This is a genomic window from Zooshikella ganghwensis, assembly GCF_018263875.1.
GTDB lineage: Bacteria > Pseudomonadota > Gammaproteobacteria > Pseudomonadales > Zooshikellaceae > Zooshikella > Zooshikella ganghwensis.
In genome coordinates this window covers 57,672-115,342 of sequence record NZ_JAEVHG010000011.1, presented here as the reverse complement: position 1 = coordinate 115,342, position 57,671 = coordinate 57,672, and the positions used below count along the sequence as shown (strand labels likewise).

The window sequence follows — 57,671 nt, the reverse complement described above, 5'->3', positions numbered from 1 at the left end:
TGGTAACACGCTCAATACCTTCTGGTGCTGCCACTAAAACAAGCACTCGTATTTCTTGACAACCTTTTTGCTTCAACATTTCAATAGTGGCAATCATTGAACCACCAGTTGCTAACATAGGGTCAATCACCAGCGCCATACGCTCATCAAGGTCACTCACCAGTTTTTCAAAATAAGGTACTGGCTCAAGGGTTTCTTCGTTGCGATACAGACCCACAACACTAACCCGAGCACTTGGGATCAACTCCATAACCCCATCAAGCATGCCCAGACCTGCTCTTAAAATGGGTACAACGGTTATCTTTTTCCCTTTGATTTGTTTTACATTAACAGGACCAGCCCAGCCTTCTGTTTCGTAATCTTCTAAAGGAAGGTCTTTCGTCGCTTCATACGTTAATAGACACCCTACTTCACTTGCCAGCGTACGAAAACCTTTAGTACTAATGTTCTTGTTACGCATAATACCCAGCTTGTGCTGCACAAGAGGATGTTTTATTTCAAAGACGCTCATAGATAACCTCAAATCAACATCAACGAAACAGCATCGTCAGATAATACGGCACATACAGCAAACACAACACCAAGTTGCCTATTGCTATAAACACCACTAATCGACGGGTTGTAGCCATATATTGATGATACCCTTCGTTCCAGGTAAATCTTACATATGGGCACCTCTAAAAATGCACTTTTTCGAAATAGCTGTGTCAGCGCTGTACTCGGATCCTCATGTACTCCTTATACACTGTGGTCCTCCGTGCAGTGCTTCCTTGCTCTTACATAAAAATCACTATTTTTAGAGGCGTCCATATGACAAAATTATTTCATTTGCTCCAGGCAAATTGGCCGTATTCTACCCTGTAACGAAACATCTGCCTAATGCTTTACAACACCTATGGTTTTTTATTTTCGTTCATATTGTAAGCAAGCGCTTGTTAGCTATTGTTTAACCAAAAAAGATAAGGCTGATGACACCTACTTAAGGTACTGTTATCACTCTATATGCGGACTAGACAAAAGCCTGTAGCCTTCGTTATACAGGGCACTCTTGCCAAAAGTAGTCTGGATTTTTGGTGCCTCGATAGGCATTTGGGGCTTGCTCTCAAGCGAGAGTCACTGTATCGTTCCCGCCCTTATTGGTAGCAAAATTGATGGCCACCTGAAATGCGGTAAACAAATAGCCCAACATCAGCCATTTGCTTACTTGTATGAAGTAATCATGCAAACAGCTTCATATACACTCTACATCACCAGGTGCTAAACCAAAGCGAATCACCTTAGGTTTCATCAAACATAGATACGAGGTTCCCAATTCATGTCTGCAGATCTTGAGCATATTAAACAGGTTTATGCCGAAGCCGACTGTTTATACACTGAAGCTGAAGTGGAAGCAGCGATTGAGCGAATGGGACAAGCCATTACCGCTGAACTCGCTAACAGTAACCCATTAGTTTATTGCATCATGAATGGTGGCCTGGTTGTCAGTGGCAAACTGCTCACTAAACTGAACTTTCCATTGGAAGTTGACTATATTCATGCTACTCGTTACCGCAATGAAACTACAGGTGGTGAGCTGGACTGGAAGGTGCACCCAAGCACGTCAATGCAAGATCGGACTGTGCTTATTCTGGACGATATTCTCGATGAAGGCCATACGCTGGCAGCCATTGTAGAGTTCTGCAAAGCGCAGGGTGCAAAAGCCGTACAAACAGCCGTACTGGTCGAGAAAAAACATGACCGCAAAGCTGTTGAGTTAGAAAGTGACTTCATTGGTCTTCAAATTGAAGATCGTTACATCTTTGGCTATGGAATGGATTACAAGAGCTACTGGCGTAACGCACCCGGCATTTTTGCCCTGAAAGGCCACTAGTTTATCTCCTCCCTGGCTCTGAACAGCCCTACACTAAGATGCAATGTCTGCTAATGTTTCTCCATTGTCGACATTGCATACTCCTAATGTACCATCGCATTGGATGGCTATACCCTCCGTATACTACAAATACTTAACAGTACAAAAACTTAAAATGGCACAACTCTACTTTTACTACTCGGCAATGAACGCAGGCAAGTCAACTGCTCTGCTCCAATCTGCGCACAATTATAAAGAAAGAGGCATGGAACCTCTTCTATTTACTGCAGCCATTGATGATCGATTCGGCAAGGGAAAAATCAGCTCCCGAATTGGTCTTTCAGCAAATGCTCACTTATTTCAAACTCAAGATAACTTTTTTGCGACTATCCAGCAGACCAGTGAAAAACAACCCATTCACTGCGTGCTGATAGATGAAGCCCAATTCCTCACTAAACTTCATGTTGCAGAACTGTCTGAAGTGGTTGACCAGCTCAATATTCCAGTGCTCTGCTATGGACTTCGTACTGACTTTAAAGGCGAGTTATTCGAAGGTAGCCATTACTTGCTCGCCTGGGCAGATAAAATCAGTGAATTAAAAACGGTCTGTCACTGCGGCCGAAAGGCAACAATGGTCGCACGACTTGATGAGTACGGCAAAGCCATCAAAGAAGGCTCACAAATTGAAATTGGTGGTGAAGAGCGCTACGTATCGTTGTGCCGTAAACATTTTAAAGCAGTGCTCATCAGTTAACTTCTGCCCTTTACCTTTAAATGGGCTAATTGGTCCAACAAGCAATGCCCCAGAGCTTACCTTAATAAGTGGCTGGGGCGACAAACTAATCTAACGATAATCGGTAAGGTAACTGTCTACGCCAGGCGGGTGTTTGCGTCAAATCTGGGCCCGTTATTAACTGCTTAGGCCAATTAAAAAAAGCATAAGTCAGTACATTTCGATGTTCTCCAGCACTTAAAGAGACATTCCCATCCACTCCAGGAATAATATGATGCGTCTTATCAATTTTAGCCAACAACCGTCGTTTTAATCGGTGTATTACCACTTGGTCAGAATAATCAACCAACTTTAAACACACCCCAATCTCCGCCAATACATCTGCTTTTGCTCGCTTTTCAATGGTATCTAATGTACTCACAAAGTACGCTGTTACCCACTGAAATCGCTCAGCATCAACAGACTTCTGATAATATCGACTTGCCGCAAGAACGATATGTGTTAAACCATAAAGCTTATTCTGATACTCCAACTGTGACAGCTCAGAATCCTTTGTTTTAGGATAAATTTCCTTAAACTTACGAATAAACTTTTCAGATAACGAAGCAATGCCTAACTCTTCTAACCAAAATACATAATTAGCTGCTTGTGCTGCATAAACACGAATAAAGGACTCATCCAAAAGAATTTTTGCTAATGGCTGTTTTTGCAAATGATGCAGTAAATTAGAAAAGTGTGTTGGCTTAATACCCAGCTGATTCAATTGGGCTAATAAATAAACACTGTGTAACTCAAAGCGTAGTGCTTTGAATTCTGTTTGTTGCCAAAAGCGGCTCCGGAGTTGATCACGACTTTTTTGTCCAAAGCGGGAGGTTAAATCATCGGTTATTTGTAACCTAAACTTTTCATCTTTTACATGCTCATCATACCAACTGACACGTGCGACTAGTCGATATACATGATTAATAATTTCACTAACATACTTCTCCTGCCCTGTTAGCCGATACATGCGTAAAGCATAGTGCGCTTTTCTTTTAGGCGTTAGCTGCAATTGATGACGATCATAAATTTCTTGAATTTTTAATGCAGCCTTTTGCGCCGCTTGCTGTTCAGCATTCGACGCAAAGACTGTTTGCACACCATGACTAAACATCCATAAAAGAATTAATAAACCCGCTTTATACCTATTAAATAGCTTCATACACTCATCGCTGTACAGATTTAACAACTGCGCTTTTGGGTAAATATGAACGAAATCTATCATCTTTAGCCAGATATGGGCCTGGATGTAATGGCTGCGGTAAATAGAACAACATAAATGCAAGCACATTACGATGTTCCCCTTTGGCCAAATCCCACTCTCCATCTACCGAAGGAATCATTTTATGCTCAGTATCTATTGCCTGCATGATGTATTCCCGACACTGTTTAACCACGGGGTGATACGCTTCTCCTGCCAGCAGAAAGCTTACACCTACCTCCGCAATTACATCAGGTTTTGTTTCTTTTAATATTCGCGTTATATTTTTTTCAAAATAATCATAAATCCAAGCAAACTGTTTTTTATCCACTGGTTGCTGATAATAACGACTTGCCGCAAAAATAAAGTGGGTTAACCCATAAATTTTATTGCTATAAGCATCGCCTTTTAAGTTTTTGTCATTCTCAAATGTTTTTACAAATGCATCTTTATAAGGTTTTCTTAAATCAACAATATCTAACTGATATAACCAATAAACCCAGTTTGCAGACTGTGCAGCCCATGCTCGTATGACTTCAGGTTTTAAAAGCACAGACTTAAAGTCAAACTTTTTAAGCGCTGCACGTAGCTTTGTATTATGTATTGACTGTAAACCTAATTCATCCATTCGGTTCATAAAAGGTAAAATAGCTGAACTATAAAATATAAATTCACCGTTACTCGCTAGCACTTCACGCCTTAGTTTTCCTTTATAATTATTGTGCTGTTTCCTGCGTACTCGTTTAACGTATTTTTCTATATAGTTTTTATCATCCAAACGACTGGCAATAAAATCCAAACGATCAGCGACGACATAAGCATCATACAAACTCGTCGCTAAATATTTTTTATCTCCCGTTAACCGAAATAAGCGAATTCCATAGTGGCCTTGCTTTCGAGGTGGCAATGTAAAAAGCGATGTTTCCAACGTTTGACGGAGTATATTTGAGGCTTGCTGATACCGCACAAGTGATTCATGAGTATTAGTGCTTGACGCCCACGACTGCGCTCCCCAAAACACAACTTGGGAGATAGAAATGATGAAAAAAAGCCTAAAGTAACGTGAAAAATTCTTATTATTTTTATGCGTATATAACGATTTATATTTGACCAACTTCATAATTAACTTCCTGCTTACTGTTTTTTAGTCTAATTAGCTAATCTTTCTTGCTTCTCCTTCTGTTTTGTTAAAAGTGATTCATTAAGGGTATATTTCACGCTATGTAGAATGCCCTGTACGCAACCCTTTAGTAAATGACTACAGCAGCTTGACTTGATACACAGCGACACACACCTTTATTTTAATGTGAACTACATCTACAAAAGACTAAAATCGTAGTGTATCTTCATTGTACGGGTACAACCCCAAAACGAAGAGTAAATCTGTTGAATAGCCTTACACATCATGAACAATTCTGTCCCCTTACTGCAGGTCAAACACTTATCAGTACATTCTTTACAACACATTAACTTCAGCCTTTTTGCCCAAGAGTGTATGTGTATTCAAGGGGCTTCAGGCAGTGGCAAAAGCCTGCTGCTAAAAGCACTGGCTGACTTGATTCCCGCCCAAGGAGAAGTCTTATTGCACAGCCAAAAACAATCTGACACTGAACCATCACAGTGGCGACGGAATGTGACTTTAGTTCCTGCAATGCCCAGCTGGTGGTACCCTACCGCAAAAGAACACTTTTCCTGCAATATTGATCACTGGCTTACTCAGCTAGCTTTATCACCTTCAATCACCCAGCAACCGATACATACTCTTTCAACCGGTGAAAAACAGCGACTCGCCCTTTGCAGAGCACTACAACATAACCCTTACGTCTTATTACTTGATGAGCCTACAGCAAATCTTGATCCCACTAGTCAGTCCTTCTTAGAACAGTTCCTGTTTAATTACTTTTTGGCACAACCCGATCGCAGTATTATCTGGGTTGCTCATCACCCATCGCCTTGGCTGATCAGACGCGCAAAACGCTTCACTTTACATGGAGGTTACTTAAGTGAAGATGATTGAACTCAGCAACATTGACTTAACTCTCTGTATCCTATTACTGAGTGCACTCGCCTTGTTACAGCGAAATCTTGCACCGGGAATCTCACGACAGCTGCTTATCAGCATGCTGCGAATGTTATTTCAGCTCAGCATTATTGGCCTCATTTTAACGTGGTTATTTAGCCATATTCAGCTTTCTTTGGTGTTAGGCGTTGCGTTACTGATGATCCTCGCTGCAGGGCGCGAGGCTAATGCACGACAAACCTATTCTTGGGTAACACGTTGGAATATTTGGATTAGTACCCTTGCACTATTTATTGCAACCACGAGTATGCTATTCCTAATGCTTTTAGCCTTTATTCAAGCAACACCTTGGTACCATCCGCAGTATTTTATTCCATTACTGGGTATGCTGCTTGGTAATAGCCTAAATGGAGTGTCATTAGCAAGGGAGTATATAACGATTACAGCACATGAGGCTCAAGACCGTATTGAAGGGCAATTGATGCAAGGCTCAACTTGGTTACAAGCAACCGCTTTTCTTCGCCGCCAAGCTCAGCATCATGCCATGATCCCCGCGATTAATGGGATGGCTGCAGCCGGTATCGTTAGCTTACCTGGAATGATGACAGGACAAATCCTTGCAGGCACCGACCCATCACAGGCAATACGTTATCAAATTGCTATTTTAATCTTAATTACAGTTGCTACTGGCTTGGGAAGCTTTATTACCACTTACTTCACAACACGGCAACTGTTTGATAAACGACAACGATTGCGTCTTGATAGGTTAAAGACATCACATTAACAATTTCAAATGCTTTAAACGGTTTGCAAAACAGGTGCTAGTAGCACCGTAAGCAACAAAGGCCAAGAATGGTCTTCTCTAGTTCACGCTTGTTATACTGAGCGACAAAGGCATAAATCGCCGTACATATACAGGAAGTAATAATCTATGCAACAGCCACTAAACTCTACGCAACATACTCTTCACTGGTGGTCAATCAATCCCCAACAACACAAACACTCAATTCTATTTGTGCATGGCGGACCAGGAAGTCACTCTCATTATTTTAAAAACTGGGTAAACCAGTGCCAGTATTTTACGCAACATTTTGGCTGGATATCTTATGATCAAAGGGGATGTGGACTGTCAAAGCCCCATGATCAGTACTGTCATGCGTCAAATATTGATGACTTTTTATTAATGCTGGAAACATTTGCCCGAAATGATGTTTCTATTTCTGCCATTGCTGCTCATAGTTACGGTGCCAAACTGGTATATGATGCTTTATTAAAAAAGCCTGATATTAATAAAAAAATAATTTTTTTAGGGCGCTCATTAAGAGCAGATATGCCTGCTAAAAGAAATTTTATGATGGATATGATTCTCATGAAACTTTTTCAAAAAGAGGATTATAAAAGCATCATGGCATCAACTGAGTTTGATGTTAATGACCCTGCCAGTTTATGGGATATCAAACAAAAATTTAGAGCAACACTCAAAAACAGAGACATTCGCAGCTTGTTTTACTGGTCAAATTTTGAAGCCATGGAAAAATTTGAAACACTAAAAGCTCAGTGCACTTTATCAGATAACGATGATATTTTTAAAGCTGTTGTCAATAGTATTCACAAGGACAGTTCAACCACTCCATACTATGATGTTTCAAAACTTAAACAACAAGTTCTGCATATTATGGGCAGCCATGACTTTTTGATGGCAGGCGATGTCTTCCAGCCTACACACCGTGATAATTACACCGCATGTGTTTTTTCTAAATCGGGTCACTATCCTCATTTTGAAGAACCAACTAAATTTATTGAAACAGTGCACGACTTTATAAAATCCTAATATCCATAAAATACTCTCAGCCGCCATGCTGGCTGCCAAATAGCTTGGCAGCCAAACGTTGTTATTTATAACTTAGGGCCTGTTAACAGGCCCTAGATAATCTGACACGCTGCCAAGGCAGCCTTTAATTGATTCCAGCGTTGCGCTAAGCTGCCCGTATACCCAACAGAAAAGCGCACCAAACCGGGTGAAATATTCGCAAGCTGCTTATCTTCTTCGGTCATTTCACTGGAGGTTGAACTACCAGAGCACGACATTAACGTATCACTAAAACCCAGGCTCACCGCCATAAAGCCAAAATGCTGTTCGTTTTGCAAAATATTCATTAGAGTATTTGCCTTTTTTTCTGAACCAAGGTCTAGTGTTAATAGCCCCCCAAAACCATACTCATCAACATTACCAATAGCTTTTAGTCGACGATGATCTGGGTGATCCGGCAACCCAGGATAGGTCACGGGTAGCTGCAATGCCTGCAGCTGTTGTGCAATATACAGCGCGCGTTGGCTATGTGCTTGAATGCGTAATGGTAAATGAGACAAACGCGCACTTATGCGAAAAGCGACTTCTGGGTCCATGGTCGGACCAAGCAACATCAATGATCCTGTATGTAAATCCATAAGTTGACTTACAAAGTCAGTTGATGCACACACAACCCCAGCTACGGTATCTGATGCTCCATTAATAAACTTTGTTAAACTATGAATAACAATATCAGCACCTAAAGCAATTGGCTCAATAATTAAAGGAGCAAATGTATTATCAACCACTAACGTAAGCTGATGCTTTTTAGCAATACTGGCTAATGATTTAATATCAGCCACACGTAACGTAGGGTTTGATATAGACTCAACATAAATAACCTTAGTTTTTTCAGTGATTTTTTGCTCAATTAACGCAGGCTGGTGTATATCGATAAAATGCGTATTTATATTGTTTTTTAAAGGGAAGTAATCATGTAAAAGTGCATATGTACCACCATAAATAGTATGCGAAGCAATTACTTCATCTCCCGGATTAAGTAACTGCAACAAAGTACTGGAAATAGCTGCCATTCCACTGGCGGTACAATAAGCGGACTCACTACCCTCGATACACGCTAACTGCTGTGCTAAATTATAGACTGTAGGGTTAAAATGACGTCCATATAAATAACACCCCCCTTGCTGAGGTCCTTTTTGACCCTGGAATATTTCAGGGAGTGTATTAGCTTCCATTACGGTAAACGTTGAGCTGGCCTCAATTGACATATTAACACCACCATGCTCGCCAAACTCATGCTTTGCATCAGCCAGCCGTTCTATCGCATTTTTATTATTATCCACTTTATATCCTTTTTTGTTTGCTGATTATGCAATAAAAACTCATTCAACCACTGCAAACCCACTTTTTGCAAGATCTCAATCATTTTTAAACAAGTAATGGTGATATTTCGATGTATATACCCACAGCGAAGGATTTTTAGGGGCTGGCTTACTACTGTGAAGCTAGCGATAGCAGCACTAATTGAAATAAAAAGTGCTAGCTGGGCCGTCAAGCGATGAAGCCCCTGGGCAAGTTTACTGCTGTGAAACTTGCGGTAGCCACTTTAATTGATATAACAGCGCTGCTGGGCGGTTATATCAATAAGAGACTGGGGTGGCCGTTAAATGCTCCTCGGCAATAGCGCCTGCATTGCTCTACTATATGACATCCATGTCATTATGCATAAACTGCATTCCCACCATCCTTGGAGCGAAGGCAACAAACCCTAAAATTGATTCGCGAAGGGTATAGCTTGGTAAAACAAAGACTATGGTCTGTAAAGGCTAGCGATAACCACAGCTGTTTTAAAAGAGCTTGAGAGAATGTCTTTTGTAACGGTAAGTTTTATGCAATTGCCTTGGGGTGAAAAACACTAATAGTACTGTCTAAAACTCACTCACTACGAGTATGCCAGTGAAAAACCAAATAGTTAGACCGAGCTTCACTGGACTCAGTTGTTAAGCAAATATGCTTGTGGTGTTTTAACCTCATAATAGTCTGCTTAATTGACTGCTCATTTACCTTTAGACCTGAGAGAAAGTTTACTAACTGATAGTTCGTAACCTGGTTTTCCGTTTCTATATATTTAAGTGCACGCTGTAAAAGCAGTGTATCGTTATCAGAACTTGCAGTACTTGAGGCCTTAGCAATTGTAACTTCATTATTCGCAAGTGTAGATTCCGTCTCTACAGTGTCGCTTTCAGCCGTAGCCGTGTTTTTATTTTGCTTAGCACATAAGTCCAAAATGGCAGAGACAATACTCTGGAAGTCTTCATCACAGGTTACTGTTAAGTCTATTGGGATATTACCAACTGTACCCTTGATCTGCATAGCCATTAGCAAATACCTAGTTATTCTGAATCATTATACCCTTCGCAAATCAATTTTAGGGTTTGTTGCCTTCGCTCTTGACCACCAAGAATAGTGTGCAAGCAGTTTACGCATAGTGACGTGGATGTCACATAGTAGGGCACCATATAGTAGAGCAATGCAGGAGCCACTGTCGAGGAGCATTTAACTGCCACCCCGGTCACTAAAAAATAAATGACAGGGGTGAAATTAAAGCGGTTTTGAGCCGATTTAAAGCATATTTGTTACAATATCGCCTGGCTCAAACCATAATGCTCGATTTGAGAGTGGGGTTTTCGCGGGTAGCTCAGGGTTATCCAATCTAATCAAGCGTCGGTTATTGAGGTCTGCACGTAAAATTTTATCCCGATGATACTTATAAAATATTTTATTAAATGTTCCGTTCGCGATTAATTTATTAAGTCCGACTTCAACTCGGTTAGCTAATTTGGCATTGCTCTTGGACATAAAAAAGTAGTAAGGCCATGGATAATACAGCACTAACTCGTTTTCAACAGACAAATTAGGATGCTTATCTTTTCTACGCTCGAGAATACCATGAACTTCATTGACTCCCAAAGGGAGCAAATCAAACCTTTTTTTGGCAAGCTGAGTAAAAAGCAACTCAAACTTAAAAACTTTATATGGATCTATGCCATTAGCCTGATAAACTTTTACATCACCCCAGTCCTGACCTTGTCCAATTCTTAACTGCTGCAAATCAGCTAAGGTTTGTACCTGATGTGCTTTTAATTGCCCTTCTGGGTTTGCCAGGCTCAATCGATAACCCAATAACCCCTTGCGAAGAGGTATACGAATAGGATAAAACTTTTCTTCTCGCTCTTGACTGGTTGAGCTCCAGGCGATGTTAATCAGACGATCCTTCTCAATCTCAACGAGCATTCTATCTTCTGTTAACCTTGCTCGTGTACTACGAAGCTCATAATCGCCATGACTTTCTTTTGTTATCTCCAGCGCTTGCGTCAACAACTCTTTAACGTCTTCCAGACGGGCAGGTACAATCGGCAGTACATAAGAGTCAACCGCATTAGAAGAAAAGGAGGTACCCAGTAATGTCAGCGCACTTAATGTACAACTTAACCAGCGTTTTACTACGTGCATAGCATCAGTCTCTTTATTATTTGGAATGTATGACTACTCACAGCATCTGTATTCCATCTCCAGCAAAATATCCATGATGCCAAAGGCTGACTACTGGCCAGACACTGTTTACATTCAGCCCTGGTGACTCATATTACCCTGAATTGTTGGCAAATTGTAACCATTGCACTTTTGTTAAGCAATTGCTAATGCGCTGAAATTTATGTGAAAAGAAAATGCGCTTGATTCTTATTTAATATTCCAAACCAACAAGGTCTGAAAAGAAGTGCCTCGTTATCAAAAAAGGCTCTTCTAGTCTTTAATTCAACTATCACATTAAAATCTATTAACAATGTTAATAGTATGCGTATAGTTTCGCCTGAATTAACTCATTTTCTAAACCACTTTTTATATACCCACAGTGAAGGATTTTTAGGGGGCTGGCTTACTACTGTGAAGCTAGCGATAGCAGCACTAATTGAAATAAAAAGTGCTAGCTGGGCCGTCAAGTGATGAAGCCCCATGAGCCTATATTAATAGGTGATTGGGTGGCAGTTAAATGCTCCTGCATAAACTGCATTTCCTCCATCCTTGGTAGTCAAGAGTGAAGATAACAAGACCCAGAAATCATTCGTGAAGGGTATAGTTTAAATTTAAGTACTATTGTGCAGAATCTGCATAACGATCATTAAACACAGCGTAAATCTTTATCATAGGGTATGCTTGTCGCATTCTTGCGACAAACAGTTTAGACCTTTTGCCCCCTCTTCGTCTTACAAAGTATATACAATGGCTAATTTAAACGTGAATTAGAAGTTCGCAATAATTAAGTTGGCAATGACAGATCTTCTACCCACCACAAACTATTTTTATATACTATTGCCCTTGTAAGATACCTCTATTCCAAAAAAGCATAATAAAAAAATAGCGAGTCAGCTCATTCACATTTAGATTTATAATTTGTGAGTGTACCTATTAATTTCGCCTCAAAAATAAAGTATTCACCCAAGTGTCATCAAACTGAATGGAGTCGGTCATGACGTCATTAATAAGCACTTTTTTATCTGGTAAACATTTAACACCTGCCAGTACGTTATTGATAGGCTTATGTCTATTACCTACCAGCAAAAACTATGCAGTAGAAATATCACAACAAATGTCAGGGAATATACCATCACAACAAATATCTGCTCCTTGGAATCTTATTTCCAGCAAATATACTGGCGAACGTGTTCACCTAAAATTATTTTATGACTGGGTATGGGATAATAATGATCCCGACCGTAATTTTGCAGGGTTTAGACCTGCTGATTACAATATCTACGTCGCTAAGCGAACTGGTGTTGACTGGAAAAATGAAATTCAATATCAAAAACAACGTAAAGCAACAGATAGTGATACTAATTGGGGAGCAAACAAAGAGCATCATCGTCCCTTTAATGTCACTTCCAGTGGTAAAATTGTTGGTTTATACATGGGAGAATGGGGTGTTTGGGAACGCGCCTTTCCTGCAGAACTCATAGCCGCCAATAATATAACCCATTTATTTTATTCATTTGCTGCAATTTGCGATTACGATCGGCCTGATGCGACAAAAAATGATGGATTAAATCGAGAATTTAGCCCTGATGGTGGCGTTAGTCGTAGTTGGAAAGTCATGCGAGCTAGCTGCGGTAAAGGACTCGCTCCTGATGTTAATAATAATGAACGTGGAGACTTAGTGAAACTGGGTGTTGTCGAACGCAACGGTGACTTTGAAGTTTCGGAATACGATTATATTGCCGTTCCTCACTCAGTAGCAGCCATCAAAAAGATAAAGCAACGTTTTCCCCATTTAAAAGCCATGTTATCCATTGGCGGCTGGACACTCAGTGACCCTTTCTACGATATGGTCACTAAGCCAGAATGGCGACAAACGTTTGTAGAATCAGTGATAGCGTTTATTGCACGCCATGATAATGTTTTTGATGGTGTAGACATTGACTGGGAATTCCCAGGAGGGAGTGGTCTCAGTCCAGACTTAACTAAAGGCTACGTTCAGGACCGAGAAAACTTTACAGCGTTAATCAAATTACTAAGAACACGATTAACTGCTGAATATGGTGCAGATTTTGAATTGTCAGCAGCACTATCAGCATCACCAGCCAAGCTTGCGGCAGTAGATTTAAATGCCTTACGTGATGAATTTACCTTTATCAACCTAATGACTTATGATTTATACGGTGCCTGGGCTAAAGACCCAAGTCATCATGCTGCGATAAATGCTAAACCCGTTATGGCTACTTACAACAGTTTATCGGGTCTAGCAACCGATGAATTAGGGAACCCAGTTCTATTTAATGGAAAAACCCGAACAAATAGCGAAGTTGCTCGTGGCTTTAGCACCCGAGGTGCGATTGAAACAGTACGCTCACTTTACCCAGACTTTCCTACCAACAAGTTAGTCATCGGTGTAGCCAGTTACAGTCGTGGCTGGGAATACCTAAAAAATAAAAAAGCTTATGGCAAATTTTTCTGGCATGGACAAGCACAGAATTGGCGTAATAGCCGTGGTTCTGGTTTAGGTGCGGCAGGTACTTTTCAATTTGGGGTAAGTGACTTTAGGGATATTTATGACCACTTTATGAAAGGTAACACCAGTTACTTATACTACGATACCCAAGCTGAATCTGCGTATATCTGGAAGCCACACACTATTAATGATGCAACTTATCAGTTTGCCAAGGTTGAAACCTTTGACTCTCCTCGAAGTGTCATAGCTAAAGGTGAACTTGTTAAAGAGTATAATCTGGCGGGTTTATTTATGTGGGAGGCTCAAACCGATAATGGTTTAATTTTGAATGCTATGAATGCCGCAGTTTGTAATCCTCTAAAATCCGGTGGTTTTTACCAGTTTTCTCAGCACTACGCAGGAGAAAGTAATACTGTTGTTACACAATGGGATAAAAATGGCACCCCTGCTGCTGTTGAAGAGTCTATGTCATCCCCTTCAACTTATTCATTTAACGGTGCTGAATTTTGTAAATAATTACAACTAGCCTAAAAGTGTGAAGGGAAAAACACCTTCACACTTTTATCTTCAAAAATCACTCAAATGAACCTCTTACAAGCGGATTTCCATCCTTAAAAACCAATTTCTAAGAACGTTAAGTCACTTTGTAAAAGAATTATTCGTCCCCCGACAATCCAAGTGATTATCTGAAATATTGTTTGACTGTCTTGCTAAAAAAGTTGTTAATATCACATTTTTTTTCTGATAACATTAATTTAAGGGAGTGATTTAAACAGACAATAGTGAACCTTATGGATAACTTGTTTACGCAGTTGACTGAAGAGATAGGCCCAATTGATAATTACCAGTCACTCAGTCATAAAGTTTCTTTAATTCGTGCTGGAAATCAGCAGTTTATCGTTAAGAAAACCTCTCAGGTTGAGCTTTATTGCTACATAAGCCTGCCTAATCAAATTCAGTCCTTTCAAATTAACTTTCCCCGCTTAGTACACAGTCTTAAATTAAATGCTAAAACCATCATTGTTTTAGAGTTTATCAAGCCTTCCAACCAGAATATTAATCAAAACGAACTTATTCAACGTTTATCTGAATTTCATCAAACAACGTTGTCTAACCTCAATATCAATTCATTGGCGACCCATTACTGGCAACCAGAGGATAATTACCTACTGTTACAACTTGCACCATTGTCTGAGCAACGCTGCTTGCGTAATGTTCTGGATAACTTTTACTATGAGTTTCAACACCTCTTTGCCCCTGGCTGGCTTATAACTGGTGATAACTGCCTTGATAACTGGTGTTGTAGTACTTCTGGTGACGTGTACCGAATGGACTTAGAACATGTCAGCCTGGGCAGTCCTGCTATTGATCTAGCTTGCTTACAGCCGAACTGGCCTTCATTTAGTGAGTGTCTGAAAACCGCAGACAACTACTTAAAGCACAACAAGCAGTTTAAAAGAAATCGCTTTCAGTTAGCCGCTGATATTGTCGCAGCAACGCTATGGCTCTTTGCTAAACGGTGTAACACGCTACTTAATCCTACCGATGATCAGCCTATCCATCCTATTATTTCAGAAGCCAGAGAACGCCTAACAACCTGGTTGAGGGGAATCTTCCAACAGGTATATCAACATCCTGACTTTTGTCAGTATTCATTATAGTCCGCCTCTAAAGTTTTTAACCTGTCTGCAATTCCCTTAGCCAATACAAACATCACTTTTGAGGTAAGTACAACGCTTTAAGTGTTGATCACTGCCTCAAAAGAATAAAATCAAGGTTACCTTTTTATTCTTTATTAGCTATTGTTTAAGTATACCCAGACCAAGGGTAAAACCATAAATCACCATGAAATAAGCAAAACTATTATGCCCTTAAAGCAATACACCAATACATACCTATCTGTAACGCGCTCTCTAAAAAAATATTTAGCCTCATTCACCATTGGCGTTACCGTATTTCTTAGCGGTTGTTCAGGCTCTATTCCTTACTTACAACCCGAAATATCAGAGCAGGATTTACTCGCTGCCGACTCAACAATTAACCAGTGTTTTATTAGCAGTGGCATTGCCTATGAACTCATTAATAAGATCAATCAATATCAATTAGCAAAGGTTGATGCAGAAGATGAATTAATTGCCAGTCAGGGTAATAATCTATCTGACTACTACCTAATGAAGGAAATGCTTGACGAGTACTACAATGTTAGCCCTGAAAAAGATGAACACCCACGTTTTATTGCATCTTACTACTCCCGTTGCCTTAAAAAAGCACAAGTAAACCCTGAGATAATACCACAAAGTACTCTAGCCCAATGTTTGAGGCGTAATAATCTACTTCATATGCTTTACCAACAAAGCAAGCTTAAACAGTGGAATGAAATAGCAGCCCTTGCTCAACAACACAATATAGAAACTGATGATGCCAAACAGGCTTTTCAATTTGGCACCGAATACAACCAGCGTTATATTGCCTTGCTGATGAATAAATTTCGCCAATGTACGGATACTGAGATAGCATCAGATACAACTAATTAAGATAAGCATTCTTTGAAAAACATCAATCAGAAATACCTAATACAATGATGCCTTATAGTATCCTTGCCCTGGCATAAGGCATCATTTTCACACTTTTTAACACATCATTCATTTTTGCTTATCTTTCCTCCATATATGTACTAATACGTAAAAACAGATTGACAAAGATCTCTTTTTATTAGAAGTTATATTTTGCTCTCACATAGCGGGCAGATCCCCCTGTGTGTATAAAAATAAATACCTGTACTTAAAATAAGTAATAGTACAAATGATGTTTACAATAAAACATCATTAAGCGCATTACCCTTTGCGTAAAAATTAAAATAACTTTTAAAGATGATACCTATCAGCAGGTTTTTCAAGCGTAAGCTATTGTCAAAATTTATGTCTTAAGGCTTTTCCTTAAAAATATTACTGTAGGTATCCTTAACAATAATTAAAACATCGTACTTTATACAGACCACACAAAGTGTGCTATTTCGACTAAATTAAAGCTGTACGATGATATTAAAATCTATTATTTAAATAGTCCATCTTTTATAATTTTTGTGGTGTATTTTATGGAGCCGTCAGCAGTAAATCTTCGCTCGCCCTCAAACTCACGTTCTGTTTTATCATTAAGCACCACCGAAGGCAAACCAATTACTGGCGAAACATTAACAGTTATTGACAAGTTAGCTAACCAACTCATTTCGCTTCGGGAAACTGCACTCAGGCAAGATAATAAAAAAAGTGCCAAGAAAATAGCGCAAGGTATATCACTGTTAGAATCTGTAAAAGTAAAACTAAATACACTCATTACCACAGAAGGTGAGCAGAGTACGCTTTCCACAAAAGATACCGCTTTTCTCTCCTCCCAGCTGGAAAAAACCAGCCATTTACTCAATAATTCAGATACCAAAACACTGGCCACATTACTCGGTCAATACTTTTTTGCCAGCTGGCTAAACCAAGCCCGTAACGATATAAAATCAGATATTTTTAACCAGCTTAAAGGCATCGGTGACCCTGGTGCAGCTAATTCCACAACCCTAAAGATTGAAGTGAAAGGTGGTGGAAATATTGTTGCTTCCAATCTTTATGGAAGTATCGGTTACAGTCATACGGATACGCTAGATGCTGACGATGAGGGTTTATTTTTCCGCTCTAAGACTCGTACCGGCAGTCTGGGATTAAAAGCTGGTATTAAAGTCGTCGCTGCCAAACTTGGCGCTAATTTAACTGGTAGCCATGCCTATACTACATTTAAAGAATACAATAATGTTAAAACTTATGTGGATATGGAGGTGAGTCATCTAGCTTCATTAAACCGAGATGATACTGCGCTTACCAAAACGGCTAAACAGCTAGCCTGGCAAGTCATCAGTAAAGTTTTTGCTGGCCCTCAACACAGTGCAACAGGCTCTGAGTTAAAACAGTACCATAAGCAATTGCAAGCGGCTGTTAATAATCAGCATAAGCTGAATACCTTATTAACAGAACAACTTGGCATTAACAGCAAAGTCAATGTCACCTCCCCTGTCATTCCTGAAACACTGAGCGGGTATGTCAACAGTACCTCTGCTAATGCAGCTGGCTCGGCGTCTATTGGTATTTCAGGTACTGAACTCCCCCTATCTGCTTCAGCAGGCATCAGCGCTACTTTCCGTAAAACTGAAATTTATGAGTTTGTACCCGCTTATTTTTGGACAGTGATTGCCGAAAATGCGCAACGCTTAAAAGAGTTACCCTCAGCGTTAACAGCTTATGCAAAAACACTGTTAAATCAAGACAGCGTGAATAAGCCTATTGTTGAACGGTCTATCCAGGCACTAGATACACTGAATAATGACTTTAATCGTTATATGACCGTTGTCCAAAAATATGATGCAGGCGAACAATCATCACGTGTAGAAAAACATGCCATTGAATCTCGTTGGGGCGTTCAAGGTCGTCATGAGTTTCTGCAAGCAGTTTATGCTTCTTACACATTATTTGCTGACCGTATTTGGAATACGAATTCAACACCAGAACAATTTCAACAGGCAACAGTATTACTCGATAAAATAAGTCAAAATATCACTCAACCTACTATCACCTATTCAAAAAGTAAACTTGAAAATATTGCTTCTTTTAAGCAGCTGGTTAGGCTCAGTATCACCGATAAAAGCTTCAGTTTAAATGGTTCGATTGGTAATTTTGGGCTTGAAGCAACCGTTTTGCATAGAAACCGAGTACATCCAAGTCGTTTGCGTCATGGTGACTATATTGATATTTATCTTAGCTTTAAGGCAGGTATTACCAGTGGTGATGTTACTGGCTTTATTGATAACATGGTATCAAAAGTTAAGGGTCAATATGGTGCCACTGTTGACTCTGAACAAATCAAAAATACATTATCTGACTTCATCAATAATCATGTTGATGCTTCTGCATCGGGTAAATTTACCCTACAGTTGCGCTACTTTAAAGCGGGCTATCAACATGAGTATGGTGATAACCACTATCACAAACAGTTTTCGCGCTTTTTATTTACTCACTCAGTTAACTTAGGTGTCAATGGTGAAGTACCCATTGCAAGTGGGGCCAGTCTTGGTGGAAAAGTGGGTATCGCTCATAGTAATACCGAAGTCCTGAAAGAGTCACCCACGGCAGATACGCTTAGCTATATTCTTACCCGGTACAACCGCTGGTTCCGTAATAAAGAAATTGAAGGCGAATGGCAAGATTATTTTAATAGTCATGAGGCAGAGTTTAGCCAACTTTTTAAGCAATTAGGCGACACTGAGTCTACAGCTTATCAAGAAGCCCAACACTGGCTACAAGAACTCATAATAACTGCAGATACAAATAAAAAAGCACATTATCAGACATTGCTTGATGAGTTCAATACGGCTATGAATGCCTATCGACAAGATAGCTCAGAGCAGGCATTTACTAAAGCAAAAAGCGTTTTTAATAACTTTATGAGTGAGCAGGTAACGCCTTGGTGGAATGCTCACCGTAGTCACTGGCAAGATCTTCCTTTTCAACCCAAACATAACTTTTTAGAAAAGCTGACAAAACGTTTAGCGCATTTCCCCGACCAAATAAATGATGCCTTCAATCAGCTGTTAAAGAATAACTCCGTATTACCACAGCAAAATTTAACTGATACAAGAGCCTTAACCAAAGCATTAACCCTTGATGATCAGTATTTATTAGATAGCTTTCTATTAGTTTATAAGCAGAAAGGTCTCAGTGCTGCAACCAGTTATACCCGCAATATTTTAGCCCTGGGATATCAGCAATGGCTGCAACCTGATCAAGAAAACCCTCAAGGAAAAGGATTAACTGAACGTATTAAACAGCTCCCTTCTCTCTATTTTGAAGCTGTAAATAGTGGCCAAGGCGCTAAGCGTTTACGAAAAGCACTTCAGTCATTCGCTGAATCTGGCGTATTAAAGCTGCGTGTTGATGGCAATGATTTAGCGTTATTAATTAATAATAAAGCGGTCACCCTATTTAATTCCACCACCAGCGAAATCATAACTACAAATACGATTCGCAAAGCGGTAGATTATATTTCTTCACAGTATGACTTAAAACAACAAGCCTGGTCACTTTCTCACACGACTTTAGACCAAACCTTAAGTGATGATCTTATCACCCAAATGAGTCGCCCTTATGTCACTGATCTGGACTTATTGGCACAAGCCGATAAGAACCTTGGATTACTTTCAATGGGTGAACAACGTATCAGTCGGATAGAGCTTTGGTTAGCAGGTGCCAAACTTAATAATACCGCTTTAACCACTGAGGATTTAATTACACTTACCACACTAGAAGGCTCACTCTCACTTAATCCAGAACAAACCCAACGCTGGATGAAACAATTAGATGGTAACCAACGTTATACTGCTTTAGCACGGCTGAATCAGTGGCTCACAGCTTCACCTAATTTATTGCCTGAAAATTCAAACTCAGTAGAAGTCATTAAATTACGTAAACAGGCAGAAGCTATTAATTGGTTAGATCATCAACTGCCTCTGCTATCGTCATTGGATGAAAAATTAAATCGTTCTTTGGCCAGCGTCTCTGAGTTATATGATCGCCAGCATCGTTTATTTGGCTCAACACCTGTCCCTAACCAAAAACTCAATAGGTTAGCCAGTAAAATTAATGGCGTAAATACAGCTATGAGCGTCATACGCTTACCTGGTAATGTTTACCAAGCCGTTGATGCTTTTGCTAAAGGTGACACCTACCATGCCGTACAATCATTAGCAGACACGCTTACTGATAATCTTGACATTACACTGGATGTGTTGGCTAACAGCACCAAAGTGCAGGCAGTATCAACTCGTCTTGCCAGTGTGGCAACCAAGCTAGGCGCTATCACTAACTTCGCTGGTGCAGGTTTAGGTATTTGGTCAGCTGTTGATAATTTTAGTGCGGCGGCAAATACGACAAATACTGACGAACGTATTGATTATATCGTTAATGGCTCACTGGCTGTGGCAGGTGTTGTGGTCTCAATTGCCACAGGTATTGCTTCGTTAATTACCGCCGCTGCTGGTCCTATTGGGGCAGCTATTGGCTTAGCGATTGGTATAGCCGCCAGTATCTATAACACCGTGCGAGTCAGACAACAACTTGCTGATGCAGGCATTACAGGTTCTGACCTTGACCTAGCGGGGGCTGCTGTGTTTTTTGGTTTTCCTGTTCCTGAGCATATAGCCAATAAAGCCGCAACAAATATTGGTGAACGTCAATGGAATGAAATGCAACAAAAACGCTTGGAAATGTATGCTCAACTAGGCGTCGATAAGCTAGTTTATAGCACACCAAAAGTGTTTACCGCCTACGGTAAGTTAACCAATATTAGTGAAGGTTATGACTACTATAACTTATCCCCAACTGAACTAAGAGAATATCACCGAAATAATCCTGGTGAAGTCGATTCCGGCTGGGTATTTCGACAAGAAGCGAAAGCTGCTCAAGTTAAGAAACTAGATGCTTATGATGAGGAAAACGGTGTCACGCTTATTCAGTTAGGCAAAGGATTTGACTGGGCAAATGGTGACTTAAATCGTCGAAACATTTTCCTGATTGATCACAATCGAAGTGCATTTCAACGGCGGTATAAAGGGGGTAATAAAGCAGATACATTTGAAATTCGTTCGCCGAATGCTCTACAGCGTTTTACCAGTACTGACTATGCCATTGTGGATGGTGGAGCAGGTATTGATACTATTTCTTTCCGCTCAATGTATGCGTTTACAGGTAAGAAAAAAGGCGTAGAAATCAGTCTTGAGCCTCACAGTCACTTTGGCAATAAATCAACCGTGCAAATTCGTGATGGCCGAGAAGATTTTTTTCTTGTTGAAAACATTGAAAACGTCATTGGTTCAGAAGGTAATGACAAAATCAGTGGCGATCGCTTCAGTAATTTTTTACAAGGTTCAGAAGGTGACGACATCATAAGCGGCTTATATGGTGATGATCACTTAGTGGGAGGTCAAGGCAGCGACTATTTAAGTGGTGGTGAAGGTACTGACACTTATACGATTACAGCTGATGACTGGGCAACAGACACAGACCATGACACGATTGACAATAAAGTAGAAGCAGGAGAACGTTTTTATCGGGTAAAACTTGAGTATCTTGCAGAAAACCCTGACGCTTCTGATGAAGAAGCAAAGTTATATGCTTATCAACATATGCCAAAAGCAACGGCTACGGATCAATTAATTACGAACTTTGGAGACTTAAGCGGCTATAAAGAAAATGACGACCTTAAACTCACGGTGAGTCAAGGTTGGTTAAATGCTCTACGTTTAGCGAAAAAACTGTTTTCAAGTCATCAAGCAGGCAATAATATACTGCCACTCATGGATGATCTTCCACTTGCTAGTGCTACCCTTGTGCCTATAAAAGAAGAGCTTACAACCACAAAAGATCATTGGGAGCTATTAACCTCGGAAAGCTTCAAGCCTGTTTTAGAATATTATCAGGAAAATGCACCAACGCGTCTTAATGTGGTTACCCTTTCAAATTACTTTAAAGGTAAACAATACCAGCATATTCAGTTCCGAGATTTAGCTGGCCATTTATATATTCCATCTGTTCAGAGTGATCGCCAGGTAATTTTTGATACCTTAGTTACTCGTGCAGCAGATGAAGGTCATTACAAAGTAAACCTAGCAAAAGGTTACACACGCTTATTTAATGGCGACATTCAACAGCGATTTAACCTGCTTTCTACAAACATTACCAATGTCATTGGCTCTAAAGAAGACGACACACTTCGAGGTAATAGCCTTGATAACTTGATTGATGGTGGTGCCGGTTTTGACCAACTTTTTGGTGAAGATGGTAATGATATTCTTGTATCTGGTGCTGATGGGGCACAACTAAGTGGCGGTAATGGTCATGATACCTATATGATTGGCGCCAACCAGAATATGGTTGTTATTACCAGTGATGACACAGATAACCAACGCGACACGATTAGTTTCCAAAATGGTTTTAACGGTTTTTCTCACCGCTACAGTACTCCCGAAAGTCGTTACTATCTCAATTATCAAGGTACTCAAATTATTCTAGGGAACCGCTACCAACAGAATCTTAGCAAAAAACTAACCTTTGCCTTCCAGTCCACAACACAACCCGGTCAAGGGGTATTATACGGTACATTTAATGAAAGCCATGAATTTCAACTTTCAGAGCTGGATTTAACAACTCAATCCCATAGTGACTATACCATCAATTTAGGTCAACAGTCGTATCAATCATCTACAGAGCAGTTTGAGCTAGCACACCCGTTAATGTCGCTGTTTAAAGTAAAGACTGGAGAAGGGAATGACATACTGTATACAGGTAAACATGAAGGAGTGATCATTGCCAACCTTGGCTTAGGCAACAACACTGTTAATATAAACCAATATTCCAGTATCATTTACTTAGAACAGTCATCACACACTACACTCACCGTGCAATGGGAAAATCTCGATTGGAATGATTTTAAAGTTTTATACAAAGATGGCAATTTATCTCTTATAAACAAAGCTGATTCTGATCAAGCACTTATTTTAGAGCAAACCAGTAATTCATCTGAATTGACGATGAATATCATTGATAAAGACCAAACCACTCATTCCGTCGATATTAATCTACTTATTCAAATGGCCAGTCAAATGAGTGAAAAAGAAAATGGAGGAACTTCTACTTATAATGAACCACATCTAAATACTGCATTAACATCTTTGGTGCATACAGCCTAACCCTGTATTCAAAGATTAACTATCAAAGGCCCTCTAAAAATGCTTTTTTTTGAGTGGCCCTTAAGTGAATGTCAGTTGCTTTATTGATAACGAGCAACTGACATTTTCACTTTATAAAAGTTTTAAAGGTATATAATTTTCATTTTGAATGTATTTACTGCTTTTTCCTTCTAAGTAAAAAGCCTGTTAATAGCCCAAATAAACCCAAGGTTCCTGGCTCAGGGATAGGATCAGGTTCTGGTGTTGTACCTGCTCTATTGAACTGCAAATCATCAATATAGTGGTACAAACCGACATCAGAGCCAGTACCATAACGTAAAGTTACGCTAGTTACTGCCTGGTCACTAACAAAGCCAATAAACTGGTCAGCAAAGTCATTCATATTAGCAGCAACGCCAATTGTACCAATCAATCCACCTACATCGAAGATATCAAGGAATGCAGTAAAACCACTCGAACAACATGTGTCATCGTTTCCAAAAAACATCCCTACAGAAGATGCTGGTGTAGCGAAGCTAATCATAATAGGATCAGGGAATGTGTTGGTTGACAGACCTTGAGTACCTGAAGGTGTAACTCCACCCGCAAAACCAGCAGCACTAGCGAGAGTGACTCCTGATGAGGCTGTTGCGGTAAATCCAGGCACAAAACTACCATCTTCAAAGTCTTCTAAGGCATAAGGCCCTTGGCTCATTCCTGCAGTTGAACCTACCTGAGTGATAACTGCATGAGAAACTAAACTTGTAGATAACAACGCAGACGTAAGCAGTAGCTTAAATGAAAATAAACCTTTTAGTGACATAAGTAATATCTCCCAAAAACTTTCGATTATAACAAAGCTTTTAACTACAAAAATTATGCCACTCAATAATATTCTTAAAATACCCCTTATTTTATAAGCAATAACACACAATATTTAATAGCCTGACTCAAAACCACAAATAAAAATGTATAGCCAATCGACACTAAAACTTATAAGTATTCTTTAAAAAAACACCTCAACGAGGAAAACATTGAATAAACCTTCAACAATATCATTTAATAAATACGTCATACGCCTGTTATGTTTTTAAACACTTACTCTCTCATGGGTTATTCTCGCTAGAACCACTATAATATACATTATTATATTTTTCTGTCACATGGAAAAGGCATGTCATTATTTATATGGCTGCTAACTTTATTATTAGTCTGTAATGTTAGCCTAGCTGATGATACTATTACCATTTCAACTGGAGAGTGGCCTCCCTATATATCTAAGTCTCTACTACACTCAGGTGTAGTTATCAAAGTGATTAATGAAGCATTTGCATTAGAAGGTATACAGACAAAAATTATTTTTTATCCTTGGTCAAGAGCTTATCAAAATGCCAAGAAAGGAATTGTAGATGCAACAGCGATTTGGTATCACTCACAAGAAAGAGAAGAACATTTTCATTACAGTATACCAGTAGTACATAATGAGTATGTTTTCTTTCATTTAACTGATTTTGATTTTAACTGGAATACAATAAACGACTTAAAAGACATAAAAATTGGCGCTACCCTTGAGTATACTTACTCAGATGAATTCCATAAAGCATTCAATGATGGTTGGTTAGATGTGCAATGGGTACCAACAGACCTACAAAATTTCAAAAAACTATTTCTTCATAGAATTGAGCTATTTCCTCTAGAACGAGAACCAGGCTATTTTTTATTAAATAAGCACTTTACCGAAAAAGAGATTAACCTTATCACTTATCACCCTAAACCTCTAAGAAGTGGTTCATTATCACTTTTATTTAACAAAAAATAAAGAAGAATGAGAAAATGTTAAAGTTATTTAATTCAGGCTTACTAAAGTTGAAAGAAAGTGGAAAGTTTGATCAGTACTTAAGGGAATCTCAGCGTGGGGATTATATAATCGAAGATAAAGAAGATTAATTTTTTGTATATTCCACTCAAAAAGCAATACATTCTACACGAATATTTTCTTCACAGATGCATAAAGGTTTCTAGTAGTGACTTAAACGTCTATAGTTAATGATAATGATGGTAATCAGGCCGTTGAGGGTTGTTTGTGAAACAAGCGCCAGGAGCACCGGACCCATTGCAGGCCAGGGAATAACCTTGTGATGGGTGTGGAGCAAATAATCATTAACGGCTAACAGCACTAACACTAATCACATACTTACCCAGCATTCATTTATTCTTTTATCTGATCTCTCCTGACCTTTTTTCTAGGGTCATACACTGGTATGTTTTCATCACCCAATTTTCCTCCCTGCTCATAATAAGTCATAGCTAGTGCATTGGCTTCCACTAATTCTGGTGAGGGTTTACGCCATTGACTTTCGGGTATAGGTTCAGACCAACGTATAATCTCATCTGATAGTGTGACTTTTGGAATTCTTTTTTCATGCCAATCACTCAACCAGTATGCAAAGTATGAATAATGCATCCAGTCCCAAATTTTTTGTTTGTATATTTGCCAACCAACTAAAATACCATTTTCTTTCCAACGGCGGCGACTATCTTTATATTCTTCCAAAGTATCAAGCTTACTCGGTGAAGGGCAAGCATCCGGCCCCTCTTCCATAAATGCACGAATACACTCCCATTGCATAATGCAATTTATTTCAGCCCCACACGCGACTTCATAGCGCCCTCTAAAATTAGTTACATCTGTAGGGCTGGCCATCGTAATGATTAATGTGGATAAGGGTATAGCAGTCGTATCTGATAACATCAGTGTAGTGCCAGCCCATGCGTATATTTTTTCCCAAGGAATAATTATAAACTGGCCTTTTTCACCAAACGGTAAAGCGACCTGTCTACGCTGGCGGTTAAAGCGAATAAAACGCTGTTTTTTTAATGAAAAGTAACCTCTTGCTATAATATGAAGATAAAATAAATGCAATCCAAAAAAAACCATAAGGAAAGCATTTAAAAAAAAATTATAGCCGGATCTGAGTTGAGGGGTAAATATAACAGTTAATAACAGTGCTCCCCCTAATACTAAATAAACCAAATTGCAAAGTAAGGCTAAATTTTGAGCCCCCACCCGCACACTTTTATGACCAATATCTAAATAAACATCATTCTTTGCTTTTATAATCCCTTGTCCATCCATACAAGAGTTATTAGTAATAATAGGTAACGGAGATAAAACCAGTATACGGTTTAACTTATCTTCAAAGGTTTTACCTGCCATCATTCGTTGTCGGCTGATCATTGGTGCTCACCACATAACCCATTGTCAGTACTTATTAGCATAGGCTAACAATGTCCTAGACTGTCAAATCTGCTTCGAACACGCCGTCAATCCTTCCCTGGAGACTCAACTACTGCTTCCCTGCGACAGATGGTTCTGCGAAAATTCAACAGTCCAAATACCTGTGTGCTCACACTCATCATCTGCATAAAAAGGCTTCTAATAATGATTTAAGTTTTCATGCTTAATGATTGCGCGATGGTAATCAGGCCGTTGAGGGTTGTTTGTGAAAAAAGCGCCAGGAGCGCCGGACCCATTGCAGGCCAGGGAATAACCTTGTGATGGGTGTGGAGCAAATAATCATTAACGGCTAACAGCACTAACACTAATCACATACTTTCCCAGCATTCATTTATTCTTTTATCTGATCTCTCCTGACCTTTTTTCTAGGGTCATACACTGGTATGTTTTCATCACCCAATTTTCCTCCCTGCTCATAATAAGTCATAGCTAATGCATTGGCTTCCTCTAATTCTGGTGAGGGTTTACGCCACTGACTTTCGGGGATAGATTCAGACCATCGTTTAATTTCTTCTGATAATTCAGTGTATTAAAGTCTCTCTTGAATTTTATCATTGAGCCAGTATGCAAAATACGAATAGTGCATCCAGTCCCTAATCTTTTGTTTATATATTTGCCAACCGACTAATATTTTATTCTCTTTCCAACGACGCCGACTATCAAAATACTCTTCTAAAGAGTCTAGATTGCTTGGATCTGGACACGCTTCAGGACCATCTTCCATAAATGTACGAATACACTCCCACTGCATGATACAGTTAATCTCTGCTCCACATGCTACTTCATAACGCCCTTTGAAATTAGTCACATCTGTAGGGCTGGCCATCGTAATAGTTAATGTGGATAAGGGTATAGCAGTCGTGTCTGATAACATCAATGTAGTGCCAGCCCATGCGTATATTTTCTCCCAAGGAATAATTATAAACTGGCCTTTTTCACCAAACGGTAAAGCGACCTGTCTACGCTGGCGGTTAAAGCGTATAAATTTATGCTTTTTTAACTGTAAATAACTTTCATACATATTATATAAATAAAATAAATGTATCCCAAAGAAAACCATAAGGAAAGCATTTAAAAAAAACTGATACCCAGACTTGGACACAGGGATAAATATAATAGTTAGTAATAATGCTCCTCCAAATATTAAATAAACCAAAATACAAAGTAGTGCTAAGTTTTGAGCCCCTACCCGCACACTTTTATGCCCCACGTCTAAATATATATCATTTTTTGCTTTTATAATTCCCTGACCGTCAATACAAGGGTTATTAGTAATAATAGGTAATGGGGATAACACCAAAATCCGATTTAATTTATCTTCAAAAGTTTTTCCTGCCACCATTCGCTGTCGACTGATCATTGGTGCTCACCACATAATCCACTGTCAGTATTAGCATAGGCCAACAATGTCCCAAGACTGTCAAATCTGCTTCGAACACGCCGTCAATCCCTCCCTGGGGGCTCAACTGCCGCTTCCCTGCGGCAGATGGTTCTGCGCAAATTCGACAGTCCTAATACCTGTGTGCTCATACTCATCATCTGCAAAAAATGGTTTCTAATAATGATTTAAGCTTTCATGCTTAATGATAGCGCGATGGTAATCTGGCCGTTGAGGGTTGTTTGTGAAACAAGCGCCGGGAGCGCTGTACCCATCGCAGGCCAGGGAATGGCCTTGTGATGAGTGTGGAGCAAATAATCATTAACGCGCATGGACAATAATATCATTGTTTATCAGGATTTTTTTCTTGTTGGTTGAACGATACTTTTTTGCGGGGGTCATACACTGGCATATTTACATCACCCAAACGTCCACCGACATCATAGAAATCGTCTGCAAGAAAATTCGCTTCAATCAATTCATCTGAAGGCTGTTGCCATTGATCTTCTGGAATGGGCTCTGACCAACGTTTAATATTTTCTGGAAAGATATCATATTGAGTTCTCGCTTCGGTTACATCACTGAACCAATGAAAGAAATACGAATATTGCAACCAATCAATGAGTTTTTGCATTATCCATGGCCACAGGCTTAACTCCTTACGCATCCGCTTGCGAGAGGCTTTATACTCTTCCAGGGTAATCGCTTTCCTGGGATATTTGCTGGGTTCAGGGCAAGCATCAGGCCCACGTTCCATAAAGCTGCGGATACACTCCCATTGCATAATACAGTTTATTTCTGCTTCACCGTCGACTTCATAACGGTCTTTAAAACCTGTCGCATTTGTCGGATTTGCTATGGTAATGGTCAAGGTTGATAACCGGAACGCAAATGATCTAAGAGTCTCTGATGGTGGAATAGTAATTATGGATGTTTGTGCCCAGGCATAGAGTTTTTCCCAAGGAACAATGACATACTCATGATTCACCCCAAAAGGCAACGCAACCTCTCGGCGCTGACGATTAAAGCGTATAAATCTATATTTTTTTAAACTCAGAAAAGTACTGTACATATAAAAAAATAAAAAGACATGGGTTCCAGTTAAACTACTGAGCATAAAAAATATAGGATAATCAATATTATAAGAGAATAAAAAATAAAATGACAAACCTACTACGGCAAAAAAAAGATTGAAACAATTAAAACTTAGCGCTAAACCTTCTTCTCCTTCGCAAATGTTGTTATAACCAATATCCAAATAGACATCGGTTTTAGCTTTAACAATATGCGCCCCATCATAAGGGGTATGTTGGGTCTCAATAGGCAGGGGCGATAACACCAAAATCCGGTTTAATTTATCTTTAAAGATTTTACCTGCCATCATTTGTTGTCGGCTGATCATTGGTGCTCACCACATAACCCATTGTCAGTACTTATCAGCATAGGCTAACAATGTCATAGACTGTCAAATCTACTTCGAACACGCCGTCAATCCTTCCCTGGAGGCTCAACTACCGCTTCCCTGCGGCAGATGGTTCTGCGCAAATTCAACAGCCCTAATACCTGTGTGCTCACACTCATCATCTACATACAAAGGTTTCTAATAATGATTTAAACTTTCATGCTTAATGATAGCGCGATGGTAATCAGGCCGTTGAGGGTTGTTTGTGAAACAGGCGCCAGGAGCGCCGGTCCCATTACAGGCCAGGGAATGACCTTGTGATGGGTGTAGAATAAATAATGCTTAACGGCTAACAGTACTAAAACTAATCACATAATTACTCAGCATTCATTTATTCTTTTATCTGATCTCTCCTGACCTTTTTTCTAGGGTCATACACTGGCATGTTTGCATCACCCAATTTTCCTCCCTGCTCATAATAAGTCATAGCTAATGCATTGGCTTCCTCTAATTCTGGTGAGGGTTTACGCCACTGACTTTCGGGGATAGGTTCAGACCAACGTATAATCTCATCTGATAGTGTGACTTTTGGAATTCTTTTTTCATGCCAATCACTCAACCAATATGCAAAGTATGAATAATGCATCCAGTCCCAAATTTTTTGTTTGTATATTTGCCAACCAACTAAAATACCATTTTCTTTCCAACGGCGGCGACTATCTTTATATTCTTCCAAAGTATCAAGCTTACTCGGTGAAGGGCAAGCATCTGGCCCCTCTTCCATAAATGCACGAATACACTCCCATTGCATAATGCAATTTATTTCAGCTCCACACGCGACTTCATAGCGTCCTCTAAAATTAGTTAAATCTGTAGGGCTGGCCATCGTAATGGTTAATGTGGATAAGGGTATAGCAGTCGTATCTGATAACATCAGTGTAGTGCCAGCCCATGCGTATATTTTTTCCCAAGGAATAATTATAAACTGGCCTTTTTCACCAAACGGTAAAGCGACCTGTCTACGCTGGCGGTTAAAGCGAATAAAACGCTGTTTTTTTAATGAAAAGTAACCTCTTGCTATAATATGAAGATAAAATAAATGCAATCCAAAAAAAACCATTAAAAAGACATTGAGATGAGTTTGATACCCAGATCTAAATTGAGGCATAAATATAAAAAATAATAATTGAACCCCTCCCAATACTACATAAACCAAGCAACAAAGAAGAGCTAAATTTTGCGCCCCTACCCTTACACTTTTATGACCAATATCTAAATAGACATCATTTTTCGCTTTTATAATTCCCTGTCCATCCATACAAGAAATATTCGTAATAATAGGTAATGGGGATAATACCAGAATACGGTTTAACTTATCTTCAAAAGTTTTTCCTGCCACCATTCGCTGTCGACTGATCATGTATTATCCTCTATCATCTCAATATGTTCAGTACGCAAATCAATTAGAGGTAGGAAATGGGCATAAGCCAATCGGTCAGAGGATTCAAGTTGCATCATTGCCCCTACCCGCTGTATGTTCGAACTACTGAATCGTACATATCCTGCCTCACTATTAAGTGGCTTATGCGCTAGATCAGGTATTACTGAAAATACCCACTCTATTTTACCTTCTGAAGTCATTAAATAATCTGGTAGTTCAAACTCAATAATTAGACCTTGTTCTAATAATGTATACTTACTCCCCAAAATTACGTCATTGGTAATATCATGCCAATCAAACTCATTAGCTTTCCATCTGCTTGCTTCCTCTAGTTTTACAGCAACCGCTAATGCAATAGGCGAGGGTTCATTATCTTTTAGGTAAAGTAAACGCACTGGAGAAAATCCCATTATATCGATGACATACTTTACATTAGTTACTATATTTTCCGAACCATATCCTGATGCTTTGATTTGGGTTCTTGATCTTATAGACTGAACTATTATTTGAGGAGCAGAAATAGCTTCTGCTAGTAATTGTTTCGACTCTAATTCAGAGTACTTTCTATTTCCAATTCCCCAAAGTGACTCTTTTACCCACTTAAATATTTTTTTTGGATTATAGTACTCATAAATAAGTGAGCCAATTATAACAATAAGTGATCCCACCAACAGCCATAGATTAACTCTAGCCAAAACTGTGGTTCGATTAGCTAAAGCCCCACCCCAGCTTTCAGTTTGCTTAAACAATACTGTATAAACTATATCACCATATACGTAAGTTTGACGCCCATAACTTACTAAGTTAGTAAAATGACCAATTTGTTTGGTCACTATTGCAGCTTTGGCCCCTGCATTGCCATCTTTTGATGCTTTCTCAAAATTATCAAACTCATAAAGCATATAACTGATTGTAGAAATAAACCCTAAAATTGAACTAAAACCTCCACTCAGTACAGTCACTTTTGCCAGTTTATCTACTAAAAATGGATTTTGGGTATTTTCTAAAGCATCTTGCAAACCCTTACGCCACATGTCAGAAATAAAGGTATTAACTGCAGCTAGTGTACCAAATAATGAACCGTAAAAAAGCTTGTAGTCTTTGGAACTTTGTTCTGTTTTTCTATAAACTTCTTCATTCACTTGTAAAAAATTTACAATATTTGCGATCAAAATACTTATAGCTAAGTTACCTGGCTTTAATAGTTTTTTTGCTGCTTCACCTGTATCTTTAGAATTATATCCTTTCCAAATACCTTGTTTCAGGTTTTTATAATGAACTCTAAGTTCATCTAACTCTGGATGAGTTAGTGATACTGAAATAACACCTTTACCAGAGGAGTTAAGTGGGTCTGTCATATCAGCAATACTTTGTAAGATATTACCTTGATGATGCTTTATATCCTTTATTTTTAAAGATAAATTTTTATACTCACCGATGACTTCTTTACGTAAAGATTGGTTTATTGTAGATTTCCATTGCTGTTTTAGTTCATTTCCAGCTCGAATATGTTTTTTTAAAATAACCTGCATACTGTTAAGTTGTTGAACTAGCTTTTCAAAATGATCTACATCTGCTTGCGAAGCAAGTTTTATCCCCACTCCACTACCATTCATAAGTCCTTCAAAAAATAAACTATGCATTCCCGGACCACACTTTTCCATTAGTCTAACAAATTTATTAGCTACCTCCCTTACCCGTGTTTTATTTACATCACTAAAGCTCTTCAATTCTGATTTAAATTGTTTTTCTAACTCGTAGCGATAAGCAGGCTCCAAAATATTACGTACCTTTTGACCTGATGACGTCATTCGCTTTAAACGTTTTGTAAGCGCAGTATCAACACCTTCCATCTCTAATAGCTTCGATAATTCTTTAGCATCTTCAAATCCTTTTTTATATGATTTTATTCTTTTTATAAGCGTAACAGCTCTACGGACATGTGCGCTAATACTTAACCAATCAGTATCATCTGTTGGCATTGCATCCAGAATATTCTGGATACCACTTTTTGCAATAAAAAAGTCATTCGCAAATTCGACCCCACTTTGTGTATCGCAAATATAATTTACACATCCAAATAATGCTTCTCCGTAGTACTTATGTTGATCTTTATCCTCTGTATCAAAATACCAAGCGGCTTTATAAAACTTTGGAATACATTTAGCTCTATCTTGTACAACAGTTTCTCTTAGCTTGTCATGACGTTGTAACCATTTTCTTTGCTCAGCAAGATAGCTTGTCATTTCTTTCAAGCGTGTCAAAGCTTTTACTCTTGGGGCTAATCCGCCCCACCCTTCCTTCATCGAATCTTTCGCATCAGTATAGTTTTCAAAAGCTGAAACTGCTTCTTCATAATGTACACCAAACGCACCTTTTAATTTTCTCTCTATAGAATCAACTTCTTTTTTTAGTTGATCAATTTTAGACTGTTCTTGCTCTAATTTTCCCTTAGGAAATTGAATATATTCTTTCCCTGAAATACCTTGCTTTGCAGTTTCAACTCGCTTTTGCAATACTCCTCTTTTTTTAAATAACTCATACTGATCTTTTGATAACTGTAATTGATCACCTGTTTGTTTAGCTAACATTGATTTAACTTCATCAAACTTATAGGTGTACAATCCTTCAATAAAGTCTGCGGTGAAAAACTTATTTTGCTCTTCTTTTCGCCAATTTTCCTCCCATTCAGCCAAATAACCTTGATAGTTTGTTAAGTCTTTGAGCACACTTAAAATATCAAACATTAATATAAATGCAGATTGATCAGGAGGGGTTTTGTCAAAAAGACTTAAGTGATGGCCTCCTGGTGAATCAACTTTATTGAGTGACCAATAAAAACCTTTTGTTTCAAACTGAATACGTGAGCTATTTGGGTTCTGTTTGGGTTGCCTCGTATTATTCCGTGATACTTGCCTTGCTAATGGATCACTGAGAATTAAAGGTTTACACTCAGCAATACGTACAGAGCCTTCAGACCAGGGTATTAAATGCTCAGCACCATCACATGCGGAAAAACCACTTAAAAAAACTTTTTGCATAAGTTTATCGCGCATGCCTTGTTCATTGGTGACAATCATTGTCTCCTTTTTCTCAGTCCACTTTATTTCTGAAAAATAAAACCATAACATGCCCTGCTTAGGAAGTTTAATTGGACTTTCTCCGGCAAATGCACCTTTACTGGTAATGATCTTTAACCGCAGCTTATCGGGTTTATCTGAGTGAATATAATAAAAGTAACCTTTACGCGCTAAACGCACCCCAATTGGTTTGATCTCAGTATCAATCCCTGGCTGAAACGCAGGATGATCCTCAATGGCTTCTTCCACTAAGGCATAACGTAATGGATAAATAAAAATATGATCATAGGTATACGGACAAGCTTGGCCACTTTGTTTTGGCGATTGGGTAGAAGCCTGATACGCCGCAGTATTAGGATCTTTAATTTCTTTAGCCATTACTAACCTTGCTGTTTACTGTTTGCTGTGCTTTTATCGAAGCTTCCTTGATACGTTGTGAGGGCGTCAGTGAACTGGACTGTGTTAATAAAGCATATATTTCTGGGTATATGTCAGGTTGTAACACATCGAAACCTAAAAACCCGAGGACATTACAATAAAAAAGTATATCTTGTTCTGTTTCAAAATTTAAAGAAGCTGCCTCATTATATAAACTATCTGCACGCTCCAACTTTTTCTGTTGATTCAATCCAGATAAAAAATCAGGAAAAAACATATCCATATGCTGAACTAACCGCTTTAAGAAAAAATGATACTTTGCATCAGATACCGCACTCCATTGATTTTGACCGAGCGTAAGCAACGCGTCATAATTATTGTCGGTATTTGGTTGAGCATTTTTAAAAGCTAACCATTCTCCCTCCCTATAGCAATAGAGATCACTAATAGGCCCAAGTAAGTAGGTAAGCTGCTTTGGTAAACTAGCTTTAAATAACCAGCCACATAGATTTGTATCATACAACCTGCAAATAGCAACATCATTACACTGATTTAATACCCTGCACCACCACTGACAATGAGTAATCAACGCTTCAAATGAGTACTCACTAAAAAAAATAATACCCGCCTGTAAATCAAGCCCTTCTGCCATAAAACGAGTCCATAAAGGTGAGTACATTTCCACTTTCACCAACTCTGGAGAAACAACCGCAATATCATGCAATTCAGTATTCAAATATAACGTTCTCATTTGAGGAACAGGATCAGCCTCATAGATCCAACGTTTAATATTATCAAAGCGTACTGAATCTAATAATAAATAAGCTGAAGTATCGGGCCATTCAATATTTTCTTCAACTGTAAATACACGGTAATGGTTTTGATTTGAACTTGTCTTCATCTTTTAAGATATCATCAATCATCAGTCTATTTTTAGAATAGGCGATTTCCTGATATCACTGTAGCTCACTATACTAACTGTATGTTCAATGGGTACAGCAATACGGCCAATACCCTAAGTAACAAGATATAAATTAATCATCATTTTATTATTAGGTTAACAAAAAAAACAATTATGGAATACGGTCACACCAGTGTATTTAACTGTGCTATAGATGGTTGCGAAGAAACATTAAGAGTCGTTTCCTTTGAAGTTAATGAAGAAATATCATCACTGTACAACGTATCCATCATTTTTGCTTGTACCAGTGCAGACCTTGAATTAAAACCTTTACTCAATAAGTCTGGTTTTTTATCACTATTTGACGAAAACCAACCACGTTTTTTTCATGGAAAGGTATGTGAGATTAGCTATCTGGATACTGGACGACGATTCTCACGCTACCAGATGAACCTTAGGCCAGAAATATGGATGTTAACTCAGCGTCATAATATGAAGATATTTCAAGAAATGGATAGCCTTGATATCATTTATAACCTTTTACTGAATGCAGGCTTGCAGGATAAAAATCATTTTCGAATAGAGGTAGGCAAACGTCCTCCCAAACGAACTTATTGCACTCAATACCAGGAAACGGATCTTAATTTTATCCAACGATTAATGAGTGAGGATGGCCTTCACTATCACTTTGCGCATGAAAAAGACAAGCACACTTTAGTGATCAGTGATTCAAAGTATATATTTAAACCTGTGCGTTCTCCTGAATTACCACTCATTAATGACCGAGGTATGATCAAACCTGAATATGTCATTCACCGTTTTAACTTAAGAGAAAAGCTAACTATTAATAAGGTTACTTTAAGAGACTATAATTTTACAAAACCCAGTCTTGATTTAGAGCAGCAAAAACAACTTACAACAGAATCACAACGAGAGCTGTATTATCATAGTGGTCTATACCAAACCATACCGACAGGAACACAACAAGCTAATGTCAAACTCCTTCAAGCACAAAGTCAAATAACCTTAGGCCAAGGAGAAAGTAACTGCATTTACCTTTTGCCTGGTGGGCTGTTTACGCTACAAGAGCATTCCAACCCTCAATTTAATCAACAGTATCTTGTCACAAAAACCCGTCATTATGGAAAACAGCCTCAATCTCTAGAAGAAGGCGCGAGTGATGAACCTACTACGTATAACTGTCAGTTTAACTGTACTTGTTATAAAGACCTTGAGTTTAAGACAATCGCCTCGCCTAAAATAATCAAAAAAAATCGTTGCTATGGAATTGAGTCTGCTACTGTAGTCGGTCCAAAAGGAGAAGAAATCTACACCGATCAATATGGTCGTATTAAAGTACAGTTCCACTGGGATCATGATGGTAATTATTCAGAACATGCTTCTTGTTGGGTTCGTGTGGTACAGCCATGGACGGGTACAGGCTGGGGGGCTTTGCAACTACCAAGAATTGGTCAAGAAGTTTTAATCAGCTTTATTAATAGTGATCCTGATCGCCCAATCATTAAAGGGGGTCTTTATAATGGGCTGAATATGCCACCTTATCAATTACCAGAGCATAAAACCAAAACCACCATTAAAACCTGCAGCACTCCCAATGCAGATGGTTTCAATGAATGGCGATATGAAGATAAAAAAGGTCAAGAACAGATTTTTGTTCATGCCGAGCGAAATATTGATATTCATGTAAAAAAGGACAAAACAACACATATTGGTCATCAGCAGCATGAAATAGTTGATCAATCACACCATAGCCATATTCACCAAAAGTATACTCAACATGTACATGGACAACTCAATACCCAGGTGGAACAACAGCAATACGTAACTGTGCATGGCAATCTACATGAAAAATCCAAACAAAAAACATTTACAGACAGTACTCAAGAAATACACTTACAGTCCAGTAGTAAACTCATCATTGATGCCAATATGGAATTAATTGCCAAGGGTAACAACAGCTTTTTTAAGTTGAACCCTGGCGGTGTCACTATGAATGGCCCAAGTATACGTATTAATGCCGGAGGAACACCGGGCGTTGGTACACCAGCACAATCAGTCGCATTAAAGAGTATGTCATGGGATGTTGACGCCCAAGTTGTAAATGTCAGAAAAACAGCCGCAGTGGCTGATATACAGTGTGACTTGTGCAAAAAAACCACTTCAAATAATAAGTCATCTTAAAAGAGACTAAATACACTTTGATCAACACATAATGATTATGCATCAGAGTTTTCTAAGTAGCATTATCAAAACCTTATTTTTTTTGGTTATAATATGCGCCACCATACCAAGTCATTCTTCAAATATTGAAATAACGCTTAATGGCAGAGACATCAAAATCAACAACAAAACTGTTTTTCTCAACACCCCTATAGAAAACTGGTTCAACCTACTAGGCAAACCAGATAGAACCACCAAATTTATCGTACAAGGTTTACCCGACGAGTATTTGAGAGTTGCTTATACCTGGGATAAGCTAGGTTTAGCCATTGAGTCACGACTAAATACCAATAAAGCACATTCTTTGTTAATCATGCTTGATATAAAAAACCATTCTGAAAATATTGGCCCATTTTATAAAGAGCAAATTTCACCTGATGATGTGCCTATAAGCAAAGTTAGTGTTGTAACAGACTTATATTTAGCCTCAGCCAGAAGAAAACATACGTATCAGTTTATTCTTTTCCCAAAAAATGATTTTAGCGGAATTCTTAAAATCGAAGAAAAAAAAATAAGCAAGACAACTCTTGAGAAAAACTTCTTTAACATCCCTAAGAATTACAACAAAAGATCATTCTCAAAAATAAAGCCTCTTAATAGCATTTCTGACTTTCCCAAAATAGCCTCTCTAGGCAGATCAATCGAATATACCATGATGGGCACAGAATTTGGCAACGAAATTTATGTCAAATTTCAGCCATTTTATGATGGCTCAGGAAAACCTCAAGGGCTAAGTTATATTATGATAATTCATGGTAACTTGTATTCTGACCCAAATAAGTACAAAAAACGCTAAAAGTGAAAAACTATAATGACTATGAACGGAATACATAAATCAAAAATACAGTTAACTCTGCAGGTATTACTTTTAATTACTTTAATGCCAATAATCGCTTTTTCAAATGATAACGTGGTCGAAATAGATGGCTGTTATCTCAAGTATAATGGCAAGAAAGTTCACTATGGTACCCATAAAGATGAATGGAATAAAGTGTTTGGACCTCCTGATAAAGAAAGCAAAAATATTAGCTGGTTGATTTGGTCGAAGTTTGGCCTAAATGTGTATTTTTCAACAGAAACCAATAACACTGGCACAGTGAGTATTTATCTTGCACCAATGGCTGCTGAAAGTGCTTCTATAGAAAAAGCCTATGAAGAAGATGAACCCAATCTTAGAAATAAGATTCGATACCGTAGCTGGCTTGCACACACCAAAAGCGCTCGCATTAAAATACGTGGGCAAATATTAGACTGGCAAATTCATCCTTATGAATTTAATGCTCGTTTAAAAAAGCATAATCAGCCTACCCTCTTTTCAGAGGATTTTTTTGGTTATTTTGGTCGATTACCCTGTGACAATGGCAAATCTGCACACTTACATTATTTAATGCCTGATTTAAGCATACTGTACACCATGGAAGACTAACTAGACCACTATGTAATCATTATAGTGATTACAAGAACTTGGCAATCCTTGACCAGTCGAATTACTATGAAGTACACCACACCTGGTTAAGGAGTATGAATGAAAATAACGTCTGGTAGTGCTTGGCAGCGTATCCAACAGCAGGGGTTTGATATACTACAACGCGGTCTGGATCGTCATGTCCGGCTGGCCGTCACAGGCTTAAGCCGCAGTGGTAAAACCGCTTTTATTTCATCTCTAGTAAACCAGCTACTGGAAGGCTGTGATAACCAGCATCTGCCATTTTTTGATGTCGTACGTCAGGATCGCTTTTTAGGTTGTCGCCGTATCAGCCAACCTCACCCTCATATCCCAAGTTTTCGCTATGATCAGGCACTACAAGCCTTATCCTCACAACCAGCTCAGTGGCCAGAGCCTACCCGTGGCTTAAGTGAACTTCGATTAGCCATTCGTTTTCGACCAGAAAAAGGCGTCACCAGCTGGCTAACAGATACTGCTACCCTGTTTTTAGATATTGTTGACTACCCTGGTGAGTGGCTTCTCGACTTACCTATGCTTAACCAGCAGTATTTAGTATGGTCTCGGGAGCAGCTTCAGCTTCTACAAAGTGAACCCCGAGCGTCTAAAGCTGCATCATGGTTACAAAAAGCACAACAGATTAAGCCTGATGATCCAGTCAATGAAGACTTACTGAGAGACTTAGCAGAAGAGTATACTGAGCTACTGCACTACTTTAGAGAAACCCTCGGTTTACATTTATTACAGCCTGGCCGATTTCTATTGCCAGGCGAAATGTCTGGTGCACCGCTATTACACTTTTTTCCACTACCCGCAGCAACTCAGTTAGAAGATAGTATAAGCCCTGTGCCAGGCACCCAACTTGAGCAACTAGTGAAGCGCTTTGATGCGTATCGTGATCATGTAGTAAAAGGCTTTTATAAAGAACACTTTGCTCAGTTTGATCGACAAATTGTACTGGCCGATTGCTTACAACCCCTTAATGCAGGTCCTGCAAGTTTTCGTGATTTAAAGCGCGCTATTGAACTAATACTTGAAAGCTTCAACTATGGTCGAAGTAGTTTATTGAACCGACTATTTGCGCCAAAAATAGATCGACTTTTATTTGCCGCCACTAAAGCAGACCACATCACCCCAGAACAGCATAGCCATTTAGTGGCTTTACTCGGACAACTGGTTCATGGTGCCAAGCAACATGTCCGCTTTGATGGCATACCCTGTGACACCATGGCTCTAGCATCTATTCGGGCAACTACTGCCGGGTATTGTCAACATCAAGGCGAATCTATACCCGCTATCCAAGGCAATAAAGCAGATACCGGAGAAGCAATCACTTTATTCCCTGGTGAAGTACCTACTGTGCTCCCCAACGATGAATATTGGCAAGATAACCATTTTGAATTTGTAAGCTTTGCACCTCAAGCCAAACAACCCGACCACCCTTTAGCGCATATTCGTTTAGATCAGGCATTAGCTTTTTTGTTAGGGGATAAACTGCAATGACAGCCAATAGCAATACACCAGACAATCAAGCTAAACCGCTTAAAACAGCTGTTCGTTTTGATAAAACAATCAACGATTCAACCTCACCCACACCCACTTTAAAATCACAACAAGTGCTGGATAATGGTGTTACGTTAGAAGAAATTCCTGCCACCGAACTTGAACAAACACTGGAGCAACTCACCAAACAAAAAAATGTTCCTCAAAAATCCCGTAGTATTTTGCTACGTTTAGGGCTTATTACGCTAGGGACAGCCTCTCTTGTCGAATTAGGGCAGTTTTTATGGGCTAGCTGGCAGGAGTCACCTATGCTAGCAGGGCTTTTTATTACGGGGATTGGCTGTCTTTCCATCGCGACGTTACGACTCATTTTTCGAGAGCTTGGCTCACTAAAGAGGCTACGCGGTGTGCACCGTTTTCAAGAACATGCAGCCCAATTATTAGCCAGCGAACAGCAGGGGGAGGGTGTCATCTTTTGTGAAAAACTAGCCAAGCGCTGTAATCATGATAAGCATGAGTGCTTTCAAGAGTGGACTGCACAACTGACCAATGTGCACACAGATAAAGAAACACTACAACTATATAACCACACCGTGTTAAGCACCTTTGATCAGCAGGCAAAACGTGCAGTTAACCGTAGTGCTTCTGAATCAGCTTTATTTATTGCTATCAGCCCACTAGCCATTACAGATATGATGATTATGATGTTGCGCAATGTAAAACTTATCAGTGATATTGCAGCAATTTATGGGGTAAGGTTAGGCTATTGGAGTCGTATTAAGTTAGTCAAATCAGTACTCGTCAATGTCTTTTTTGCCGGTGCCAGCGAGCTTGTTGCCGATTTAGGGATGGAATTATTGGGAACAGAGCTTGCGGGCAAACTTTCTGCTCGTATGGCTCAGGGTATAGGTGCTGGTTTAATGACAGCAAGACTGGGCTATCAAACGATGGCACTGTGTCGACCACTAGCCTTTACAGAACAAGAGCGGCCAAAGTTAAAGCACATTCACCAGCAGTTACTGACTGAACTCAAACAAACCCTTTGGCAAACTTCTGCACAGTCACTCAAAAATACCATTAAACAAAAAGACTGTTAGCATTTAGCCTTATCAACGTTATTTGTAATCTCTGCCGCAGCTTGAGGTTGAGGGTGTTGCCAAACTACTGTACTTGCAACATCCTCACTGAGCAGCAGAAACAACAAGAAAAGGGCGTATAGCTACTTATGGTGTGTATTAGCATACACCTGAATAACGCCCCCCAAAACCTGATAACTGCTGCTAACATCAATTTTTATGATTTGGCTTTCGGGATAATACGACAGTAAAAGCTCATCATCATGACTGATAATATACTTGCCAATAGTTAGCTCATTTTTTCCTTCAAACCGCATAGCTATTAACATATTTACCGATGGCTTTAAGCTTGTATCAACAAAAAATATTGAGCCAGGCTTAAACATTGGCTGAATATCCCGATCTAATTGAAATGCCAAGAGTGTTTCTTTAGCCTCAACCAATTTAGTTTCTACAACACCTAAAGACTCACCAAAGGGATCAGATAAAGAGTAAAGCGGTACTGAAGCCTTTTCAGTTAACAGCCCTGTCTGCTGAGCTTGAATATCAATAACTTGCTTGCGTAATCCAAGTAAATCATCCAATGTGACATCAAAGCCATCAGAACGAAAATAGTCAATAATTTTGATGAGCGTCTCTATGGTTGGATTTGTTACACGTTTACTTGGATCAGAATGAATTAACCTGGACACTAATGATCTAGGCACATTTAATTCTTTCGCTAATCGAGAAGCCGTGAACTTGACATTATCCCGTTTCGATTTCTGCTGAATAAGATCACTAATCACCCAGTGAATAGCATCTGTTGTAATGTCACTTCTGGTCACAATTCCACACCGCCTACTTCTTACTAATAACCACTGATTATTGATATATCCTTCTTTACGAACAAAGTGAAACATTTGTTAACAGTTATTTATAAAACTTGTGTAGTATATTAAAAACATGAATTCCTTGTTCACTATGACCACCACAAAGGATACCGAACTTTCTTTGCACTTCTTAATATAAGCTTTTGGGGATTCTCCACTTAACACTCAAGCAAGGGCTTTTTAATCAGTTGGTTCTTAACCTACTGCCCTCAATTTTTACCTGGTGTAACTGTCACTCACCTAAGCATATCAGGCCAACCCCGCCATAAAATCTTCGCTACGAGGATAATTCCTTACAAAAACAAGCCCTAAAAATGATTCATGAAGGGTATAGATGAAATACGTATTAATACTATTAGCGTTAAATACTACCAACGATAAATACTATTAGCTTCAACAAATCCCTATTATACTTATTTTGTTGTATATTATAAAAATATTCAATAATGTTTTTTGCCAGCACAAATCAATATAACCCTAACGAGTCATTTATCGCTGTTCAAACTAACCCTAAGCGCTAAGAAATAAAAGGTATTGCGACAATATCAGATGCCAGAGTAGCCATCGCTACTTTAAGGAAAGATCAAAAGGAAGGGTTCAAGCATTACCTTCTAATTGGCAGAGCTCAATAACGCAGGTAATGCTTGAATGGTTTACGAAACAGGTATCAGGAGCACCGCTGTTACTGAATATAGTGAGTTGGGTCTTCTACACCCGCATCACTAAAGCCTTTTTTGCGTAAATAACAGCTATCACATTCACCACACGCCTCACCTTCATCATTAGCTCGATAGCAAGACACTGTTAAACCATAATCGACGCCTAACTTGTGCCCTAGCTGGATAGTTTCAGCTTTATTAAGATGAATAAGTGGCGTTTCAATACTAATAGGCTTGCCTTCAACACCAACCTTAGTGGCAAGTTCGGCCAGCTTTCGATAAGCCTCAATATACTCAGGCCGGCAGTCTGGATAACCGGAGTAATCAACTGAACTCACCCCAATGAAAATTGCATCCGCTTCCAACACTTCAGCCCAGCCCAAAGCAACCGCAATTAGAATTGTGTTTCTAGCGGGCACATAAGTCACAGGAATCTCACCATCATCGACATAATCTGGGATATCAATCGATTGATCTGTTAGTGCAGAACGCGTTAACTGATTAAGCTGTAGAGGAAGAACTTCATGCCTTGCTGCGTTCATGGCATGTGCAATACGTTTGGCTGCTTCCAGCTCTGAGTTATGCTTCTGACCATAGTCAAAACTCAGCGCATAACACTCATAACCCTGTGATTTTGCATAAGCCAAACATGTAGTGGAATCTAAACCTCCAGAAAGGAGCACAACAGCCTTTTTCATCAGTAATCCTCTAACTTTTTATGACTTGACTTAACCTGCTAGTGGCCCTTGCCTTCACTACAGACTATTTCTCACAGAGTATACCCTTCACGAATGATTTCTAGGTTTTGTTATCTTCATTCCTCGCCCCAGTCACCTATTTGTAAAGGCTCATGGGGTAATACAGACTCATGGGGCTTTGTCACTTGACGGTCGTCCCAAAAACCATTCGTATTGATAAATACTGCTGAAAGCACTAATCAGGTTAATATCAGAAAACTTCTTAAGTAAATGTTATTTTATGTCCAGCCGTCAAGTCTCTGTTACATTTTCATGACTATCGATAAAGAGAGTTTATATTAAGTTGTATTTACCCTTCGCGAATCAATTTTAGGGTTTGTTGCCTTCGCTGTGGGTATAGATCAAAATCTATTCTGTTGCTTTGAATAGTCAGCATCCATACGAAATAAAGAAAAGTCCGTTAAATCATCATACATATCCAGCTGTTCTTGACGCTTTATATACTTTGATAAATTAACAGATACAGGTAAGCCTAATATCTCAATTACAATCTTGATGATGCAAACATTAATTATCAGATCAACAACATCCGAAAAACTATATATACCGTAAAATGCAATCAACACGAAAATAACAGTATCAATCGACGCGGCTACAATAGTCGATAAGACAAAGCGCAAACCTACATAAGCACCATTCATTAATACTTTCATCTTTGCCACAATGTATGAGTTAACAGGCTCACACAGCATATAAGCCACAATTGATCCTAATATAATCCGACTATCTGTATTAATAAGTTTATCAAAACACGCATTGTCTTTTGCAAATGCAGGGCTAGGCAAGCTGACCAGTAAATGACCATAGCCAATAATTAAAATATTAAATAACAAGGCGGACCAAATAGCCCGCCTAGCATGTTTATAACCATAAACTTCAGTAATAATATCTGAAATCAAAAAGCTGAGTGGAAAGATCAACGTACCTGGCGATATCACTACTCCAAATAACTCAACCAATCGCCCATCAAACCAATTTGCTGTCGCAATAATCATTGAGTAGGATAAAATTAAAAACCATAAATATTTTGGCTGAATGATCGCTTTACCACTAACCACTTCTTTCACTTTTGTACTTCCTAACTACTGGTTCATCAAACGTAACAACCAAATTATCCGCGATAGATTTACCAATAGCCAACCCTAATTTTTCTACTTCGCTCTTATTTAACGCCATTACTGTTGTACTACAAAATTTGTCATGATAAATATGTCGCTTAAAAGCTTCATGACTAGTCACTATCAAAGACTCACCATCATAAACAATACTATCCAGCCGAGTTTGTGTAGAATTAAGCTGCAGATATTTACAGCACCATTGATCCAGGGTGGCCATCACTTTTTTAATTTTCATTAACCCCTAGCCTATTTTTTTTATATCACGCTTTGTTCAGAAATTATTAAGGATTAGCCTAGCATCCTCTAGGCCTGCTATACCTACAAAGAAAGATTTGTTTGGTAGCCTATAGGCAACTCTAAAAATATACCCTTCGCTTTGGGTATAGTGATTTTTTTGTTAGAACAAGGAAGCACTGCACGGAGGACCGCAGTGTATAAGTAATACATGAGAATCTGAGTACAGCACTGACACAACCATCACGAAAAAAGTGCATTTTTAGAAGCGCCCTTATGACTGACTGAGCTTAGTCCTTTGTCGCAAATAGCTCAACCACTGACGAGCAGTTTTTTCTGAGTGACTATATTGCCGGGCTTGTTGAAAAAAACGTTCAGCCTTATCAAACTGTTTTTTTTCAATAGCTGTCAGTCCGACAATAATCAAGTGCATTCCTTTTTCTTTATCACTTTTCAAGTGTTTGAATACTGTCGGATGTATTTGCTCAATACGATTCCATTGCTGCATTTCATAATATAACTGCACGAGTGTTTTATATAAATACGGATCTGGAGCCTCAGCTAAATAGCTTTCCAAAACCTGAGCAGCTTTTTTACGTTCACGCGCTTGCAACCAGGCATTGGTCAGTAATTGATAGTCTTCCCGCGAACCTCTAAGCAAACCTTGCTTTAAAAACTTTGACTGAAGCATAGCCGCTTGATAAGGGTTTTTTTGCTGTAAATATAAAGAAACTAACTGCTTTACATCTTTAGCTTGCTGCAAAATACCTTTTTTTATGCCAAGCTCTAAAGTAGCTACAGCCGTGTCTATGTCTTGCAACTGATAGCTTACAAAGCTTAGCTGCCGCCAATAATTTCCTTTTGCTGGATACATAACAATCAGCTTTTGTTGCAGCAGTTTTTGGGCTGCCGCATAACGCTTCGTTTGCATATAGGCAGATAACAATAGTTGATAAACACTTTGCGGAGGCTTTTGATAGAGTGTTACTGCACGTTTAACCGGCTGAATCACCGCAGAATAGTTTCCTAGCTGATGATACGCATAACCCAGCGTCATCAACCCTGTTGCTACGTTATCAGACTTTTTTTGTTTTACCCGCTTTGACCAAGGTTGCAACCATTTTACAGCCTCTTTTGCCTGCCCCTGCTGGACCAAAAGCTGCCCTAATGTCACTGTTAAGTCATCCAGTGTGTTGTTAGACAGTTTTTTTGCTGACAACACTTTGCGCAATCGGACAATCGCTAAATCAGGTTTACCTCGCTGTAAAGCATTATGCACCCCTAACTGGGATACCAGAGAATAACCATAACTATGGGATTCAAGCTGTTTTTCAAGCTCAATAATTTTTTTAGCCGCAACCTGCCATTGTTGTTTATGCTGTAACTGTTGAATTGTTTCTATTTGCCGATACAAAGCCGGAGACAAAGACGGCCCTTGCGCATAGGTGATTTCAGCTGAAAAATAACCAGTTAAACTTAAGAGTACGACAGCTAGTGTTTTTTTCATCGCCTACCCCTAAAGCTTAAATTCAATCACTTGGATCAGGTTATAGCGCATAGCCGCTTTGCCATTTTCCTGTTTGGGCTTAAAACGCCAATGCTGCAAAGCTTGTAATGCAGCGCGGTCGAACATGCCTTGCGGTTTAGCTTCCACCACTTGTAAGTTTGTGGTTCGCCCCTGAGCCGTTACATCAAAGCGAATTTTTACCCAGCCCTCCTGACGTCGCTGCATGGCTCGTCTTGGGTATTGTGCCAGCACTTTATGAAGCACCATAACTTCCTGCCCAATGGATAAGTCACCGACTGAAACCGAAGGACTGGCGATACGATTAGTGGCCGTAAGATTCGTAGCTGTCGGTGAACTGGTTGGTTGAGCTTGCTGCCTGGGCTCTACTTGCTGTTTAGGCTCTAGTTGGGCAACCCTAGCCTGAATACCTGCCAGTACATCGCCTGATACCGCTGGTGTAATGTCAGGCAAATCCATCTTCGGCATTTCGACCTTTGGACTAGAAATTGCCGTGGTAGCCTCTAGTGAAGGCTCAACTATTGGTTTTGGCAGTTCTGGGGGCGGCTCAACAGCCGGTGGTGGTGACGTTTCTGGTTGAGGGTCGGATAATTCTGCAACAGGAGAGTCAACCATCATGCGTAAAAAAGACACGCTGGAAGATACTGCCATTGTCTTAGGTTCAGGCGCTTTTGTTAGATGGCTCATCAATAAAAACAGAGCCAATGACACCCCTATTGCACCACTGAAAGCAATCCCTGATCGCAACCATGACGTAGCAGGCATTGCCAGGACAACCCCTTGATTGGCGCTTTCACCATTAAAACCATCACTATTCAGACTATCACCACTATCGTTATCCTGATAACGTGCCTGAGATGTCGTGTAGCTTTGTATCATGGTTGTACCGTAGCAACTGCAATTTGCGAAATACCGGCAAGTTTAATCTGGTCCATTACGTTGATCAGTATACCTGTTCGTGCATCACGATCTGCTTGAATGACTGCACTCACCTCTGGTATTTCTGCTTTCAATCGCTCAATATGCGCACGCACTCGCCTAATATCAACCTGTCGTTTATCAATCCAGATGTCTCCACTGGGCTTTATAGCCACCAAAATAGCACCTGCAGGTTGAGCTTGAGCGGTTTGCGCTTCTGGACGACTGACGGTTACACCCGATTCACGCACGAATGAGCTAGTCACAATAAAAAAAATCAGCATGATAAACACCACATCTAGCATGGGTGTCAAATCAATCCCCGACTCATCGGCGTCACTGCTTACATGCCTATTTACTCTCATAACTTATACTGGCTCATAACTGATCTGCTAACTCATGAAGATAAATTCGGGTTCGCTGCTGTATTAGCGCACGAAAATAAATACCTGATAAGGCAACAACCATTCCAGCCATGGTTGGCATGGTGGCACTCGCTACCCCATTAGCCATTGCTCGCATATTACCAGCCACCATCAGTGCCTCAAAAACCTGAATCATTCCCGTTACCGTACCCAATAATCCTAATAATGGGCATATCACCACCAACAGTTTGATATAACGTTGTCCCTGCTCCAGTAACTGCTGATACTGATTTAAAAGATGGGCCTTATACCATTGCCATAAACGATTATAAGCGGGTTTATCTAAGTCAACATACTGCTGCTGAAAAGCAGAGCCTAAGGATAAAAAAGACTGAGCATCTAACTTACGCTGCCAGAAAAAGTACAAAAAGCGCTCAATAATCAGTCCCCATAAAATCAGGCACACCCCCGCAATTAACCAAAGAACCCATCCGCCTTGCTGGAAAAAAACAGCAATATGCCATCCTATCGCTTCCATTAGGCTTCACGCTGAGTCGTCGTTGCTGAGTGATCCTGGATAAATTGCTGGGCTAATAACCCTGCGGCCTGTTTATCCAATACCTGAATTAGCGCCTTACTGCGTGAAGAAATAGCTGTATGCAAAAACAACAAAGGTATCGCTGCAATCAAACCTAATACCGTTGTAATCAATGCTTGGGAAATACCCGCAGCCATTAGCTTCGGATCTCCGGTGCCAAACAATGTGATTGTTTGGAAGGTAACAATCATCCCGGTTACCGTACCCAGTAACCCCATTAAAGGTGCAACACCCGCCAATAACTTAACAGTGCCTTGCCACCGCTCTAACTTTGGCACCTCATGCATAATAGCCTCATCTAAACAAAGCTCTAATTGTTCTAAGTTCCTTGCTTGCTGTTGCTGATATACTGCCAGCACCCGACCTAAAGGATTGTCCTGTTGAGGTACCGTAGGCTGACTAAGCTGTTGCTTAACATTCCTTTGAATGAACATTAATTGCAGCAATCTACCTATACCTAAAAGCATGCCAATGACACCCAAGACACCAATTATCATGCCCACCACTCCACCTTGCTGCCAGCGTTCAATCCAGGTGGGCTGCTGTTGAAGAATATTCAGCACGTCTCCCTGGGTTGGGTCAATGGTTAAGGGGGCTACTGTCGTTTTCGCCTGTAGCCAATCATTTAGCCGATCCAATGTACTCGCCGATGGCTGACTCGCTAGCAATTGCAGTGGACCCTCTGGGACATAACGCAAATACCCTTGGTTAGTCACTACATTAAAGGAGCCAACACGTGTAACTTGCTCTGTCTCGGACTGTCCTCCAGCCCGAATCACTGGCGCAGAAAAAGAGACAATTTCGCCTGAAGCCGTCATTTCCCGCTGTAATTCATACCATAACTGTCGTAGCTCTTGAGTCGTTGGCAATTGCTTGGTTTCTGATAACGAACGCAGTTGAGCAATACGCTCTGGATATTGCGCAGTAATTAACGACTGTTGCAACGTAGTCTGAACATCATTGGCTAGTTGACGGACTTGACCAAATAATTCACCCAGATGCCCACTACGCTGTTTTAACGTCTGTTTCAGCGTAATTAATGTTTCTGCTTGCTCATCAAATGTTTGCTGCAGCTTTTCATTTTCTGTCTGAGCTTGAGCCAATGCCGCCTTTGCTTCTGCCAGCAGTTTAGCCTGTTGTGCTTTTTCTTTTAAAAACCGGGCTTCACGCTGTTTATTAATGGTTTGTTGCTGCTGCTGTTGCTGTAAAATTTGCTGCAATAACTGCTGGGGTGTCTCAGGTACTTGCTGATTAGCCGCTAACGCTGTACAGCCAAAACCCGCTATCAGCACCAATATAAAATACTTCATCGTTTTCTTCTTTCCCCTGCCACTACCTTTACTTTGTCTTTTGCTGTGTGCTGACAGCATCTTGTATCTTGCTGACATGGTTCGGTGTATTAATAGGCAGCGACAACAGTTGAGGTGCTTGCTGCTGATGGGCTAAGCGAATGGCTTGCTGTAATTCGGATAAATACTGCTGATCAAGTGACTGCCAGTGGCGCAGCTGATTATTCCATACACCTAACTCGTGACCATCAGCTGTCATGTAGTACAACCCTACACGTCCCATACGAAAAAACTGCACCCATTGTGCGGTCCCCGTTTTTTCTGTCGTACTAGAATGCATTTTATTGGCCACTAGTTGACCTTCATAGGCTTCAATTGTATTGCCATACTCAATTTCAATTTGAAATGCTTCGAGTAGCTGTCGGTATTTTTCAGCAACACTGACTTCACTATTGACCAGTAATAAGTCGAGCTTATCTAATCGAGCCTGACGCTCTTCCATTAAAAATGGAATATCCATTGCCACAAACCGCTTCAAACCCTGCAACATTTGTTGCATAAGGGGAAGAATTGCATGTTGGGTTTCTTCGATACTTTCAATCTGAGCAGACAACTCTGTGATTTTTTGCTGTTGGGAATCTGTCATCAACTTTAGTTGTTTATTATAAAGTGACAGGCTTTGCTGCTCCGCAACCACTTGCCGATAAGATTGCAACATGTCCTGGGTTTCATCATCTGTTTTATCAATGTGCTGCTGGGTTTTCACACCTGCCTTATGAGTTTGCTCCAAGGACTCAAAAGCCTGGTTTAAGTCATCCGCCCAAGCCCAATGACTCATAAAAAAACCAGTTACACTAACCAGCAGACCTGTGATTATTTGATTTCGCCTATTTCTGCATGTCATGCATCACAACCTTAACAACAGTGAGTGGCCTTGAAGCAAGGCTCATTTGCAGAACGCATGTTTATCACAAATGATAACTATTCTCAATTGATTTAATAGTACTTTCGCTTCTCAACCTAACTGATCTATCAAACTTAATGTCTATTGCGTCAAATCAACTTTTATTCATCATTTATTTTTACAATACGAAACCTGAAGTATAAGTCATAAGTCATTTATCTTTAGGGTACCTCTAAAAATAGTGATTTTTTTCCAAGAGCAAGGAAGCACTGCACGGAGAACCGCAGTGTATAAGGAATACATGAGGATTCGAGTACAGCGCTGACACAGCTATTAAGAAAAAAGTGCATTTTTAGAGGTGCCCTTTAGTCACTTTGTGCTATCAAGATAGGAATCTAAGAGTGATAGACAACAAAAGCAGCATGGATAAAGCCTGCAACTGAAATAAAGCTACTCATTCATAAAAAATACACTTTTGCTGCTAAGGATGTCATTGCACTCATTGTTTTATACCACCTTATGACGAAAGTAATCGCAACTAATAACAACCTGTGAACATATAAAAGGTAACTCCCATGAAGTTAGCTCCTCTTGCGCTTGCCACATTAACCAGCGTCAGCCTTTCTCTATTACCTTCCTTCGCTTCTGCTCATAAAGCCGGTGATTTCATTCTCCGCACAGGTGCAGCAACAGTTGATCCAAGTGAAGATAGTGGCTCAGTGTTTGTGGGAGGGTCCGATACCGGGATGGAAGTCGGTGCTGACAGCAATACACAGTTAGGCTTAACGTTTACCTATATGCTTGCAGATCATTGGGGAATAGGTTTATTGGCTGCCACCCCCTTTGAGCACACATTGAGCCTAAAGAAAAGTGTGCTGGGCTTAGGCGATGGAACCCTCGCCGATATGAAACACCTGCCTCCTACAGTCACTTTACAATACTTCTTTAATAAACCAGCCAACGCTTTTCAGCCTTATGTTGGTGCGGGGATAAACTACACAACGTTTTTTGATGAAGAGTTTAGCTCAACCCGTAAAAACCAAGGATTTAGCAGTTTAGATTTAGACGACTCATGGGGTTGGGCTGCAGAAGTAGGTGTTGACTACCAAATCAATGATAAATGGGTGGTTAATGGTACGTTATGGTACCTTGATATTGATACCACTGCAGAGTTTAGATTTGGTGGATCAAAATCCAAAGTTGATGTTGATATTGATCCATGGGTTTACATGCTGGGTGTAGGCTACAAATTTTAGGCTGCCATCATTAGCTTAATCAGTGCTTGTCTGCTGTTTTAATACGGCAGACAAACAAAGATATGTTTTCACGATCCCTGCTCATAAAGTTTTTTCATTATTCTGACCAAGCCAGTACGCCATGGCTTAGCATGAATACCAAAGGTGCGCAGAATTTTTCGGTTGGCCAACCGATCATTACGACGAGCTCTAAGACGTTCTAACTGCTCAGTTTCAACAACCTTGATACAGTTAATGGGTAAATCTTCAAACTGAGAGGCTTCATTATAAATGACCTCATTAAACTTACTCTCTGATACAGCTTCTACACCGGCATAGTGGTAAGTACCGAACACCTGAGCATCACAATCCAATTGATATAAGATAGTCATAAAAACTTTGGCAACATTCTCTGCTGGGGTTGGGTTTCCCAGCTTATCACTAGCAACAGTGATAGGTTTGTGCAAGCGCAACGCGGTTAGTGTGCGATTGACCATATTTTCTCGTCGAGCACTAATTACCCAGCCAACTCGCAAAATAATATGCCGAGGACAACGGTCACGTATCTGCTGCTCTCCTTGCCAAATACTACACGCCAACACACCTTGAGGGTTTGGTTCATCCTCTTCGGTATAGGGTTCTGACTTACTACCATCAAATACCAAATAAGACGACAGATGTATCAGTATCATGCCCATGGCATGGCATAAGTCAGCCAAAGCAGCAATAGCATCCCGGTTAATGGCAAAACAAAGGGATGGCTCTTGTTCTGCGCGACTCAAGCTCCTGTACCCTGAACAATTTACAACCATTGAGGGCTGAAACTCATTCAAAATATCATGCAGTGCTTGAGCATCAGCAATATCCAACTCACTTCTGGCAGGAGCCAAAAACTCAATTTCATTTTGCCGTAATATTTCACACAAGCGATGTCCAGTTTGACCAGAACCACCAATTACCAGAACTTTCATGCTGTCTTTCTGCGAACTCCTATATTATGTTGTGCTCTAGAGGCCCAAGCGTAATGCAAAAAACGCGCTTGCAGGCCAAGTATCACATGTTCACCATGTCAGCTGTTACAGGCAGTGAGCAAGTAATAAAACTGAGGAGCTTATAGTAATAAACTGCTGTGGTGAAGAGGAATAATCAAAAACATTACGAACCGATCAGCGAATATCATTTTTCAGAATATAGCCTATAACCATAGCCCAGCAATGAGGATATCACCCTTAATTCAGCATAACAGGCTGATAGCAACACGCCCGAGCATGAGTGATATAAAGTCCTTCGCTGTGGGTATATATGCAATTACCTTAAGAGAAGACATGAAAAATGTTATTTTTCTGCAAAATCAATCATAATAACCACGTTAAACTGATAGTTTTGGAATCAACCTCAAAACTAATTATCAGTAAAGCGTTGGACACTATCATAAAGAAGTAACAAAAATAGAGATTTAAGTGCTAATTCACTCGACTTTACAAAAGTAACATACTTAACGTATGACAGATCTCCAAAATGCGGTACATATACAGGTTTAAACGGACACAGGAACGGCAGTATTCATGAACTCTGTTGAGCAAAATCACGCAAATGCCAAAAATGCCGAGAATGACCGAATTTTGCTGGTTGACGACAACCCAGCCAACCTGCATGTGTTATTACAAACGTTAAATGGCCGTGGCTATAAACTGTTAATCGCTAAGAGTGGTGAAAGTGCACTTAAAATTGCTCAACAAGAAAAACCTGCCTTAATCCTCCTTGATATTATCATGCCTGGGATTGATGGCTACGAAGTCTGCCAAAAACTCAAGGCAGACCCCCTAACTCAAGACATTGCAATTATTTTCCTTTCATCACTTGATGAAACCAAAGATAAAGTCAAAGGACTCAAGCTTGGAGCCACTGATTTTATCTCTAAGCCATTTCAATCAGAAGAAGTCATTGCTCGTGTTGAGAGCCAGCTTAAAATACATCAACTGGAACAAGCACTAGCCAAACGCAATCGCCAGCTCGAAGCAGACAATGAGCGGATATTGGCTTCGATGACAGAAGGCGTCATTGGTGTTGATCAGCAAGCCCATATAACCTTTGTCAATTATGCCGCCACACAGGTGACTGGCTGGAGTGAAGAGCAGTTAATCGGCAAAAACTTTCACCAGCTGTTATTGCATAGCTATGCTGACATGACCCCCTGCGATTTTAGTGAAACCCCATTGTGGCATGTGCTTCACCATGGGCATCCACAACAGGTTGAGGATAGTATTTTCTGGCACCAACAAGGTCACTGTTTTGCGGTAGACTACTCATGTACTCCAATTACTGAAAGTGGTCACACGACAGGTGCTGTTATTGTATTTAAAGACATTACTGAGCGTAAGCGTAGTGAGCAAGCCTTACAACAAGCATTGTCCGAACTTCAGGAACAACAAGAACGTCTAACTCATGTCTCTCGACTGAGTACAATGGGTGAGATGGCCGCAGGATTTGCTCATGAAGTTAACCAGCCTCTCACCGCAATATCAAACTACTCACAAGTTTGTACACGTATTTTAAAGCGAGATAATGTTGATGCTGACGTTCTTACGGATGCTCTGGAAAAAATAGCTACCCAGGCCCGACGTGCAGGAGAAATCATCGCCCGGATTCGCAGCTTTGTAAAAAAACCTGAGCACTGTATTGAACAGGTTGAATGCAACAAGCTGATTAGTGATGTTGTAAAACTGGCTGAAGTAGATGCGCGTAATAACGCTATCCAAATTCACTTTCATCCTGGTAAGCATATTCCCCATATAGCCGCCGACCCCGTGCAGATTCAACAGGTTGCACTTAACCTGTTGCGTAATGCAATGGAAGCTATGAAAGGGCTGGATACTCAGGAAGAAGGTGTGCATATTTCCACTGAAAAAATCAGTGATCAGTTTGTTAAAGTAATGGTGATTGATCGTGGCCATGGATTGTCACCAGAAGCAGCCGAAAACCTATTTACGCCCTTCTTTACCACGAAGTCCACAGGTATGGGCATAGGTTTATCGGTGTGTGAGTCAATTATGTCTTCTCATGGTGGAAAGCTAGGCTTTGAAAATAATCCTGATGGCGGTACTATTTTTTACTTTACGATCCCAATTTCCCAATAGACACAGGCCTGCAGATGCAGGCTATGTGTTATAGACACTTTTTTAACCAAGCTGAATCATGGTTTCATTCGAGGCTGCATCCGCTGATCTACCTCAACATAATCAATAACCGCTAACTGCTCAATACCCTGTACCATCTGCGCTAAATGAGCTTCATCTGCAGGCTCTGCACAAATAATAAGTCCCTGCTCCTGAAAACGTCGAATCACATAAAATGGGTTCAGCACACTTACTTTTCTTAACTCATCACTATAGGCGTCCTCAAGTGACATTTTTCCAGAATGTATCTGGTCATTAAAAACAACTATAAGGCGAACGCCACCTGATGTTGGAGTAGAGCAGTCTGCCATTGTTACACCAGCCACAGAATACCCCAATACCATCAAACATATTAGAATTGTTTTCTTGATCATTTGCTAATCCTTTAACCTCTTGTTTTTTCACGATCATACTACACATGGCGCATGTGTCCAGTTATCCTCATACATAATAACACCATTACAGAAAGCGACTATTTGCCATTTTCAGCAAACTCATACTAACCTATCCATAGCTTACTCCATAACCTCAAACAGCAAGGCAGGCTTAAACCTATCACCTGATACCATTTGTTTATAATATGTACTCCTCCAAGTTAGCTTTCAATGCAGTCTGCCATACTGGTATTAGCACAAAAAACAAGGGTTGGTCCGTGAAGCGTACAAATGAAGACTCATATTATTATAGCCATATGTTTCATCACTCTTTTGTCACATAAAGCAACCGCAGAAGAAGAAATAAGTATTGCGATTGGTGAATGGCATCCTTTCATTGGTAAAGATCTTCCTCATTATGGTATTGTCACTCATATTTTGACAACCGTTTTTACCGCTCAAAATATCAACGTAAGATATGGCTTTTTCCCTTGGAAACGGTCATATAAGTACGTTAAATCTGGAAAATGGCATGCTTCAGCAATATGGGGAAAAACGAAAGAACGGCTCAAAGACTCTTACTTTTCAGATATTGTTTATACTGGAGAGCTGGTGCTTTTTCATTTAAGAGAAACACCGATCATCTGGCAAGGAGATCCAGATAAGCTTTATCAATTAAAAGGCTTGCATATTGGTATACCCATGGAGTCAGCTAAAGCTAAACTTCTGGTCAAAGCGGAACAAGCCAAACTTATTAACTTTATTACTGGGACCGATAAGGTTTCAACATTTCTCATGCTTGTTGCAAAGCGGTTTGATGCACTCGATGAAAATAAGGATGTTGGTTTACATATAATCCATTCTCAGCTAACTACTGATCATCAGGATGATATCACCTATACACAACCATATGAACGCTGGGATTATCACTTGATATTTTCTAAAAAAATTGAACACAATAAATTATTTTTAAAATTATTTAACGAAGGACTAAATCAGCTAGTCACGACAGGTCAATATCAACAACTCTGGAAAGAGTTCTATCAAGGCAAGTATAACTAAATTTACTGCCAGTCTTTTACGCCATACTTTGCTAAGATTTTCTCCAACTTACCGCTTGCTCTTAACCTAACCATACCGTTGCTCAAAATTTCAGCATACTCTTTTGCCCGGTCATTCATAGGGGAAAAAGCAACATACATTTCATCTCTAGATACACAGCCTGCTTCTCGAAGATTATACGCTTTATTTTTTAGGTAATAATTTACAACCTCCCGTCCATCAATGATAACATCAACACGCTTTTTGATAAGCCTATCAATATTTCTACTCAGAGCTTGAATATCTTCACCCGAAATTGACGAAACCCAAAAGCCATTAGTTTCTTGTAGAATATATTGATCTAACTCCCCACCATTATCATAATTATAGTCTTGAATGACACCTAAACGTAGGTTTGCTAAAGATCTAACTCCGGCATATTCCCAAGATGACTCAAGCCTTGTAAAAAAACACATATGGTAATAAGACTGAGCCTTTTCAGGAAAAATCAAATCAGGAAGCCCCAAAGGGACTGTTCCAAGAACTCCATCATAGTCTCCATTTCTAACACCCAAAATTGCCCTAGACCAAGGCACAACAGTTAGTTTTATGTGGTATCCATGCTCACTCAATATTTCACGGACAATTTCCACAAAAAAGCCAGGCTGATCACTTAATCCTGTGTCACTTGACACATCAGGACAAATATAAGGACACCAACTTCCCGTCGCTAATGCAATCGTATCGGTAGCTCCCTTAATAGGTATACAAATAGTAAAATACAATACTACTAAGGAAATATAACGTAGTCTTCTCTCGCTTTTCACTCTGGCTTCAATCTCAACACTTGCCATGCTTATGTTTACAATAAACTATAGACATTATTGGCTCTGATGATAGTTTTTTAATGCTCCTTCAATGAAACCATCTATTCAGCATCAACCATAGCAATTGTATATAGCCCCTTCACGAATCTTTTTTAGCGTTTATCCTAATGAGTTCCAGACACAGAGGTAATGTTGTTGTCTGTATTTTTCATTTTCGGTATAT

General features: G+C 39.7%; 44 protein-coding genes (1 of these 44 only partly in view). 18 read left to right on the top strand and 26 right to left on the bottom strand.

The window, feature by feature from the left end; all coding sequences use genetic code 11:
- On the bottom strand, positions 1 to 511 hold the 5' portion of the coding sequence (gene upp / locus KHS79_RS15775) for a uracil phosphoribosyltransferase (RefSeq protein WP_027709420.1). The gene continues 116 nt to the left of window position 1, outside the view; 511 of the gene's 627 nt are visible here — the first part of the coding sequence; its start codon is at positions 509 to 511; its stop codon lies beyond the left edge, outside the window.
- Positions 512 to 1,315: 804 nt separating this feature from the next.
- Here upp and KHS79_RS15770 point away from each other — a divergent pair.
- Positions 1,316 to 1,870: a hypoxanthine-guanine phosphoribosyltransferase gene (locus KHS79_RS15770; RefSeq protein ID WP_027709419.1), complete on the top strand. Its 555-nt coding sequence runs from the start codon at positions 1,316 to 1,318 to the stop codon at positions 1,868 to 1,870.
- 154 nt (positions 1,871 to 2,024) lie between these two features.
- Positions 2,025 to 2,603: a thymidine kinase gene (locus KHS79_RS15765; RefSeq protein ID WP_027709418.1), complete on the top strand. Its 579-nt coding sequence runs from the start codon at positions 2,025 to 2,027 to the stop codon at positions 2,601 to 2,603.
- Positions 2,604 to 2,688: 85 nt separating this feature from the next.
- Here KHS79_RS15765 and KHS79_RS15760 read toward each other — a convergent pair whose 3' ends face one another.
- Both KHS79_RS15760 and KHS79_RS15755 read right to left on the bottom strand, forming a co-directional pair.
- On the bottom strand, positions 2,689 to 3,783 hold the full coding sequence (locus tag KHS79_RS15760; RefSeq protein WP_212720211.1) for a DUF3541 domain-containing protein: 1,095 nt from the start codon (positions 3,781 to 3,783) through the stop codon (positions 2,689 to 2,691).
- Between the two features lie 4 nt (positions 3,784 to 3,787).
- Positions 3,788 to 4,942, bottom strand: a complete 1,155-nt coding sequence (locus KHS79_RS15755; RefSeq protein WP_212720210.1) for a DUF3541 domain-containing protein — start codon at positions 4,940 to 4,942, stop codon at positions 3,788 to 3,790.
- Positions 4,943 to 5,227: 285 nt separating this feature from the next.
- On the opposite strand from KHS79_RS15755, the gene KHS79_RS15750 reads away from it, so the two are divergent.
- From KHS79_RS15750 to KHS79_RS15740, 3 genes are all read left to right on the top strand, one after another.
- Positions 5,228 to 5,839: an ABC transporter ATP-binding protein gene (locus KHS79_RS15750; RefSeq protein ID WP_212720209.1), complete on the top strand. Its 612-nt coding sequence runs from the start codon at positions 5,228 to 5,230 to the stop codon at positions 5,837 to 5,839.
- Positions 5,832 to 6,626 (top strand): ABC transporter permease, encoded by a 795-nt coding sequence (locus KHS79_RS15745; RefSeq protein ID WP_233468462.1) that lies wholly within the window; start codon positions 5,832 to 5,834, stop codon positions 6,624 to 6,626. The genes KHS79_RS15750 and KHS79_RS15745 overlap by 8 nt, the downstream gene beginning before the upstream one ends.
- Before the next feature lie 147 nt (positions 6,627 to 6,773).
- Entirely contained in the window at positions 6,774 to 7,673 is a 900-nt protein-coding gene (locus tag KHS79_RS15740) for an alpha/beta fold hydrolase (protein ID WP_212720205.1), read from the top strand.
- A gap of 92 nt (positions 7,674 to 7,765) precedes the next feature.
- On the opposite strand, the gene KHS79_RS15735 is transcribed toward KHS79_RS15740, so the two are convergent.
- The 3 genes from KHS79_RS15735 to KHS79_RS15725 form a co-directional block, all read right to left on the bottom strand.
- A complete protein-coding gene (locus tag KHS79_RS15735; protein ID WP_212720203.1) occupies positions 7,766 to 8,995 on the bottom strand; it encodes an aminotransferase class I/II-fold pyridoxal phosphate-dependent enzyme in 1,230 nt (409 codons plus the stop codon).
- A gap of 592 nt (positions 8,996 to 9,587) precedes the next feature.
- Positions 9,588 to 10,031, bottom strand: a complete 444-nt coding sequence (locus KHS79_RS15730; protein ID WP_212720201.1) for a hypothetical protein — start codon at positions 10,029 to 10,031, stop codon at positions 9,588 to 9,590.
- A 243-nt stretch (positions 10,032 to 10,274) separates the two neighbouring features.
- Positions 10,275 to 11,165, bottom strand: a complete 891-nt coding sequence (locus KHS79_RS15725; protein ID WP_212720200.1) for a type 2 periplasmic-binding domain-containing protein — start codon at positions 11,163 to 11,165, stop codon at positions 10,275 to 10,277.
- Positions 11,166 to 12,180: 1,015 nt separating this feature from the next.
- Here KHS79_RS15725 and KHS79_RS15720 point away from each other — a divergent pair.
- From KHS79_RS15720 to KHS79_RS15705, 4 genes are all read left to right on the top strand, one after another.
- Positions 12,181 to 14,172: a glycoside hydrolase family 18 protein gene (locus KHS79_RS15720; RefSeq protein WP_212720198.1), complete on the top strand. Its 1,992-nt coding sequence runs from the start codon at positions 12,181 to 12,183 to the stop codon at positions 14,170 to 14,172.
- 275 nt (positions 14,173 to 14,447) lie between these two features.
- Positions 14,448 to 15,317, top strand: coding sequence for a hypothetical protein (locus KHS79_RS15715; protein ID WP_212720196.1), 870 nt, complete (start codon positions 14,448 to 14,450; stop codon positions 15,315 to 15,317).
- Positions 15,318 to 15,521: 204 nt separating this feature from the next.
- Positions 15,522 to 16,190 carry a hypothetical protein gene (locus KHS79_RS15710; RefSeq protein WP_212720194.1) on the top strand — a complete coding sequence of 223 codons (669 nt, stop codon included), beginning with the start codon at positions 15,522 to 15,524 and terminating at the stop codon, positions 16,188 to 16,190.
- Between the two features lie 560 nt (positions 16,191 to 16,750).
- Complete coding sequence (locus KHS79_RS15705; RefSeq protein ID WP_212720192.1) at positions 16,751 to 23,434, top strand: calcium-binding protein; 6,684 nt, start codon at positions 16,751 to 16,753, stop codon at positions 23,432 to 23,434.
- A 154-nt stretch (positions 23,435 to 23,588) separates the two neighbouring features.
- Here KHS79_RS15705 and KHS79_RS15700 read toward each other — a convergent pair whose 3' ends face one another.
- Positions 23,589 to 24,236, bottom strand: a complete 648-nt coding sequence (locus tag KHS79_RS15700) for a PEP-CTERM sorting domain-containing protein (protein ID WP_165773276.1) — start codon at positions 24,234 to 24,236, stop codon at positions 23,589 to 23,591.
- A gap of 351 nt (positions 24,237 to 24,587) precedes the next feature.
- Here KHS79_RS15700 and KHS79_RS15695 point away from each other — a divergent pair, with 351 nt between their 5' ends.
- On the top strand, positions 24,588 to 25,232 hold the full coding sequence (locus KHS79_RS15695) for a substrate-binding periplasmic protein (RefSeq protein ID WP_212720190.1): 645 nt from the start codon (positions 24,588 to 24,590) through the stop codon (positions 25,230 to 25,232).
- Positions 25,233 to 25,622: 390 nt separating this feature from the next.
- Here the strand turns inward: KHS79_RS15695 and KHS79_RS15690 are convergent, their stop codons facing one another.
- The 6 genes from KHS79_RS15690 to KHS79_RS15665 form a co-directional block, all read right to left on the bottom strand.
- Entirely contained in the window at positions 25,623 to 26,651 is a 1,029-nt protein-coding gene (locus KHS79_RS15690) for a hypothetical protein (RefSeq protein ID WP_212720189.1), read from the bottom strand.
- Between the two features lie 589 nt (positions 26,652 to 27,240).
- Entirely contained in the window at positions 27,241 to 28,053 is an 813-nt protein-coding gene (locus KHS79_RS15685; RefSeq protein WP_212720188.1) for a hypothetical protein, read from the bottom strand.
- Positions 28,054 to 28,432: 379 nt separating this feature from the next.
- The gene (locus KHS79_RS15680; RefSeq protein ID WP_212720187.1) at positions 28,433 to 29,491 is read right to left on the bottom strand and encodes a hypothetical protein; all 1,059 of its coding nucleotides are present in this window, start codon (positions 29,489 to 29,491) and stop codon (positions 28,433 to 28,435) included.
- 391 nt (positions 29,492 to 29,882) lie between these two features.
- A complete protein-coding gene (locus KHS79_RS15675) occupies positions 29,883 to 30,911 on the bottom strand; it encodes a hypothetical protein (protein WP_094786200.1) in 1,029 nt (342 codons plus the stop codon).
- Entirely contained in the window at positions 30,908 to 34,390 is a 3,483-nt protein-coding gene (locus tag KHS79_RS15670) for a toxin VasX (protein WP_212720186.1), read from the bottom strand. The genes KHS79_RS15675 and KHS79_RS15670 overlap by 4 nt, the downstream gene beginning before the upstream one ends.
- Positions 34,383 to 35,291, bottom strand: a complete 909-nt coding sequence (locus KHS79_RS15665) for a DUF4123 domain-containing protein (protein WP_212720185.1) — start codon at positions 35,289 to 35,291, stop codon at positions 34,383 to 34,385. The genes KHS79_RS15670 and KHS79_RS15665 overlap by 8 nt, the downstream gene beginning before the upstream one ends.
- 174 nt (positions 35,292 to 35,465) lie before the next feature.
- On the opposite strand from KHS79_RS15665, the gene tssI reads away from it, so the two are divergent.
- From tssI to KHS79_RS15640, 5 genes are all read left to right on the top strand, one after another.
- Positions 35,466 to 37,493, top strand: coding sequence for a type VI secretion system tip protein TssI/VgrG (tssI, locus tag KHS79_RS15660; RefSeq protein ID WP_212720184.1), 2,028 nt, complete (start codon positions 35,466 to 35,468; stop codon positions 37,491 to 37,493).
- Positions 37,494 to 37,524: 31 nt separating this feature from the next.
- Entirely contained in the window at positions 37,525 to 38,328 is an 804-nt protein-coding gene (locus KHS79_RS15655) for a DUF7738 domain-containing protein (protein ID WP_212720183.1), read from the top strand.
- Positions 38,329 to 38,343: 15 nt separating this feature from the next.
- Positions 38,344 to 38,958, top strand: coding sequence for a DUF7738 domain-containing protein (locus tag KHS79_RS15650; protein WP_212720181.1), 615 nt, complete (start codon positions 38,344 to 38,346; stop codon positions 38,956 to 38,958).
- A 99-nt stretch (positions 38,959 to 39,057) separates the two neighbouring features.
- Complete coding sequence (locus KHS79_RS15645) at positions 39,058 to 40,479, top strand: YcjX family GTP-binding protein (RefSeq protein WP_212720179.1); 1,422 nt, start codon at positions 39,058 to 39,060, stop codon at positions 40,477 to 40,479.
- Entirely contained in the window at positions 40,476 to 41,576 is a 1,101-nt protein-coding gene (locus KHS79_RS15640) for a YcjF family protein (RefSeq protein WP_212720177.1), read from the top strand. Before KHS79_RS15645 ends, KHS79_RS15640 begins: the two co-directional genes overlap by 4 nt.
- Positions 41,577 to 41,698: 122 nt before the next feature.
- Here KHS79_RS15640 and KHS79_RS15635 read toward each other — a convergent pair whose 3' ends face one another.
- The 10 genes from KHS79_RS15635 to KHS79_RS15590 all read right to left on the bottom strand — a co-directional run bounded on the left by KHS79_RS15635 (position 41,699) and on the right by KHS79_RS15590 (position 50,795).
- The gene (locus KHS79_RS15635) at positions 41,699 to 42,382 is read right to left on the bottom strand and encodes a helix-turn-helix domain-containing protein (protein WP_165773275.1); all 684 of its coding nucleotides are present in this window, start codon (positions 42,380 to 42,382) and stop codon (positions 41,699 to 41,701) included.
- A 727-nt stretch (positions 42,383 to 43,109) separates the two neighbouring features.
- Positions 43,110 to 43,784 carry a 7-cyano-7-deazaguanine synthase QueC gene (gene queC, locus KHS79_RS15630; protein WP_094786193.1) on the bottom strand — a complete coding sequence of 225 codons (675 nt, stop codon included), beginning with the start codon at positions 43,782 to 43,784 and terminating at the stop codon, positions 43,110 to 43,112.
- 401 nt (positions 43,785 to 44,185) lie between these two features.
- A complete protein-coding gene (locus KHS79_RS15625) occupies positions 44,186 to 44,911 on the bottom strand; it encodes a queuosine precursor transporter (protein WP_038291233.1) in 726 nt (241 codons plus the stop codon).
- Positions 44,895 to 45,197 (bottom strand): hypothetical protein, encoded by a 303-nt coding sequence (locus KHS79_RS15620; protein WP_027708388.1) that lies wholly within the window; start codon positions 45,195 to 45,197, stop codon positions 44,895 to 44,897. Before KHS79_RS15620 ends, KHS79_RS15625 begins: the two co-directional genes overlap by 17 nt.
- A 273-nt stretch (positions 45,198 to 45,470) precedes the next feature.
- On the bottom strand, positions 45,471 to 46,703 hold the full coding sequence (locus KHS79_RS15615) for a tetratricopeptide repeat protein (protein WP_212720176.1): 1,233 nt from the start codon (positions 46,701 to 46,703) through the stop codon (positions 45,471 to 45,473).
- Between the two features lie 9 nt (positions 46,704 to 46,712).
- Positions 46,713 to 47,600: a TonB family protein gene (locus KHS79_RS15610; RefSeq protein WP_212720175.1), complete on the bottom strand. Its 888-nt coding sequence runs from the start codon at positions 47,598 to 47,600 to the stop codon at positions 46,713 to 46,715.
- A complete protein-coding gene (locus tag KHS79_RS15605) occupies positions 47,597 to 48,004 on the bottom strand; it encodes an ExbD/TolR family protein (protein ID WP_094786190.1) in 408 nt (135 codons plus the stop codon). The genes KHS79_RS15610 and KHS79_RS15605 overlap by 4 nt, the downstream gene beginning before the upstream one ends.
- 13 nt (positions 48,005 to 48,017) lie before the next feature.
- The gene (locus tag KHS79_RS15600; protein ID WP_212720174.1) at positions 48,018 to 48,542 is read right to left on the bottom strand and encodes a MotA/TolQ/ExbB proton channel family protein; all 525 of its coding nucleotides are present in this window, start codon (positions 48,540 to 48,542) and stop codon (positions 48,018 to 48,020) included.
- Positions 48,542 to 49,912, bottom strand: coding sequence for a MotA/TolQ/ExbB proton channel family protein (locus tag KHS79_RS15595; RefSeq protein ID WP_212720173.1), 1,371 nt, complete (start codon positions 49,910 to 49,912; stop codon positions 48,542 to 48,544). The genes KHS79_RS15600 and KHS79_RS15595 overlap by 1 nt, the downstream gene beginning before the upstream one ends.
- 28 nt (positions 49,913 to 49,940) lie before the next feature.
- Positions 49,941 to 50,795 (bottom strand): DUF3450 domain-containing protein, encoded by an 855-nt coding sequence (locus KHS79_RS15590; protein ID WP_212720172.1) that lies wholly within the window; start codon positions 50,793 to 50,795, stop codon positions 49,941 to 49,943.
- A 575-nt stretch (positions 50,796 to 51,370) separates the two neighbouring features.
- Between KHS79_RS15590 and KHS79_RS15585 the strand changes: the two genes are divergently transcribed.
- Positions 51,371 to 52,051: an OmpW family outer membrane protein gene (locus tag KHS79_RS15585; RefSeq protein ID WP_212720171.1), complete on the top strand. Its 681-nt coding sequence runs from the start codon at positions 51,371 to 51,373 to the stop codon at positions 52,049 to 52,051.
- Between the two features lie 68 nt (positions 52,052 to 52,119).
- On the opposite strand, the gene KHS79_RS15580 is transcribed toward KHS79_RS15585, so the two are convergent.
- Positions 52,120 to 53,001, bottom strand: coding sequence for an SDR family oxidoreductase (locus KHS79_RS15580; protein ID WP_094786185.1), 882 nt, complete (start codon positions 52,999 to 53,001; stop codon positions 52,120 to 52,122).
- Between the two features lie 594 nt (positions 53,002 to 53,595).
- Between KHS79_RS15580 and KHS79_RS15575 the strand changes: the two genes are divergently transcribed.
- A complete protein-coding gene (locus tag KHS79_RS15575) occupies positions 53,596 to 55,167 on the top strand; it encodes an ATP-binding response regulator (RefSeq protein ID WP_212720170.1) in 1,572 nt (523 codons plus the stop codon).
- 56 nt (positions 55,168 to 55,223) lie between these two features.
- Here the strand turns inward: KHS79_RS15575 and KHS79_RS15570 are convergent, their stop codons facing one another.
- Positions 55,224 to 55,580, bottom strand: a complete 357-nt coding sequence (locus KHS79_RS15570) for a hypothetical protein (protein ID WP_212720169.1) — start codon at positions 55,578 to 55,580, stop codon at positions 55,224 to 55,226.
- Positions 55,581 to 55,871: 291 nt separating this feature from the next.
- Between KHS79_RS15570 and KHS79_RS15565 the strand changes: the two genes are divergently transcribed.
- Entirely contained in the window at positions 55,872 to 56,642 is a 771-nt protein-coding gene (locus KHS79_RS15565) for a substrate-binding periplasmic protein (protein WP_212720167.1), read from the top strand.
- A 2-nt stretch (positions 56,643 to 56,644) separates the two neighbouring features.
- On the opposite strand, the gene KHS79_RS15560 is transcribed toward KHS79_RS15565, so the two are convergent.
- Positions 56,645 to 57,475, bottom strand: coding sequence for a substrate-binding periplasmic protein (locus tag KHS79_RS15560; protein WP_212720165.1), 831 nt, complete (start codon positions 57,473 to 57,475; stop codon positions 56,645 to 56,647).
- Positions 57,476 to 57,671 lie beyond the last annotated feature (196 nt).

Excerpts from the sequence above, each read along its gene's own strand:
- KHS79_RS15770 (WP_027709419.1), top strand. The coding sequence starts at position 1,316 with ATGTCTGCAGATCTTGAGCATATTAAACAGGTTTATGCCGAAGCCGAC.
- KHS79_RS15765 (WP_027709418.1), top strand. The coding sequence starts at position 2,025 with ATGGCACAACTCTACTTTTACTACTCGGCAATGAACGCAGGCAAGTCA.
- KHS79_RS15760 (WP_212720211.1), bottom strand. The coding sequence starts at position 3,783 with ATGAAGCTATTTAATAGGTATAAAGCGGGTTTATTAATTCTTTTATGG.
- KHS79_RS15755 (WP_212720210.1), bottom strand. The coding sequence starts at position 4,942 with ATGAAGTTGGTCAAATATAAATCGTTATATACGCATAAAAATAATAAG.
- KHS79_RS15750 (WP_212720209.1), top strand. The coding sequence starts at position 5,228 with ATGAACAATTCTGTCCCCTTACTGCAGGTCAAACACTTATCAGTACAT.
- KHS79_RS15745 (WP_233468462.1), top strand. The coding sequence starts at position 5,832 with ATGATTGAACTCAGCAACATTGACTTAACTCTCTGTATCCTATTACTG.
- KHS79_RS15740 (WP_212720205.1), top strand. The coding sequence starts at position 6,774 with ATGCAACAGCCACTAAACTCTACGCAACATACTCTTCACTGGTGGTCA.
- KHS79_RS15730 (WP_212720201.1), bottom strand. The coding sequence starts at position 10,031 with ATGGCTATGCAGATCAAGGGTACAGTTGGTAATATCCCAATAGACTTA.
- KHS79_RS15725 (WP_212720200.1), bottom strand. The coding sequence starts at position 11,165 with ATGCACGTAGTAAAACGCTGGTTAAGTTGTACATTAAGTGCGCTGACA.
- KHS79_RS15720 (WP_212720198.1), top strand. The coding sequence starts at position 12,181 with ATGACGTCATTAATAAGCACTTTTTTATCTGGTAAACATTTAACACCT.
- KHS79_RS15715 (WP_212720196.1), top strand. The coding sequence starts at position 14,448 with ATGGATAACTTGTTTACGCAGTTGACTGAAGAGATAGGCCCAATTGAT.
- KHS79_RS15710 (WP_212720194.1), top strand. The coding sequence starts at position 15,522 with ATGCCCTTAAAGCAATACACCAATACATACCTATCTGTAACGCGCTCT.
- KHS79_RS15705 (WP_212720192.1), top strand. The coding sequence starts at position 16,751 with ATGGAGCCGTCAGCAGTAAATCTTCGCTCGCCCTCAAACTCACGTTCT.
- KHS79_RS15700 (WP_165773276.1), bottom strand. The coding sequence starts at position 24,236 with ATGTCACTAAAAGGTTTATTTTCATTTAAGCTACTGCTTACGTCTGCG.
- KHS79_RS15695 (WP_212720190.1), top strand. The coding sequence starts at position 24,588 with ATGTCATTATTTATATGGCTGCTAACTTTATTATTAGTCTGTAATGTT.
- KHS79_RS15690 (WP_212720189.1), bottom strand. The coding sequence starts at position 26,651 with ATGATCAGCCGACAACGAATGATGGCAGGTAAAACCTTTGAAGATAAG.
- KHS79_RS15685 (WP_212720188.1), bottom strand. The coding sequence starts at position 28,053 with ATGGTGGCAGGAAAAACTTTTGAAGATAAATTAAATCGGATTTTGGTG.
- KHS79_RS15680 (WP_212720187.1), bottom strand. The coding sequence starts at position 29,491 with ATGATCAGCCGACAACAAATGATGGCAGGTAAAATCTTTAAAGATAAA.
- KHS79_RS15675 (WP_094786200.1), bottom strand. The coding sequence starts at position 30,911 with ATGATCAGTCGACAGCGAATGGTGGCAGGAAAAACTTTTGAAGATAAG.
- KHS79_RS15670 (WP_212720186.1), bottom strand. The coding sequence starts at position 34,390 with ATGGCTAAAGAAATTAAAGATCCTAATACTGCGGCGTATCAGGCTTCT.
- KHS79_RS15665 (WP_212720185.1), bottom strand. The coding sequence starts at position 35,291 with ATGAAGACAAGTTCAAATCAAAACCATTACCGTGTATTTACAGTTGAA.
- tssI (WP_212720184.1), top strand. The coding sequence starts at position 35,466 with ATGGAATACGGTCACACCAGTGTATTTAACTGTGCTATAGATGGTTGC.
- KHS79_RS15655 (WP_212720183.1), top strand. The coding sequence starts at position 37,525 with ATGATTATGCATCAGAGTTTTCTAAGTAGCATTATCAAAACCTTATTT.
- KHS79_RS15650 (WP_212720181.1), top strand. The coding sequence starts at position 38,344 with ATGACTATGAACGGAATACATAAATCAAAAATACAGTTAACTCTGCAG.
- KHS79_RS15645 (WP_212720179.1), top strand. The coding sequence starts at position 39,058 with ATGAAAATAACGTCTGGTAGTGCTTGGCAGCGTATCCAACAGCAGGGG.
- KHS79_RS15640 (WP_212720177.1), top strand. The coding sequence starts at position 40,476 with ATGACAGCCAATAGCAATACACCAGACAATCAAGCTAAACCGCTTAAA.
- queC (WP_094786193.1), bottom strand. The coding sequence starts at position 43,784 with ATGAAAAAGGCTGTTGTGCTCCTTTCTGGAGGTTTAGATTCCACTACA.
- KHS79_RS15620 (WP_027708388.1), bottom strand. The coding sequence starts at position 45,197 with ATGAAAATTAAAAAAGTGATGGCCACCCTGGATCAATGGTGCTGTAAA.
- KHS79_RS15615 (WP_212720176.1), bottom strand. The coding sequence starts at position 46,703 with ATGAAAAAAACACTAGCTGTCGTACTCTTAAGTTTAACTGGTTATTTT.
- KHS79_RS15610 (WP_212720175.1), bottom strand. The coding sequence starts at position 47,600 with ATGATACAAAGCTACACGACATCTCAGGCACGTTATCAGGATAACGAT.
- KHS79_RS15605 (WP_094786190.1), bottom strand. The coding sequence starts at position 48,004 with ATGAGAGTAAATAGGCATGTAAGCAGTGACGCCGATGAGTCGGGGATT.
- KHS79_RS15600 (WP_212720174.1), bottom strand. The coding sequence starts at position 48,542 with ATGGAAGCGATAGGATGGCATATTGCTGTTTTTTTCCAGCAAGGCGGA.
- KHS79_RS15595 (WP_212720173.1), bottom strand. The coding sequence starts at position 49,912 with ATGAAGTATTTTATATTGGTGCTGATAGCGGGTTTTGGCTGTACAGCG.
- KHS79_RS15590 (WP_212720172.1), bottom strand. The coding sequence starts at position 50,795 with ATGACATGCAGAAATAGGCGAAATCAAATAATCACAGGTCTGCTGGTT.
- KHS79_RS15585 (WP_212720171.1), top strand. The coding sequence starts at position 51,371 with ATGAAGTTAGCTCCTCTTGCGCTTGCCACATTAACCAGCGTCAGCCTT.
- KHS79_RS15580 (WP_094786185.1), bottom strand. The coding sequence starts at position 53,001 with ATGAAAGTTCTGGTAATTGGTGGTTCTGGTCAAACTGGACATCGCTTG.
- KHS79_RS15575 (WP_212720170.1), top strand. The coding sequence starts at position 53,596 with ATGAACTCTGTTGAGCAAAATCACGCAAATGCCAAAAATGCCGAGAAT.
- KHS79_RS15570 (WP_212720169.1), bottom strand. The coding sequence starts at position 55,580 with ATGATCAAGAAAACAATTCTAATATGTTTGATGGTATTGGGGTATTCT.
- KHS79_RS15565 (WP_212720167.1), top strand. The coding sequence starts at position 55,872 with ATGAAGACTCATATTATTATAGCCATATGTTTCATCACTCTTTTGTCA.
- KHS79_RS15560 (WP_212720165.1), bottom strand. The coding sequence starts at position 57,475 with ATGGCAAGTGTTGAGATTGAAGCCAGAGTGAAAAGCGAGAGAAGACTA.